This window comes from Cupriavidus plantarum, assembly GCF_905397285.1.
Taxonomy (GTDB): domain Bacteria; phylum Pseudomonadota; class Gammaproteobacteria; order Burkholderiales; family Burkholderiaceae; genus Cupriavidus; species Cupriavidus plantarum.
In genome coordinates this window covers 172,780-230,450 of record NZ_CAJPUX010000002.1, presented here as the reverse complement: position 1 = coordinate 230,450, position 57,671 = coordinate 172,780, and the positions used below count along the sequence as shown (strand labels likewise).

At 66.6% G+C, this 57,671-nt stretch carries 49 protein-coding genes (2 of these 49 only partly in view); 29 read left to right on the top strand and 20 right to left on the bottom strand.

Annotation, left to right across the window (positions count from 1 at the left end):
* The 4 genes from KHP16_RS09795 to treY form a co-directional block, all read left to right on the top strand.
* Positions 1–1,138, top strand: partial view of a glycogen/starch/alpha-glucan phosphorylase gene (locus tag KHP16_RS09795; RefSeq protein WP_244214606.1) — the final stretch only. It extends 1,442 nt beyond the left edge of the window; the window shows 1,138 of its 2,580 coding nt (coding positions 1,443–2,580); its start codon lies off the left edge, out of view; it ends in the stop codon at positions 1,136–1,138.
* Between the two features lie 252 nt (positions 1,139–1,390).
* Positions 1,391–3,082 (top strand): glycogen synthase GlgA, encoded by a 1,692-nt coding sequence (glgA, locus tag KHP16_RS09790; protein WP_211960091.1) that lies wholly within the window; start codon positions 1,391–1,393, stop codon positions 3,080–3,082.
* Positions 3,083–3,095: 13 nt separating this feature from the next.
* The gene (gene treZ, locus KHP16_RS09785) at positions 3,096–5,084 is read left to right on the top strand and encodes a malto-oligosyltrehalose trehalohydrolase (RefSeq protein ID WP_211960090.1); all 1,989 of its coding nucleotides are present in this window, start codon (positions 3,096–3,098) and stop codon (positions 5,082–5,084) included.
* 39 nt (positions 5,085–5,123) lie between these two features.
* Positions 5,124–7,784, top strand: a complete 2,661-nt coding sequence (gene treY / locus KHP16_RS09780; protein ID WP_211960089.1) for a malto-oligosyltrehalose synthase — start codon at positions 5,124–5,126, stop codon at positions 7,782–7,784.
* A gap of 15 nt (positions 7,785–7,799) precedes the next feature.
* On the opposite strand, the gene KHP16_RS09775 is transcribed toward treY, so the two are convergent.
* Positions 7,800–8,813 carry an SDR family oxidoreductase gene (locus KHP16_RS09775; protein WP_121491679.1) on the bottom strand — a complete coding sequence of 338 codons (1,014 nt, stop codon included), beginning with the start codon at positions 8,811–8,813 and terminating at the stop codon, positions 7,800–7,802.
* Between the two features lie 238 nt (positions 8,814–9,051).
* Between KHP16_RS09775 and ligD the strand changes: the two genes are divergently transcribed.
* From ligD to KHP16_RS09750, 5 genes are all read left to right on the top strand, one after another.
* Positions 9,052–11,700, top strand: coding sequence for a DNA ligase D (ligD, locus tag KHP16_RS09770; RefSeq protein WP_211960088.1), 2,649 nt, complete (start codon positions 9,052–9,054; stop codon positions 11,698–11,700).
* A gap of 439 nt (positions 11,701–12,139) precedes the next feature.
* On the top strand, positions 12,140–14,221 hold the full coding sequence (locus tag KHP16_RS09765; protein WP_415831410.1) for a hybrid sensor histidine kinase/response regulator: 2,082 nt from the start codon (positions 12,140–12,142) through the stop codon (positions 14,219–14,221).
* A gap of 33 nt (positions 14,222–14,254) precedes the next feature.
* Entirely contained in the window at positions 14,255–14,395 is a 141-nt protein-coding gene (locus tag KHP16_RS09760) for a hypothetical protein (protein WP_167468447.1), read from the top strand.
* A gap of 10 nt (positions 14,396–14,405) precedes the next feature.
* On the top strand, positions 14,406–15,491 hold the full coding sequence (gene ku, locus KHP16_RS09755; RefSeq protein WP_211960087.1) for a non-homologous end joining protein Ku: 1,086 nt from the start codon (positions 14,406–14,408) through the stop codon (positions 15,489–15,491).
* A gap of 137 nt (positions 15,492–15,628) precedes the next feature.
* Positions 15,629–16,645 (top strand): LysR family transcriptional regulator, encoded by a 1,017-nt coding sequence (locus tag KHP16_RS09750; protein ID WP_121491682.1) that lies wholly within the window; start codon positions 15,629–15,631, stop codon positions 16,643–16,645.
* 105 nt (positions 16,646–16,750) lie between these two features.
* Here the strand turns inward: KHP16_RS09750 and KHP16_RS09745 are convergent, their stop codons facing one another.
* A complete protein-coding gene (locus tag KHP16_RS09745; RefSeq protein ID WP_211960086.1) occupies positions 16,751–18,304 on the bottom strand; it encodes an ATP-binding protein in 1,554 nt (517 codons plus the stop codon).
* Between the two features lie 131 nt (positions 18,305–18,435).
* Positions 18,436–19,467, bottom strand: coding sequence for a GlxA family transcriptional regulator (locus KHP16_RS09740; RefSeq protein WP_109583525.1), 1,032 nt, complete (start codon positions 19,465–19,467; stop codon positions 18,436–18,438).
* A 224-nt stretch (positions 19,468–19,691) separates the two neighbouring features.
* On the opposite strand from KHP16_RS09740, the gene KHP16_RS09735 reads away from it, so the two are divergent.
* The 3 genes from KHP16_RS09735 (at position 19,692) to KHP16_RS09725 (ending at position 22,553) form a co-directional block, all read left to right on the top strand.
* Positions 19,692–20,432, top strand: coding sequence for an acetoacetate decarboxylase (locus KHP16_RS09735; RefSeq protein WP_109583526.1), 741 nt, complete (start codon positions 19,692–19,694; stop codon positions 20,430–20,432).
* Between the two features lie 36 nt (positions 20,433–20,468).
* A complete protein-coding gene (locus KHP16_RS09730) occupies positions 20,469–21,254 on the top strand; it encodes a 3-hydroxybutyrate dehydrogenase (protein WP_109583527.1) in 786 nt (261 codons plus the stop codon).
* Between the two features lie 75 nt (positions 21,255–21,329).
* Positions 21,330–22,553: a DUF3734 domain-containing protein gene (locus KHP16_RS09725; RefSeq protein WP_244214652.1), complete on the top strand. Its 1,224-nt coding sequence runs from the start codon at positions 21,330–21,332 to the stop codon at positions 22,551–22,553.
* A 15-nt stretch (positions 22,554–22,568) separates the two neighbouring features.
* Here KHP16_RS09725 and KHP16_RS09720 read toward each other — a convergent pair whose 3' ends face one another.
* Positions 22,569–23,249, bottom strand: a complete 681-nt coding sequence (locus KHP16_RS09720) for a response regulator transcription factor (RefSeq protein ID WP_109583529.1) — start codon at positions 23,247–23,249, stop codon at positions 22,569–22,571.
* Positions 23,250–23,476: 227 nt separating this feature from the next.
* Here KHP16_RS09720 and KHP16_RS09715 point away from each other — a divergent pair, with 227 nt between their 5' ends.
* Positions 23,477–24,283 (top strand): sensor histidine kinase, encoded by an 807-nt coding sequence (locus KHP16_RS09715; RefSeq protein ID WP_179593934.1) that lies wholly within the window; start codon positions 23,477–23,479, stop codon positions 24,281–24,283.
* A gap of 95 nt (positions 24,284–24,378) precedes the next feature.
* Here KHP16_RS09715 and KHP16_RS09710 read toward each other — a convergent pair whose 3' ends face one another.
* The 6 genes from KHP16_RS09710 to KHP16_RS09685 all read right to left on the bottom strand — a co-directional run bounded on the left by KHP16_RS09710 (position 24,379) and on the right by KHP16_RS09685 (position 30,109).
* Complete coding sequence (locus KHP16_RS09710) at positions 24,379–24,855, bottom strand: BON domain-containing protein (RefSeq protein ID WP_109583531.1); 477 nt, start codon at positions 24,853–24,855, stop codon at positions 24,379–24,381.
* A 403-nt stretch (positions 24,856–25,258) separates the two neighbouring features.
* Positions 25,259–25,504, bottom strand: a complete 246-nt coding sequence (locus KHP16_RS09705; RefSeq protein WP_147306199.1) for a hypothetical protein — start codon at positions 25,502–25,504, stop codon at positions 25,259–25,261.
* A 147-nt stretch (positions 25,505–25,651) separates the two neighbouring features.
* Entirely contained in the window at positions 25,652–26,848 is a 1,197-nt protein-coding gene (locus KHP16_RS09700; protein WP_211960085.1) for an MFS transporter, read from the bottom strand.
* Between the two features lies 1 nt (position 26,849).
* Positions 26,850–27,587 (bottom strand): hypothetical protein, encoded by a 738-nt coding sequence (locus KHP16_RS09695; protein ID WP_211960084.1) that lies wholly within the window; start codon positions 27,585–27,587, stop codon positions 26,850–26,852.
* A gap of 104 nt (positions 27,588–27,691) precedes the next feature.
* On the bottom strand, positions 27,692–28,927 hold the full coding sequence (locus KHP16_RS09690) for a tripartite tricarboxylate transporter substrate binding protein (RefSeq protein ID WP_211960083.1): 1,236 nt from the start codon (positions 28,925–28,927) through the stop codon (positions 27,692–27,694).
* 105 nt (positions 28,928–29,032) lie between these two features.
* Positions 29,033–30,109 (bottom strand): alpha/beta fold hydrolase, encoded by a 1,077-nt coding sequence (locus KHP16_RS09685; RefSeq protein WP_415926786.1) that lies wholly within the window; start codon positions 30,107–30,109, stop codon positions 29,033–29,035.
* Positions 30,110–30,236: 127 nt separating this feature from the next.
* Between KHP16_RS09685 and KHP16_RS09680 the strand changes: the two genes are divergently transcribed.
* The 3 genes from KHP16_RS09680 (at position 30,237) to KHP16_RS09670 (ending at position 33,365) form a co-directional block, all read left to right on the top strand.
* Entirely contained in the window at positions 30,237–31,187 is a 951-nt protein-coding gene (locus KHP16_RS09680) for a LysR family transcriptional regulator (protein WP_211960082.1), read from the top strand.
* Between the two features lie 154 nt (positions 31,188–31,341).
* Positions 31,342–32,016, top strand: coding sequence for a protein-L-isoaspartate(D-aspartate) O-methyltransferase (locus KHP16_RS09675; RefSeq protein ID WP_211960081.1), 675 nt, complete (start codon positions 31,342–31,344; stop codon positions 32,014–32,016).
* Positions 32,013–33,365, top strand: coding sequence for an erythromycin esterase family protein (locus KHP16_RS09670; protein ID WP_179593937.1), 1,353 nt, complete (start codon positions 32,013–32,015; stop codon positions 33,363–33,365). The genes KHP16_RS09675 and KHP16_RS09670 overlap by 4 nt, the downstream gene beginning before the upstream one ends.
* Before the next feature lie 30 nt (positions 33,366–33,395).
* Here KHP16_RS09670 and KHP16_RS09665 read toward each other — a convergent pair whose 3' ends face one another.
* From KHP16_RS09665 to KHP16_RS09645, 5 genes are all read right to left on the bottom strand, one after another.
* The gene (locus KHP16_RS09665) at positions 33,396–34,463 is read right to left on the bottom strand and encodes a linear amide C-N hydrolase (RefSeq protein WP_179593938.1); all 1,068 of its coding nucleotides are present in this window, start codon (positions 34,461–34,463) and stop codon (positions 33,396–33,398) included.
* A 113-nt stretch (positions 34,464–34,576) separates the two neighbouring features.
* Positions 34,577–37,273, bottom strand: coding sequence for a tannase/feruloyl esterase family alpha/beta hydrolase (locus KHP16_RS09660; protein ID WP_211960080.1), 2,697 nt, complete (start codon positions 37,271–37,273; stop codon positions 34,577–34,579).
* A gap of 123 nt (positions 37,274–37,396) precedes the next feature.
* Positions 37,397–37,588: a hypothetical protein gene (locus KHP16_RS09655; protein WP_109583540.1), complete on the bottom strand. Its 192-nt coding sequence runs from the start codon at positions 37,586–37,588 to the stop codon at positions 37,397–37,399.
* Between the two features lie 85 nt (positions 37,589–37,673).
* Positions 37,674–37,904: a hypothetical protein gene (locus tag KHP16_RS09650; RefSeq protein WP_211960079.1), complete on the bottom strand. Its 231-nt coding sequence runs from the start codon at positions 37,902–37,904 to the stop codon at positions 37,674–37,676.
* A gap of 112 nt (positions 37,905–38,016) precedes the next feature.
* On the bottom strand, positions 38,017–38,628 hold the full coding sequence (locus KHP16_RS09645; RefSeq protein ID WP_109583542.1) for a UdgX family uracil-DNA binding protein: 612 nt from the start codon (positions 38,626–38,628) through the stop codon (positions 38,017–38,019).
* A gap of 317 nt (positions 38,629–38,945) precedes the next feature.
* On the opposite strand from KHP16_RS09645, the gene KHP16_RS09640 reads away from it, so the two are divergent.
* The 3 genes from KHP16_RS09640 to treF all read left to right on the top strand — a co-directional run bounded on the left by KHP16_RS09640 (position 38,946) and on the right by treF (position 42,046).
* Positions 38,946–39,491: a shikimate kinase gene (locus KHP16_RS09640; protein ID WP_109583543.1), complete on the top strand. Its 546-nt coding sequence runs from the start codon at positions 38,946–38,948 to the stop codon at positions 39,489–39,491.
* Positions 39,492–39,573: 82 nt separating this feature from the next.
* Positions 39,574–40,344, top strand: a complete 771-nt coding sequence (locus KHP16_RS09635; RefSeq protein WP_109583544.1) for an SDR family NAD(P)-dependent oxidoreductase — start codon at positions 39,574–39,576, stop codon at positions 40,342–40,344.
* On the top strand, positions 40,331–42,046 hold the full coding sequence (treF, locus tag KHP16_RS09630) for an alpha,alpha-trehalase TreF (RefSeq protein ID WP_109583545.1): 1,716 nt from the start codon (positions 40,331–40,333) through the stop codon (positions 42,044–42,046). Before KHP16_RS09635 ends, treF begins: the two co-directional genes overlap by 14 nt.
* A 333-nt stretch (positions 42,047–42,379) precedes the next feature.
* Here treF and KHP16_RS09625 read toward each other — a convergent pair whose 3' ends face one another.
* Positions 42,380–43,384: a 2OG-Fe(II) oxygenase gene (locus KHP16_RS09625; RefSeq protein ID WP_211960078.1), complete on the bottom strand. Its 1,005-nt coding sequence runs from the start codon at positions 43,382–43,384 to the stop codon at positions 42,380–42,382.
* A 246-nt stretch (positions 43,385–43,630) separates the two neighbouring features.
* On the opposite strand from KHP16_RS09625, the gene KHP16_RS09620 reads away from it, so the two are divergent.
* The 6 genes from KHP16_RS09620 (at position 43,631) to KHP16_RS09595 (ending at position 50,589) form a co-directional block, all read left to right on the top strand.
* Positions 43,631–45,910 carry an alkaline phosphatase family protein gene (locus tag KHP16_RS09620; protein WP_211960077.1) on the top strand — a complete coding sequence of 760 codons (2,280 nt, stop codon included), beginning with the start codon at positions 43,631–43,633 and terminating at the stop codon, positions 45,908–45,910.
* Positions 45,911–46,001: 91 nt separating this feature from the next.
* Positions 46,002–47,390, top strand: a complete 1,389-nt coding sequence (locus KHP16_RS09615; protein ID WP_211960076.1) for a cytochrome-c peroxidase — start codon at positions 46,002–46,004, stop codon at positions 47,388–47,390.
* Positions 47,387–48,028 carry a hypothetical protein gene (locus KHP16_RS09610; protein WP_109583549.1) on the top strand — a complete coding sequence of 214 codons (642 nt, stop codon included), beginning with the start codon at positions 47,387–47,389 and terminating at the stop codon, positions 48,026–48,028. Before KHP16_RS09615 ends, KHP16_RS09610 begins: the two co-directional genes overlap by 4 nt.
* A 254-nt stretch (positions 48,029–48,282) precedes the next feature.
* Entirely contained in the window at positions 48,283–49,191 is a 909-nt protein-coding gene (locus tag KHP16_RS09605) for a Bug family tripartite tricarboxylate transporter substrate binding protein (RefSeq protein WP_211960539.1), read from the top strand.
* A 1-nt stretch (position 49,192) separates the two neighbouring features.
* Complete coding sequence (locus KHP16_RS09600) at positions 49,193–50,107, top strand: PhzF family phenazine biosynthesis protein (RefSeq protein ID WP_309136561.1); 915 nt, start codon at positions 49,193–49,195, stop codon at positions 50,105–50,107.
* A complete protein-coding gene (locus KHP16_RS09595; RefSeq protein ID WP_109583550.1) occupies positions 50,104–50,589 on the top strand; it encodes a RidA family protein in 486 nt (161 codons plus the stop codon). The genes KHP16_RS09600 and KHP16_RS09595 overlap by 4 nt, the downstream gene beginning before the upstream one ends.
* Positions 50,590–50,613: 24 nt before the next feature.
* Here the strand turns inward: KHP16_RS09595 and KHP16_RS09590 are convergent, their stop codons facing one another.
* Positions 50,614–51,465: a helix-turn-helix transcriptional regulator gene (locus KHP16_RS09590; RefSeq protein WP_211960075.1), complete on the bottom strand. Its 852-nt coding sequence runs from the start codon at positions 51,463–51,465 to the stop codon at positions 50,614–50,616.
* Between the two features lie 162 nt (positions 51,466–51,627).
* Here KHP16_RS09590 and KHP16_RS09585 point away from each other — a divergent pair, with 162 nt between their 5' ends.
* The gene (locus tag KHP16_RS09585; protein ID WP_211960074.1) at positions 51,628–52,866 is read left to right on the top strand and encodes an esterase-like activity of phytase family protein; all 1,239 of its coding nucleotides are present in this window, start codon (positions 51,628–51,630) and stop codon (positions 52,864–52,866) included.
* Between the two features lie 29 nt (positions 52,867–52,895).
* Positions 52,896–53,267 (top strand): cupin domain-containing protein, encoded by a 372-nt coding sequence (locus tag KHP16_RS09580; protein ID WP_211960073.1) that lies wholly within the window; start codon positions 52,896–52,898, stop codon positions 53,265–53,267.
* A gap of 35 nt (positions 53,268–53,302) precedes the next feature.
* On the opposite strand, the gene KHP16_RS09575 is transcribed toward KHP16_RS09580, so the two are convergent.
* Positions 53,303–54,502, bottom strand: a complete 1,200-nt coding sequence (locus KHP16_RS09575) for an SMP-30/gluconolactonase/LRE family protein (protein WP_115953564.1) — start codon at positions 54,500–54,502, stop codon at positions 53,303–53,305.
* 150 nt (positions 54,503–54,652) lie between these two features.
* On the opposite strand from KHP16_RS09575, the gene KHP16_RS09570 reads away from it, so the two are divergent.
* On the top strand, positions 54,653–55,600 hold the full coding sequence (locus tag KHP16_RS09570) for a LysR family transcriptional regulator (protein ID WP_115953356.1): 948 nt from the start codon (positions 54,653–54,655) through the stop codon (positions 55,598–55,600).
* Positions 55,601–55,607: 7 nt separating this feature from the next.
* Here the strand turns inward: KHP16_RS09570 and KHP16_RS09565 are convergent, their stop codons facing one another.
* A complete protein-coding gene (locus tag KHP16_RS09565) occupies positions 55,608–56,399 on the bottom strand; it encodes an SDR family NAD(P)-dependent oxidoreductase (RefSeq protein ID WP_211960072.1) in 792 nt (263 codons plus the stop codon).
* A gap of 121 nt (positions 56,400–56,520) precedes the next feature.
* On the opposite strand from KHP16_RS09565, the gene KHP16_RS09560 reads away from it, so the two are divergent.
* Positions 56,521–57,483: a LysR family transcriptional regulator gene (locus KHP16_RS09560; RefSeq protein ID WP_211960071.1), complete on the top strand. Its 963-nt coding sequence runs from the start codon at positions 56,521–56,523 to the stop codon at positions 57,481–57,483.
* Here the strand turns inward: KHP16_RS09560 and fliD are convergent.
* Positions 57,449–57,671 carry the final stretch of a flagellar filament capping protein FliD gene (gene fliD / locus KHP16_RS09555; protein ID WP_109583557.1) on the bottom strand. The gene runs 590 nt beyond the window's last position, so only the last 223 of its 813 coding nucleotides appear in the window; its start codon lies off the right edge, out of view; it ends in the stop codon at positions 57,449–57,451. The two genes, KHP16_RS09560 and fliD, sit on opposite strands and share 35 nt — an antisense overlap.

Below are 57,671 nucleotides of genomic sequence, written 5' to 3'. Positions count from 1 at the left end.
CGTCACCAATGGCGTCACGCCGCGCCGGTGGATCGCCCTGTCCAACCCGCGCATGACGCAGCTGGTCACCGAAGCGATCGGCGACGAATGGATCCGCGACCTGGACAAGATCCGGGCGCTGGAGCCCTATGCCGACGATGCCGCCTTCCGCGAGCGCTGGTACGACGTGCGGCGCCAGAACAAGCAGGATGTCGCGCGACTCGTCCGCGACACCACCGGCGTCGTCATCGATCCCGATTCGATGTTCGACGTCATGGTCAAGCGCATCCACGAATACAAGCGCCAGCATCTCGCGGTACTCCATATCATCGCGCTCTACCACCGCATCAAGTCCGATCCGCATGCGGAGATCACGCCGCGAACATTCCTGTTCGGCGGCAAGGCCGCGCCGGGCTATCACTACGCCAAGCTGATGATCCGCTTTGTCACGTCGGTAGCCGATGTGGTCAACAACGATCCGCAGGTGCGCGACCGGCTCAAGGTGGTCTTCCTGCCGAACTTCAACGTCACGTACGGCCAGCGTATCTATCCGGCCGCAGACCTGTCCGAGCAGATCTCGCTGGCCGGCAAGGAAGCGTCGGGCACGGGCAATATGAAATTCGCAATGAACGGCGCCATCACGATCGGTACCATGGACGGTGCCAATATCGAACTGCGCGACGCGATCGGCGCCGATAATTTCTTCCCGTTCGGCCTCAATGCGTCCGAGGTATATGCGCTCAAGGCCGCCGGCTACCGGCCCGCCACCTTCTACGAGAGCGATCCGGAACTGCGTGCGGTCATCGACCTGATCCAGCACGGTTTCTTCTCCAAAGGCGACGCCGCAGTGTTCCGCCCGCTGTTCGAGGGGCTCCTTCAGCACGACCCCTACATGCTGCTCGCCGACTTCGCGTCGTACATGCATTGCCAGCAGGACGTGTCCAATGCCTATGGCGACCGCGCGCGCTGGCAGCGGATGTCCATTCTGTCCAGCGCGCGATCCGGGCGATTTTCGTCCGATCGTGCGATTCGCGAATACGCCGATCGCATCTGGCGGGTCGAGCCCGTACCGGTCTGCCTGCTTCACCGCGCGAGCGGGCAGGTGCAGGGCGCGCGGCAGGGTGGCGAGCCGGGTTTCAGCGAACGTTGCGCGTCGTAAAGTTCGCCGCCGCATGGGCGCGGTAGTTTCTACAACGCCCGACGAAGCTTGTACATCGGTATGACAACGCGCGGTGGGCGGCGGGAGTGCCCGCTCGCGCGCCGGCGCGGTTTTTACGCACTGCAGCAGGCTGGCACGGAGTTCGCATTGGACGTCCGCGCGCGTTTTCCGCGCACGAGCCAATAACAAGAACGAGCCCCGTGCGGCGACGCCTGCCGCACACGCCGTTCGCACTCAATCCGGAGTCCAACCTTGAACGCGAACATCCTTTTTGTCGCGGCGGAAGCGCAACCTCTTGCCAAGACCGGCGGCCTCGCCGACGTCATCGGCGGCCTGTCGGGCGCATTGCATCGGCGCGGCGCAAACGTGTCGGTGCTGATGCCGGGCTACCCGCGCGCGATCGCGTCTGCGCGAGGCGTGCGCAGCCTGGGCGCGATCCGTCTGCCGATGGAGCTGCCCCCGGGCCACAGTCCCGCGCGGCTGCTCGAGGGTCAGATGCCGGACAGCGGCGCACGCGTGATCTTTCTGGATTGCCCTTCCCTTTACGATCGTCCGGGCTCCCTTTACGTCGACCCGACGGGTCGCGATTTCTGCGACAACGCCCAGCGCTTTGCTGCACTCGCACATGCCGCCGCCGCGATCGCCGCGGGCGAGACGCCGCTGCCGGCCCCCTCGATGGTCCACGCCCATGACTGGCACGCCGGACTGACCCCGCTGTTCATGCGCATGCGCGGATTGCGCACGCCGACGGTCTGCACGATCCACAACCTGGCATTTCAGGGCGTGTTCCCGATGGAACTGGCCGGCGTGCTCGGGATCCCCGACGAATATCTGGTGCCGGATGGCATCGAATTCTGGGGCAAGCTCAACTTCCTCAAGGCCGGCATCCGCTACGCGGACCGCGTCACGACCGTCAGCCATACTTATGCCCGCGAGATCCGGACGAGCCACTTCGGCCACGGTCTCGATGGTCTCCTCGATCACCGCGCGCACGTGCTGGGCGCCATTCCTAACGGCGTGGACACTGCCGCCTGGGACCCCGCGACCGACCGCCTGCTGCCGCAGCGCTACGATGCGCGCAGCGTGACGGGCAAGAAGGCCTGCAAGACCGCGTTGCAGTCGCGCTTCGGTCTGCCGCAGGATGCGAGCCTCCCCGTCATCGCGATGGGCAGCCGCCTGACACATCAGAAGATGGCCGACGTCGCGCTCGATGCCATCGAGCGGATCGTCGTCGCCCATGACGATGTGCAGTTCGCGATCCTTGGGTGTGGGGATCGGAAGCTGGAAGCCGCATACGTCGATCTGGCGGCGCGCTACCCGAACCGCGTGGCGGTGGCCATCGGCTATCGCGAAGAAGACGCGCATCTTCTACATGCCGGTGCCGATGCGCTACTGCACGGCAGCCGCTTCGAACCGTTCGGCCTGACGCCCGTCTACGCGATGCGCTACGGCACGGTGCCGATCGTCTCGCGCGTGGGCGGCCTGGCCGATACCGTGCGCGATGTCGGCCACGAAGCCGCACCGGCACCGCGCGCCAATGGCATCATCTTCGACGGCGAGAGCGCCGAGGACATGGCGGAAGCCATCACGCGCGCGCTGGGCTGGCTCGGCAAGTCGCGGCACTGGCGCGCCATGCAGCGCGTCGGCATGCAGACCGACTTCAGTTGGGACAGCCCGGCGCGCCAGTACATGGCGCTGTATGGCGCGCTTGCACCGGAACTCGCCATCGCGCCGCAACCGCTGATGCAACCGACGGCGCAACCGGTGGAGCAACAGTTGGCGCACGCCGAAACGCTGGCGGCAGCCAGGGAGCGCGAGGAAGCGTTGGCCGCCGCGCGAAAGCCGGCCAAGGCCCCGCGTACCCGCAAGCCCGCGCGTCCGACCGCGGTTGCCGAGCCGCAGGGCGCGACCGTAGAGCCCGTGGCCGCGGCCACACTTGCCTGAACCAGGACGCGTGATGACACAGACGATGTCGATCGAGCCAACGGCGGCCCCCGCGCCGCCGCATGCCAACTGGGAAACACTGGGTGGCGACGTCCGGGCGCTGCCCTGCAGCGACAACGGCGAGGCGCTCTATCGCTTCGGCCCGGCGCCGCTTGCGGACGGCCGCGTACGCTTCAGTCTGTGGGCGCCCGATGCTGCCGCACAGGGACAATCGGTGCGCCTCGAGATCGCGGGCATGCAGCCGATCCTGATGTCGCAGGGAGATCGCGGCTGGTTCGAGGCCGTGACCGCGTGTTGCCACGGCGCCCGCTACTGGTTCCGCCTCGATGACGGCACCACCATCCCGGATCCGGCCTCGCGCGCGCAGGCGGAAGACGTCCATGGCGCCAGCGTGTTCTGGCATCCGTCGGACGAATCCGGCTACGCGTGGCGGCACGTCGAATGGACCGGCCGGCCATGGCATGAAGCCGTGATCTATGAAATGCACGTGGGCCTGCATGGCGGCTTTGCCGGCGCCCTGCGTGTGCTGCCACGGCTCTCCGCGCTAGGCATCACGGCAGTCGAGCTGATGCCCATCGCGGAATTCCCGGGCGCGCGCAACTGGGGGTATGACGGCGTGCTGCCGTTCGCGCCCGAACACGCGTACGGCACGCCGGACCAATTGCGCGAATTCGTCGACACCGCGCACGGCCTCGGCATGATGGTGCTGCTCGATGTCGTGTACAACCACTTCGGGCCCGAAGGCAACTATCTGCCGAGCTACGCCAGCCGCTTCTTCCGCGAAGACCGGCAGACGCCGTGGGGCCCCGCCATCGACTTCCGCCAGCCCGAAGTGCGGCGCTTCTTCACCGAGAACGCCCGCTACTGGCTCGAGCAGTTCCGCTTCGACGGCCTGCGTCTGGACGCGGTGCATGCGATCGAAGACGAGGGCTGGCTGCCTCAGATGGCGGAGCATCTCCGCCAATGCCTGAAGGACCGGCACGTCCACCTCGTGCTCGAGAACGATCACAACGATGCGAGTCTGTTGCGCAGCGGTTACGACGCGCAATGGAACGATGACGCGCATCATGCCTTGCATGTCCTGCTCACGGGCGAGCACGATGGCTATTACGGCGAGTTCAACGAGGATCTGCCTGGCACGACGCCGTCGGGCCCCGGTACGCCCGCGCTGCGCCATCTGGCGCGCGTGCTGGGCGAAGGTTTTGCGTGGCAGGGCGAAACGTCTCCGCACCGCTCCGGAGATGCGGACGGCCCGCTTCAGGGACGCGAAGTCCGCCGCGGGCAGCCGAGCGGGATGCTCGAGGCCACGTCGTTCGTCATGTTCCTGCAGAACCACGACCAGACCGGCAATCGCGCGTTCGGCGAACGCCTGACCACGCTTGCCGATCCCGATGCGTTGCGCGCCGCGGTCGCGTTGCAGTTGCTGAGCCCGCAGATCCCGATGATCTATATGGGCGAGGAAGACGGCGCGCGAGAACCCTTCCTGTATTTCACGGATCATCCGCCCGAACTTGCCCAGGCGGTGCGCGATGGCCGCCGCCGCGAATTCGGGGCCGCCGCCGCCTTCAGCGACGAATCGCGCGCGGCACAGATTCCCGATCCGAACGCCGTGGAAACGTTCGAAGCGTCGCGGCCGCATTGCGACGACACGGACGGCTATTGCCGCGCGTGGCATCACTATTATGGCGAGCTGCTCGCGATCCGCCGGCACGAGATCGTGCCGCGTCTGGCAGGTACGCGCAGCGCTGGCGTGGAGATTCTCGGCGATCGCGCGCTTGTTGCGCGCTGGACGCTCGGTGACGGCAGCCTGCTGTCGATCTGGCTCAACCTCGGGGACAACCCGGTGCCGGCGCAATGCGAAGCATCCACGGCGCTGCACTCGAACCTGTTGCCTGGCGGCATCGCCGCGCTGACCGGTGGCGAGTTGCCGCCGAAATGCTGCGTCACCTGCCTGCATCGCGCGGAGACCGGTACTCACCACGCTCACCTCTCTCACCACTGAAGCGGCCCGCCCCGGCAATCAGTATCTATCGACGGACTCATGACCGATCTCGACCTTGCCGGGGTGCCCCGCGCCACGGCGCGCATGCAAATGCATGCGGGCTTCACCTTCGCCGACGCAACGGCCCTCGTGCCTTACCATGCGGCGCTTGGCATCAGTCATCTGTATCTGTCGCCGATCACGTGCGCGCGTCCTGGTTCGACGCACGGCTACGACGTGACCGACTGCACGCGCATCAATCCCGAACTCGGCGGCGAAGAGGGTTTCTACACCCTGTGCCGCACCGCGCGCGATGCAGGGCTTGGGATCGTGATCGATATCGTGCCGAACCATATGGCCGCGGATGTCACGCACAACGGCTGGTGGCGCGACGTCCTCGCCAACGGGCGGGACAGCCGCTACGCGCATCACTTCGACATCGACTGGGACTCGCGCGATCCCGCGCTCGCCGGCAAGGTGCATGTGCCGATTCTCGGCGAGCGGTACTGGGACACGCTGAAGTCCGGCGCCCTGTCGATCGAACGCGATGCCGAGGGGCATGCCGTGCTGCGTTATGGCGAGCAGACGTTGCCGCTGGCGGATTCGCCATCGATGACGGCCGATACACCCGATACGCCCGACACGCCCGATACGCCCGATACACCCGATACACCCGATACGCCCGAGGCGTGGAACGCCCTCCTCGAGCGCCAGCACTACCGCCTCGCATGGTGGCGCACGGCCGCCGCCGAGCTCAACTGGCGCCGCTTCTTCGAGATCACCGAACTCGTGGGGTTGCGGCAGGAGCGCGAGGAGGTGTTCGAAGACACCCATGCACTCGTGTTCCGGCTCTATCGCGAAGGATGGATCGACGGCGTGCGCATCGATCATGTGGACGGGCTCGCCGATCCGGCCGGCTACTGCCGGCAACTGCGCGCGCGGCTCGACGCGCTGCGGCCGGGACGTCCCGGCGAGCAGGCGCGCATGCATCCGTGGATCGTGATCGAAAAAATCCTCGGGGAAGACGAGCCCTTGCGCGCGGACTGGCAGACGGACGGCACCACGGGCTACGACTTCATGAACGACGTGGCCGCGGTGCTGCATCACAAACGCGGTGAAGCGACGCTCGATGCGCTGTGGCACGAGATCGGCCACGACACGCGCGACTATCCGGCCCAGGTCAGGGCCGGCCGCGAACGTATTCTCGACCGGCATTTGATGACGGAATTCGGCGGTGCATGCGCGCGGTTGTACGCGCGCGTCCGCGCGACGCCAGAACTGCGCGATATCACGCTCGCGGCGCTGCGGCATGCGCTCCACGCGTTGCTGCTACAGATCCCCGTCTATCGCACGTATTATGTTGGCGCTGCCGCGGGTGCTTCCCATGGCGCGTCTCCCGACCCCGCTGGCACCGCCGCGGACGATGCGCTGCTCGACGCCGCCGCCGAACGCGCGCGGGCCACGCTACTCGGCGACGAACAGGTGGCCCTCGATCTCATCGTGGCATCCCTTCGTGACAGCTCGCCGATCGGCACCCCCGCTGGCGACCTGCGCACGAAGCTCCAGCAGATCATGCCCGCCCTCGCGGCCAAGGGTGGCGAGGACACGGCGTTCTATCGATATGGCCGCCTGCTGTCGCGCAACGAGGTCGGCAGCGATCCCGGCGTGCTGGCGATCTCGCCCGAACATTTTTTCGCGCGGCTGCTCGCGCGTCCGCGCCACGCGATGCTCGCTACCGCGACGCACGACCACAAGCGCGGCGAGGACGCGCGCATGAGGCTCGCGGTGCTGAGTGAACTCGCCGACGAATGGCGCGCGGCCGTCGAAGCATGGGAGGCCCGGATGGCGCCCGTGCTGGCCGCTTCGCCCAAGGGCCCCGACGGCGTCGATCGCATGATGCTCTACCAGACGCTGCTCGGCGCCTGGCCTGCCGATCCTCGCACGCTGGCATCCGAGGGCGCGCAGCGCGACCTCGTCGATCGTGTGCTTGCGTGGCAGACGAAGTCGATTCGCGAAGCGAAGCGTCACGGCAGCTGGACCGATCCGGATCCGCAGTACGAAGCCGCGTGCGAGGCGTTCGTCGCGGCGCTGGGCGCGGGAGAAGCCGATGGTGTGCTCGAACGCATCGGGCAGTTCGCGCATCGGCTCGGCCCCGCGGCCGCGCTCAACAGCTTGTCGCAAACGCTGCTGCAACTGACGGCGCCCGGCGTGCCGGACCGTTATCAGGGCACCGAGACGTGGGACTTCAGCCTCGTCGATCCCGACAACCGTCGCGCGCCCGACTACGAACGGCTGCGCGCGCAGTGCGAGTGCACGGCGGGGTGGTCGCACTGGCTCCAGCACTGGCGCGACGGCCGTATCAAGCAGCAGTTGATTCGCGCGGTCCTGCAGTTCCGCCGCGGTCAGGAGATGTTGTTCACCGCCGGCACATGCGAACCGGTGGTGGCCAGCGGGGACATGGCATCGCACGTGCTCGCGTTCTCACGGCAGTGCGGCGGCCTGGAAACCATCACGGTGGTCACGCGGCACGCAGCGCGGCATGTGGAACCAGACATGCCGCGCATTCCGGCGCAGTGCTGGGGCGATACGGCGCTACGCGCCCGCGACGGTGGAGCATGGGTCGATGTGCTGACGGGCCGGACGATCGCCGTGCACGCGGGGCATCTGCGTATCCGGGACGTCCTGCACCAGTTGCCCGTCGCCCTGCTGGCGCGCGGCTAAGCCTCGGGTAACGATTCAGCGGCGGCTGCGCAGCATGGCGGCCACCGCCGCCGACGCCCCCATCACGACCATCGTCGTCAGCAGCGGATGCCGCGCCGACGTCGTGTACGGGCACGAATGCAACGCGCGCCGATGGCCGGTCCGCTCGACCAGGCTGTTGGCGCCGTCATACAGCGCATTGTCCTCGCGCGGTCCCGCGGGTGTGCTCGTCTGCTGCGCGCGGCACATGAAGCGCCGCATGAAGCGATCGAACGCATGCGGCGCGTGATACGCCGCCGCCGAGAACGCCTTGGCCGCGCCGCCCACAAACAGATCGCGGCGTGGATGCTGCGCCGCGAACAGGATGGCGTCGGCGGCCAGCGCCGGATCGTAGAGCGGCGGCGGCTGCTGAGGTTCGCAATGCAGGAAATTCTTCGCATGCGAGACCATGGGCGTTTCCAGTCCGGCGGGCTTGATGAGCGTTACGGAGATCGGCGCCTTCTCCTGCTCGAGCTCGAGCCGCAGCGTGTCCGTGAAGCCTTTGATGGCATGTTGCGACGCAGCGTATGCGCTCTGCAGTGGCATGGGTCCGTCGGCCGCCTCGCTGCTGATATTGATGATGGCGCCCCCCTGTTGCCGCATGTGCGCGGCCGCGACCAGCGAGCCGTGGACCATGCCCCAGTAGTTCGTATCGAACAGCCGCCGCTGGTCCTCCAGCGGCACGTCGTCGTGGCGGCCGAAGATCGTTACGCCCGCGTTGTTGATCCATGTGTCGAAGCCACCGAAGCGCTCGATGGCCATCTCCGCGACGCGCGCGACGTCTTCCTGCCTGCCTACATCGGCCTTCACAGTGATGACCTCGGTGCCGTGTTCGCGCAATTCTTCAGCAAGCTGATGCAAGGCTTCCTCGCTGCGCGCCACGAGCACGAGTTTCGCGCCACGCCCGGCCGCCGCGCGTGCGGTGACGAGCCCGACGCCGCTGCTCGCTCCGGTGATCACGATGACCTGCGATCCAATCTTCTTGAGTTCGACCTTTTTCGCGGATTCCATGGTGACGCGTCCTCCTGAACGGTAACGAATCAGAATCGATCCATCGTCGCAATTCCCGTTCCCGGTGCGGCAGCGCGCATCCACCTTGATTTGCACCTTGTATTTGTCGCAGCGGCACACGCCCGCCGCGATGCAGATTTACAAAGCGCGCATGTAGGACGGTGGCTTATTTCCGGGGCGCCGTTTGCTGCATAAGCTGAAAGACACATCGCCATCGCGGCATCAGAGGGTATCGACCATGGCCAGAACCTCGCAGAGCACAACTTCGGGACCCAAGCCGTCGCCGCTGGGCAAGTACCAGACGATGCGCGACTTCGGCGCGACGCCCGAGCCCTCCGGCAGGAAGGCGGCGCGCGCCCGCGCGGGAAAGGCGCTTTCGTTCGTCATCCAGAAGCACGCGGCCCGGCGCCTGCACTACGATTTCCGGCTGGAGCTCGATGGCACGCTGAAGAGCTGGGCGGTCCCCAAGGGGCCGAGCTACGATCCTGCCGACAAGCGCATGGCGGTCCACGTCGAGGACCATCCGCTCGACTATGCGGACTTCGAAGGCGTGATTCCCGCCGGGCACTATGGCGCCGGCACCGTCATCGTCTGGGACCGCGGGGTATGGATTCCGCTGACCGACCCTGAGCAGGGCTATCGAGACGGCAAGCTCAAGTTCGAGCTGCGCGGGGAAAAGATGCAGGGGCACTGGACGCTCGTGCGCATGGGCGGCAAGCGGCAGCGGGATCAGGATGCGTGGCTGCTCATCAAGGAGCGCGACGAACTCGCGCGGCCCGCATCGGAGTTCGATGTCACGGAGGCCTTCCCCGACAGCGTGCTGGCGGGCACCGCAAAAGCCGTGACCCAGGGCAAGTCGCGCAAGAGCGCTGAAGGGGGAAAAACCGCGCGCGGCAGGCAGGCCGCGGCGGTGACGCTTCCCGACGCGGTGGCGCGGGACGCGAAGAAGGCCGCGTTGCCGTTGGCATTGGCGCCGCAACTCGCGACGCTCGTCGATGCGCCGCCCGGCTACGGCGAATGGCAGTACGAGATCAAGTTCGACGGCTATCGCCTGCTAGCGCGGGTCGATGGCGACGACGTGCGGCTGTTCACGCGCAATGGCAACGATTGGACCAGCAAGTTGCGGTCGCTCGCGGCGGAGGTGCGGACGCTTGGGTTGCCCGATGGCTGGCTCGACGGCGAGATCGTCGTGGTGGACGCCGACGGCGCGACCGATTTCCAGGCGCTGCAGAACGCGTTCGAAACGTCTCGTGTCGACGCCATCCAGTATTACCTGTTCGATTTGCCCTACTACGCGGGGCACGATCTGCGGGCGGTGCCCCTGGCCGAGCGGCGGGCATTGCTGGGCCAGTTGATGGCGGCGAACACCGCGCCACGGCTGCGCTTCAGCGAGAGCCACGAGGTGGATCCGCACGACATGCTCGAGGCCGCCTGCCGCATGAAGCTCGAGGGGGTGATTGGCAAGCGCGTGGATGCGCCGTATGTGAATACGCGCGCGAATACGTGGATCAAGCTCAAGTGCCAGTTGCGGCAGGAGTTCGTGATCGGCGGATTTACCGATCCCAAGGGCAGCCGCAGCGGCCTCGGATCGCTGCTGCTTGGCGTGCATGACGCGGACGGCAAGCTTCGGTATGCAGGCAACGTCGGCACGGGGTTCGATACCGCGCTGCTCGACAGCCTGCGCAAGCAACTCGACGCGTTGGTCGCGGACGAGACGCCCTTCGCGGACCTGCCGCGCGGGGTGAAGGGACATTGGGTCAAGCCGAAGCTGGTGGCGGAAGTCGCGTTCGGCGCGTGGACCAAGGAGGGTCGCGTCCGGCATTCCGTGTTTCGCGGGCTGCGGACGGACAAGCCCGCGGGGGCGGTGTCTGTGGAGAAACCGGTGACAGCAGCCAAGACAGCGACAAAGACGCCTACGAAGGCTACGAAGGCCACGAAGGCCACGAAGGCGGCAACGGAGGCGCCCGCCAGGAGAGCCCCGCCACGGGCGAGCCAACCGAAGCTCGGCAAGATCGTCATCAGCCATGCGGACCGCGTCATCGACAAATCCACCGGGCTTACCAAGGGCGACCTCGTGCGCTATTACGCCAGCGCGGCGGGCCTGATGCTGCCGTTCCTCAAGGGCCGCCCCATCGCGATGGTGCGCGCCCCGGCGGGTATCGACGGGCAACAGTTTTTCCAGCGCCATGGCGACACGCTCGATATCGAGGGCGTCAGGGAGCTCGACCCGGATCTTTGGCCCGGCCATCCCCCGTTGCTGGAGATCGCGTCGGAGAGCGCCATCGTGGCCGTGGCGCAGCTGAACGTCGTGGAATTCCACACGTGGAACGCGCGCGCGAAGGCCATCGACAAGCCCGATCGTATCGTGTTCGACATCGACCCCGGCGAAGGCGTCGAATGGCCCCAGATCCAGGAGGGCGCGCAGCTCGTGAAGACGCTGCTCGATACGCTCGGCCTGCAAAGCTTCCTGAAGACCAGCGGGGGCAAGGGCCTGCATGTGGTGGTGCCGATCGCCGCGAAGGCCGGATGGGACGAAGTCCGCGACTTTGCACAGGACGTGGTTCGCCACATGGCCACCACGATTCCGGACCGCTTTGTTGTCAAAAGCGGCCCGCGCAACCGTGTTGGCAAGATTTTCATCGATTACCTGCGCAACGGTGTCGGGGCTACCACCGCCGCCGCTTTCTCCGCGCGCGCCCGGCCCGGCCTCGGCGTATCGATCCCGGTCGCGTGGGACGAACTCGATGGCCTGACGTCTTCCGCCCAATGGACCATCGCCAATGTGGCCGACCGGCTCGAGGCGTTGGCGGCTCATGACCCGTGGGCCGGGCACGACAAGGTCCGGCAGACGCTGACGAAGGCCCGCAAGCTGCTCGCGAATACCTGACGCCTGCACCCCTCGCTCCGCCCCCTCCCCGGCTGTAGGCGTCCGTCTGTCAGCGGGGAGGAAGGGCGCGGCACGCTTCTTGCCACTCCGGACGGAAAACGCAAGCCGTTTCCGGCTCCAGCAACGAGGCGAACCATGAGACACCACCCGCTGTGCACCCCAGGAACCGCGCCAGACCGCCGCAGGGCGAGTCCGGCGGGAGACGCGCCGGCGCGTCTCCCGCTATGAGGCGCATCCCAAAAATTACACGGTAACGGCGCACCATGCGGGTAATTATTACAAAGGGGACCTTACTGGGCGGCGTTGGCTGCCTGCCGGTATGGCCCTCGGCACTTTCAGACGTATTTGACGTGATTCCAGACCTACACCTACAAGACGCTCCTCGTTCTTTCCTGATCGCCGCTTCCGCTACCGCGACGTTCCGCGCCGCTTGCCAGCCATGAACATGTCCCTCCCTGCGTCCCAGCACGCGCCGACACCTTCCGCCTCCCCGGCCGCCGCCCGTCGCCCGCTGATCCTCAACGTCGAGGACCGCGAGGGACCGCGGTACGTCAAAAGCCGGATTCTTCACCGCGCCGATTTCACGGTGCTCGAGGCATCCTCGGGACAGGCGGCGCTGTCGCTCGTGCGTCAGCACAAGCCCGATGTGGTGCTGCTCGGCACCCGGCTGCCCGATATCGACGGGCTCGAAGTGTGCCGGCTCGTCAAGGCGGATCCGCAGACCGCGCGCAGTCTCGTGCTGCTGACCTCGCCCGGCGTGACGGACTCCCATCGCCGCGCGCAGGCGCTCAATGGCGGCGCAGACAGCTTTCTGGTCGAGCCCATCGAGCCCGAAGAACTCGTCTCCAGCATCAACGCGTTGCTGCGCATGCGCGGCGCGGAGGACGCGTATAGCCGGACGTCCCAGCAACTGCACGAGAACGAGGACCTCTTCCGTCAGCTGGCGGAGTCGCTGGCGGACGTCGTCTGGATCTTCGATCCCGCCGCGCGCCGCTTCCTGTTCGTGAGCCCGTCGTTCGAAGCGCTCTGGGGCCGCCCCGTGGAAGCCATCCAGCGGGAACCGAAGCGCTGGGTGGACTGGGTCGTGGCCGAAGAACGCGAGCGCATGGGCAGCGAATGGGATGCCATGCTCCGCGACGGCCGCCTCGACACCGAGTTCCAGCTCGAGCGGCCGACGGGCGAGATCCGCGAAGTCCATATGCGCGCGTTTCCCGTGCGCGGCGCCGATGGCCGTTGCCTGCGCGTGGCGGGTATCTGCCAGGATGTGACGCGGCACAACCGCGCCGAGCGCGCGCTGCATAACGAAGAGCGACGCAAGGACGAATTCCTCGCGATGCTCGCGCACGAACTCCGCAATCCGCTTGCGCCGATGCGCAGCGCGGTGGACCTGCTCCAGCGCGGCGCGCCGTCGCGTGAAGACATGTTCCGCGCGCGCGACATCATCGGTCGTCAGTTGCGCCACCTCACCCGGCTCGTCGATGACCTGCTGGACGTGTCGCGCTTCAATCAGGGCAAGATCACGCTGCGCCGCGACCTCGTCGAACTGCGCAGCGCGCTGAACACGGCCGTGGAAACGGTGCGCCCGCTGCTGGAGACGCGCCGCCATACGCTGCGTCTGTCGTTGCCGGAGCAGCCGCTACCCGTCTGCGGCGACATGGTCCGGCTCACGCAGATCTTCGCCAACCTGCTGCACAACGCCGCCAAATACACGCCGGAAGGCGGCACGCTCACCGTGACGGCTTCCGTGGCCAGTTCCGCCAAGGGCGACAAGGTGGTGGTGCGCGTCGCCGACAACGGCGCGGGCTTGTCCGCGATGCTGCAGCGGCAGTTGTTCGATCCGCTCGCGCCAGCCGTCCACGATCCCGGCACTGGCCAGCTGCATGACGCACAGGAATCGCAGGCGCTCGCCGAGCATGACGATCAGGTCTCTGCCACCGCATTGCCCGAGGACGACGGCCATCCCGACAATCTCGCCGCGCGCGAGGGCCCCGGCATCGGCCTGACGCTCGTCCAGAAACTCGTCGTGCTGCACGGCGGGCGCGTATCGGCCGAAAGCCCGGGACCGGGCCACGGCAGCACCTTCATCGTCGAGCTTCCCGTGGAGCCGTGGCAAAACTGGCAACCGTCGGCTGGCAAGCCGCGCGCGCAGGCCAGCTCCGCGCACACGATCATGCTCATCGACGACAACGTCGATGCGCTCGAAGCCATGACAATGACGCTTCAGACGCTCGGCCATACCGTCGTGACGGCGTCCGACGGCCAGAGTGCCGTCGAGCAGGCGGCAAGCGTCCGCCCGGACGTCGTGCTGCTGGACCTCGGCATGCCCGCGATGGACGGCTTTGAAACCGCGCGGCGCCTGCGAGAGATTCCCGAACTGCGCAATGCCCGGCTCGTGGCGCTGACCGGCTTCGGCCAGCCCGACGATCGCCGCCGCACGCGGGCCGCGGGCTTCGACCTCCATCTGGTCAAGCCCGCCGACCTGGATGCCATTACGCGTCTGCTGGACGAGCTGGACGCCTGAGCACGGAACATACCTGTAAAAAGGGAGCCCACATTGCATATCACCCCCGAACCCGATATCACCCCACCCCCGCCGGAAGTGCCGCCGCCCGAGGCGCCGCCCGACATGCCCGCCGATCCGGTCAGCGATCCGCCGCCGGGCGACGTGCCCCCGCCGCCTCCGCAACGCGCCTGAAGGGGGGGCCATGTCGCGCGTCATCTGGAAAGGTGCCATCAGCTTTGGCCTCGTCAACATCCCCGTCGTCCTGAAGCCCGCGTCTCGCACGCACACGCTGGACCTCGACATGCTCGACAAGCGCGATATGGCGCCCATCGGGTATCAACGCATCAACAAGCACACGGGCAAGCCCGTGGAGAGCGACGATATCGTCAAGGGCTACGCGTACGAGAAGGACGAGTACGTGGTCCTGAGCGATGAAGACTTCAAGCAGGCCAACGTCGAGGCCACCCAGACCGTCGACATCGTCAGCTTCGTCGATGCGGCGAGCATTCCGCCCTATTACTTCGAGACGCCCTACTACCTCGAACCCGACAAACGGGGCGAACGCGGCTATGCGCTGCTGCACGAGACGATGCGCCGCACGGGCCGCGCCGCGCTCGCGATGGTCGTCCTGCGCAACCGCCAGCATCTGGCGGCGCTGCTGGTCTCGGGCAAGGCGCTGGTGCTCAACACCATGCGCTTTGCCGACGAGGTGCTGCCGATCGAAGACCTTGCGCTGCCCAAGGGCGGCAAGCAGGGCGCGTCCGCGCGCGAGGTGGACATGGCCGAGAAGCTCGTCGAGGACATGACGGAGGACTGGGCGCCCGAACAGTATCGCGACACCTATCGCGACGACCTGATGGCCGTGATCGACGCCAAGATCAAATCCGGCAATACGCATCTGCTGACGCCGGCCAGCGAGGACACCGCGCCCGCCACCAAGGGCGCGAAGGTCATCGACATGATGGCGCTGTTGCGGGACAGTCTTGGGAAGCGGGGGAAGCCCGGGAAGCGCGCGGCGGAGAAGGGATCCGACGAGGCGACTGCCGCGGAGGAAGCGCCGGCTAAGGTGTCGGCTAAGGTGTCGGCTAAGGTGTCGGCGAAGGGATCGGCCAAGGGACCAGCTAAGGGCGCCGCCAGGAAGTCCGCCCCGTCCAAGGCACCCGCAAAAAAGACGGTCGCCACGAAAAAGCCGGCAGCCAAGAAAGCGGCAGCCAAACAAGCGGCAGCCAGGAAGCCCACGGCAAAGAACGCCGCGGCAAAAAAGGCGCCAGCCCGCAAAGCCGCCTGACACGCGGTCCATCACGGCTCCCACATGACAACCGGGAGCCCGGCGTTAAGCGTTGTGAAACGTCGTTAGACGCATCGCGCACGGCGCGCGGCCCCGGCAACAATCGGCGCGATACTCCTGTCGATGTGCCGGTACCCATGAGAATCGTCGAATCCTCGCACTCCGCGCCGGACGCGGGCACGGACGCGCTGTCCGCCAGCTTCGCAACGAGCTATGCGGGCGTCATGGCCTTTATCGCCGTCGTCCGCGAAGGCAGCTTCGCCAAGGCGGGCGAGCGCCTCGGCATCGGCCGCTCGGCGGTCAGCCGCAGCGTGCAGCGGCTGGAGGACCAGCTCCACACCCGCCTGTTCCTTCGGACCACGCGCTCGACGCGGCTCACGCGCGAGGGCGAGGTCTTTTTCGAGAACTGCCATCAGGGCGTCGAGCGCATCGTCGAAGCCATGAACGACATGCGCGAACTGCGCGAGGGCCCGCCCTCTGGCCTCCTGCGCATCAGCGCGACGGTCGGCTTCGGCCGCAAGGTCGTGGCCCCGTTGCTGGCCGATTTTCGCAGCCAGTTTCCGGACATCGCTATCGACCTGCTGCTGGACGACCGCCATACGGACTTCGCGGCGGACCGCATCGACGTGGCCTTCCGTAACGGCCGCATCGAGGACTCCAGCATCATCGCGCGGCAGATCATTCCGATGCAGATGGCGCTGTGCGCGTCGGCGGCGTACGCGAGCGAGCACGGGCTGCCCGCGTGCATCGAGGAACTCGCCCACCACAATGGCATCAACTTCCGCTTCCCGAATGGCCGCCTTTTCGAATGGGAGTTCAAGGTCTCCGGGGAGGCGCGCAAGGTTCAGCCGCGTGGCACGCTCACGTTCAACGATGCGGACCTCGTGCTGCAGGCGGTGCTCGATGGCCACGGCATCGCACAGATGGCGGGTTACCAGATCTGTGACCACCTGACCTCGGGCGCGCTCGTCATCGCGCTGGCGCGCCATGCGCCGGACGACCGGGGCCACTATGTCTGCTACCTCAGCCGGCAGCATCTGCCCACGCGCATCCGCGTGTTCATCGACTTCGTGACGGAACGCATCCGCGCGCTGAATCTTGCGTGCCTCAGCGATTACGATCCGCTGTACCCGCCTGCATGGAGGAGGATTTGAGTGCCGCCGCATGGCACGGCGCGCGCGCTGATCATGCATGGCGTGCCTGGCGTGCTTGCGGCGCGGTGGCGCCGAGACGACGGGCGCGGGCGTTGTGAATTGTCCTTATCCGACTTCGGCAAGCGGCTGGGCCCGCGCGGCGGCATGTCGCGTCCGGCGCTTCTCCGCTGCGTACACGCGCGCCACCGCGGGCAACCGGTAGCGCACGGTATCGTCCGGCATGGCCTTCGCCGCCAGCAGCGACTTGGCGACCAGGCCGTCGATGGCGTCCACCACATCGGCACGCTCGCCCTCGTCAATCGCATCGAGCGCGGTGTGCAGCGCGAACGCGTCGTCGAACGCCGCCAGACGCGCAAACACCGCGCGCTCGACATCGGACAACAGATCGTGACTCCAGTCGAGCAGCGCGCCAAGCGTGCGATGGCGCGAAGGCGCTGTCCTGCGGCCCTGCCAGTGCAATAGAAACCGCGTGTCGAGCAATGCCGCGGTACCATCGATGCCGAACGCGCCCACGCGCCCGGCCGCGAGCTCGATCGCGAGCGGTATGCCATCGAGCCGCCGGCAGATATCCGCCACCTGCCGCGCATCGCTGTCGGTCATCGCGATCGGATGACCGTTGGCTTCGGCACGTTCGAGGAACAGCTGCACCGCTGGATACGCCTGCGCCTGCGCCGCGGTGAACGGGGCGTCGTAGGGCGGGCTGGCCAGCGGCGGCAGGCGGTAGACCTGTTCGCCCTCCGCACGCAGCGCCTCGCGGCTGGTGGCAAGCACATGCACCGCCGGCGAACGCGCCACCAGCCGCTCCGCGAACAATGCGGCCGTGCACGACACGTGTTCGCAGTTGTCGAGGACGATCAGGGTGGGCGTCGCGGGCAATGTCGCCGCGAAGGCCTCCAGCGCGCGGCGTAGCGCATCGTTGTCCGATTGCGCGCCACGGTCGATGGCGTGAAGGTCAATGAAATATGTCGCCGCGCCGCATCGGGACGCCACCCCGTGCGCGATGGCCACCGCGACGGTTGTCTTGCCGATGCCGCCGGGGCCGACGATCGACATGAAGCGATGCGCGGGCAACGCGGCCGCGATATCCCGAACGGCCTCGTCACGGCCGACCATGCGCGCGAGCCGCTGGGGCATGGATCCGCCCGACAGGATGGGGACGACCGGCGCGCGCGCGGCGTCTTCCTCCGCCGCCGACTTCTCCGCAACCCTCTCCGCAACCCTCTCCGCAACCCGCTCCGCAACCCTCTCCACACCCCCGCCCGTCACCGCGCCCTGCCGCGGTGCTCCCGGCAGCGCGCGACGCACGCGCGTGATCTGTCCCACGAAGCAATAGCCACGCCCCGGCACATTGGTCACGTACCGGGCGCCGCCGTCGCCATCGTCGAGCAGCCGGCGCAGCCCGGCGATATGGACGCGCAGATTGCTTTCGTCGACGACCATGTTCCGCCACGCGCGCGCGATCAGTTCGCGCTTGTCGATGACGTCGCCCGCGCGCTCCAGCAGCGCGATCAGGATATCCATCGCACGGCTGCTCAACGGTACGTACACGCCATCGCGTTCCAGCCGCCGCCGCGCGGGAAACAATCGGAACGCGCCGAATGCGATGACTTCCTCAATCTCGGCCTGCACGGACGCGGCGATCGTAGCGAACGCGGTCATCGGCACCCCCTTTCCTGTCTCGCCTTCTGCTGGCGGGTATCTGTCTTGCACGACATGCGAGTCATTCTGCTAATGCGTTAGCGCAAAGGCAATGTCGGTCGGGCAGATTGGCAGGATTTCAGGGGTATTGGTCAGCGTTGCGTATCGATGGACAGTGGACGGCCCACGGCACCGTCCTGACGGTACTCGGATGGCGACAATCCCATATGCCGACGGAACGTGACGCGCATACGCTCCTCGTCGCCGAAGCCGCAGGCACGCGCGATCTGATCGATCGAACGCTCCGACGCGCGCAGGAGCCGGCACGCGGCCTCCACGCGAAAGTGCTCCACGGCCTTGGCGGGCGTGCGGCCAACCTTCTCCTTGTACGCGCGCGCAAAGTTCCGGGGACTCATGTTCACGCGCGCGGCCATGCGGTCCACGGTCAGCGCCTCGTCGCCCAGATTGTCGAGAATCCACAGGTGCAGCCCATCGAACGCCGGCGTGTCGCGCACCTGCGCCTTGAGCATCTCACTGAACTGCGGCTGCTCGGCTGGCCGCTTGAGATACACGACCAGCTGCCTCGCCACGGCCAGCGCGATATCGTGCCCCAGGTCCGCTTCGACAAGCGCCAGCGCGAGGTCGATGCCGGCCGTCACACCGGCCGACGTCCATACCGGGTCCTGCTGCACGAAGATCGCGTTGCGGTCCACCGTGACGGCGGGAAAGCGCGCCTCGAGATCGTCGATATTGATCCAGTGCGTCGTGGCGCGGCGTCCCTGCAGCAGCCCGGCCTCGCCAAGGAAGAACGCACCCGTGCATACCGAGGCCGTGCGGCGCACGCTCGCCGCGGTATGCCGCAGCCATTCCACCAGATGCGGCGAGGCATCGACGACATCGAGAATCTCGGGCGTCCCGGGGACGATCACCGTGTCGACGTCGCGCGACTGGAAGCGTTCGACGTCTTCCGTATGGAGCACCACGCCCTCGATCGACCTTATGAGCCCCCCGCCGAGGCTGACCGTATGGCAATCGTAGCCTGGCAGCCCGCGCGCATGCGCGAGGTGGGTCGCGCACCAGAACACGGTCTGGGGGCCGCTGAGGTCGAGCAGCCCGAATTTCGGGAATGTGACAAACAGGATGCGGCGCGGCGCGGAAAGCGTCGGCAAGGGCGTGATGGACATGGGCGGGACGGGCAGGGTTGTCTGGATCGTAGGCCAATCGAAAGAATCCGCAAGCTCGGGCGCATCATGCCGCACACAGCAGGGCGGAGCGAGTCACCCATAGGTGTGATGGCGATCATGCGTCCGGGCTCCCACAATGGATCGCATCGCGGGCAAAGCCGTAACCGCTGCTGCGCGATATGTGAGTCACCCATCTGCGACATCACCCTGAGGACCGTTTACCCATGGAAATCAAGACGATCCGCGAGCGCGCATTCGCGTCTCCGCTCTGCAGCCCTGCCTACCCGATGGGCCCGTACCGCTTCATCAACCGGGAGTTCTTCGTCATTACGTACCGCACCGATCCCGCGCTGCTTCGGGCTGCGGTGCCGGAACCGCTGGAGATCACGGACCCCATCGTGCATTACGAATTCATCCGCATGCCGGACTCCACCGGCTTCGGCGACTACACCGAGTCGGGCCAGGTCATTCCGATCAGCTATCAGGGCCGCGCCGGCAGCTATACCCATGCGATGTTCCTCGACGATCATCCGCCGCTCGCCGGCGGACGCGAGCTGTGGGGTTTCCCGAAGAAGCTCGCCAGTCCCAAGCTCGCCGTGCATACCGACACGCTGGTCGGCACGCTCGACTATGGTCCCGTGCGCGTGGCGACCGGCACCATGGGCTACAAGCATCGTGAAATCGACAAGGACGCTTTAGGCCACACGCTTTCCGAAACGCCTAACTATTTGCTCAAGATCATTCCGCACGTGGACGGCTCGCCGCGCATTCTCGAGCTCGTCTGCTACTTTCTGAAGGACGTCCAGATGAAGGGCGCGTGGACCGGTCCCGCGGCGCTGTCGCTGGCCCCGCATGCCCTCGCGCCCGTTGCGTCGCTGCCGGTGCTGGAAGTCCTTGGCGCCAAGCACTATATCGCGGACCTCACGCTCGGTCTGGGCGAGGTCGCGTTCGACTACCTTGCATGACCCCACCGCTGTTCTCTTCTCACTGAAGGCCACATCATGAAACTCCAGAACAAGTCCGCCATCGTGACCGGCGCCGCCAGCGGCATCGGCAAGGCCATCGCAGAACTGCTCGCACGCGAGGGCGCGGCCGTCGCCATCGCCGACCTGAACCTCGATGCCGCGCGGGCCACCGCCGAGGAAATCGAGCGCGCGGGCGGGCGTGCGCTGCCGATCGCCATGGACGTGACGAACGAGCAGGCCGTGGACGAGGCGACCGACAAGGTGGCCGAGGCATTCGGCGGCCTGGACATCCTCATCTCCAACGCGGGCATCCAGATCGTCAACCCCATCGAGAAGTACAGCTTCGCGGACTGGAAGAAGATGCAGGCGATCCACGTCGATGGCGCGTTCCTGACCACGCGCGCGGCGCTGCGCCACATGTACAAGGACCCGAAGCGCGGCGGCACGGTGATCTACATGGGTTCCGTTCACTCGCACGAGGCTTCTCCGCTCAAGAGCGCCTACGTGACCGCCAAGCATGGCCTGCTGGGCCTGGCACGCGTGCTTGCCAAGGAAGGCGGCGACCGCAACGTGCGCTCGCACGTGATCTGCCCGGGCTTCGTGCGCACGCCGCTCGTAGACAAGCAGATTCCGGAACAGGCCAAGGAACTGAACATCAGCGAAGAAGAGGTCGTGCGCCGCGTGATGCTCGGCGGCACGGTCGATGGCGTGTTCACGACCGTCGAGGATGTCGCGCAGACCGCGCTGTTCCTGTGCGCATTCCCCTCTTCCGCGCTGACGGGCCAGTCCTTCGTCGTCAGCCACGGCTGGTACATGCAGTAAGCGCCCACGCCGCCGCGTCATCCGTTTCCAGAGGCCGCGCGGCGGCCTCACGATACCAAGGAGCAATCGATGTCGATGGTTGAGCAACGGCCGCGTCGCGCGGCCGCGGATACCCGCGCGCGCGAAATCGCCGCCGCGCACGACGCTTACCCCGTCCGGGCACTGGTGCTGCAGGGGGGCGGCGCGCTCGGCTCCTATCAGGCGGGCGTGTACGAAGGCCTGGCCGCGGGCGGCATCGCGCCCAACTGGGTCGCCGGCATCTCGATCGGCGCGCTCAATGCCGCGGTGATCGCGGGCAACGCGCCCGAAGACCGCGTCGACCAGTTGCGCGCGTTCTGGACGCATATCTGCCGCCAGCCATGGCTGCCGAGCCTGTTCCCTTATGACCTGATCGCGGACGGCGCGGTGCACTGGCCGGACGCGCTGCGGGTATGGTTCGACGGCCTCGAAGCCAGCCGCGCGCTGCTGGAAGGCCAGCGCGGCTTCTTCCATCCACGCGCGTGGCCGCTGCCCTTCGCCCCCGGCATGCTTGCGAATGGCATCGGCGCGGGCGGCGCGAGCTATTACGACACGGCGCCGCTCAAGGCCACGCTTGAGCGCTTCGTGGACTTCGACCGCATCAATCGCCATCAGGAGATGCGGGTCTCGGTCGGCGCGGTGAACGTGAGCACGGGCAACCTGACCTACTTCGACAATACCGAGACGCGGCTTCGCGCCGAGCATTTCATGGCGTCCGGCGCGCTGCCGCCTGGCTTTCCAGCGGTGGAAATCGACGGAGAGCATTACTGGGACGGCGGACTCGTCTCCAATACGCCGTTGTCCGAAGTGCTGCGCGCGAAACCGCGGCGCGATGCGCTGATCTTTCAGGTCGACCTGTGGAGCGCGCGCGGACCGCTGCCCGACAATCTGCTGGATGTGGCGACGCGGCAGAAGGACGTGCAGTATTCGAGCCGCACGCGCGCGATCACGGACTATATGGCCGAGCAGCAGCGATTCCGGCAGATGCTCAGCAACGTGATGGCGCTGGTGCCGGCCAACAAGCGCGACAGCGCGGACTACCGCGATGCGGCGGCGTATGCCTGCACCGCGCGGCGCAACGTCATTCAGATGATCTATCGCGACAAGCCGTTCGAGGGCAATGCCAAGGACTTCCAGTTCGGCCCGCTGACGATGCGCGAGCACTGGCAGAGCGGGCTCGAGGATATCCGCGAGACGCTGCGCCACCCCGAGTGGCTCGCCATGCCGACGCACGATGCGCCGTTCGTCACGCATGATCTCCACCGCGCATACCGGCAATAGCCGGCACCCGCGATGTCAGCCGGCCATGCGCGCGGCTGGCATCGCGACGGCGCGCGGCGCGGCGAATGCGGGCTCCTGCCGCGCGGCGATCGCGCCGAGCTCGTGCACCATCTTGACCAGATCCGCGAACGTGCGCGCGGCCATCTTTCGCATGGCCTTGCTGCGATGGATCTTGATGGTGACCTCGCTGATACCGATGCGGCCGGCGATCTGCTTGTTCATGAGCCCCGACGCCGCCAGCAGCATCACCTCGCGCTCCCGATCGCTCAGCGTTGCAAAGCGCGTGCGCAGATCCAGGCCGCAGCGTACCGCCGTGCGACGGCAACGATCTGCTTCGATCGCGCCCGACACCGCGTCGAGGAATACCTGATCGCGGAACGGCTTGGTGAGAAAGTCCTGCGCGCCGGCCTTCATCGCGCGCACGGACATCTCGATATCGCCATGCGCGGTGATGAAAATGATCGGCATGTCGACGCCGTGTTGCTTCAGATGTTCCTGCAGGTCCAGGCCATTCGTGCCCCGCAGCCTGACGTCGAGCACGAGGCAGCCGGGCAGGTCCTCGAGCGCGGCCTGCAGAAAATCCTGCGCCGCAAGAAAGCTGCGCGAGGCGATGCCCACGGACCTGAGGAGGTCCGCGAGCGCGCCATTGATGTGGGGATCGTCATCGACGATATAGACGAGCGCATCTGGATTCACGGCGAGATTCCGAACTGACGCACGGTTGGCCGTGCTTGTGGATGAGTCGAAAAGAGTCTAGGTACCGTCAAAAATCGCGTCAAGACGGGTACCGGAGACATCCGAGTTTCCGTTCCCGCAACAATCGATCTCGGCAGAAATACAGGGATGTCTGTCATTTACCGTGACTGCGACACGCTCGTAACATCGGCCGCACTCAATACAAGGAGGCCGGCATGATGCCCCCCATGACCCCACCGCACCGACCTCTGCTGGCGCCGGAGGAACGGGCGGCCCTGCGCGGCGCGCGGGTATCGATGCTCGGCGAACTCTGTGCGACCGTGGTGCACGACGTGCTTCAGCCCATCTCGGCCAGTGTCATGCGCGGCCATGCGGCCCTGCGCTGGCTACGGTTGGCCCGGCCCGACGTGCCGGAGGCCATTGCCGCGATCGAGCGGATGATCGTCGACGCGGACCGCGCCATGGAGGTCGTCACGCGCTTTCGCGCGCTGGCCAGCGACAAGCCGGCCGCGCCGGAGACGGTCGTGCTCAATGCGCTGGCGCGCGAGTGCCTGGCGTGGCTCGATCACGAGTTCGAGCGGCATCGCATCGCGGTGGAGGTCGTTCTTCCGCGCGACGATCTGCGGCTGCTTGGAGAGCGCGTGCCGCTTCAACAGGTGCTGATCAACGTGCTGATGAATGCGGTGCAGGCGATTGCACGAGTCACGGAGACGATCCGAGAGGTACCCCCCGATATTCCCCATCAAAGGCACCACGGAAGGTTCCATGAAAGCGGCGAGCGGTGGATCCGCCTGACGCTCACGCGCGTGGGACGCGAGGCCGAGATTGCCATTCAGGATAGTGGCCCCGGTTTCGGCGACGCCGTCATGGCGCGCATGTTCGACGCGTTCTTTACGACGCGGGCAGACGGCATGGGCATGGGGCTCGCGATTTGCCGCACCATCGCGCACGCGCATGGTGGCGACATCCGCGCGGAACGCCCGCGAGAAGGCGGCGCGCGCATCGTGGTCCGGCTGCCGCTGCTCGGGATGTAGCACGACGACGAGGGACGAAAAAAAGCCGCGGCACGAATCGAGTGTCGCGGCTTCGCGGCATGTTACGCCGCGCATCAAGGAACTGTTAGCAGCGATTAACGCGCCGACACCTTCAGCGAGTCGTTCACCGACGTCACCCCCTCCACCGAACGCACCGTGCTCAGCGCGAGCTCGTGCTGTTCCTTCGAAGGCACGGTACCCGTCAGGTTCACGACGCGGTCCTTCGTCTTCACGTGGATGCCGGTGGACTTGAGGTCCTTGGTGGCGAGCAGCTTGGTCTTGACCTTGGTCGTCAGCGCGCCATCGGTCACGCCTTGCTTGGCGTTATCGGCGGTGTTCTCGACCTTGTTGCCGAGCTGGGCGTCGGTCGTGGCGGCGGGACGCTTTTCCTTGTCGCCTTCGGTGTGGCCAGGCATGCCCGGCGCGTTGTTCGCCGGCGGCGCCGCCGAATTGTCGGAGGTCGTGGCGACCTTCACGAAACCGCCACCGCCCATGTCGAGGGCATGCGCACCGCCAGCAAAGGCAAACGCGGCGGCTACAGCAACGATGCGAAGGGTCTGTGCAGTCTTCATGGCTCTCTCCTGTGTGCTTGAGATTGTTCAGATTGTTCGAGGTTGTTCCTAACCTTCAGACGTATGACGTAGCGTGCGAGACCTCAGTCGTGCGAGACCTCAAATCCGCTTACGTCGCCGTTGGGTTGATTACTGCATGGTGGTTACTGCAAATCGCGGGCCAGTCAGCCAACCACCGACACGATCTCCGCAGGCGAACGGCCACGCGCGGTGCAGTTCGGGGGTGCGCGGCCCCATCCATGTAAAAACACCGCACGCGTTGTAAATCGCGGCACGTTCCAGCCCGTGCGTTGTCACCTATGCGCAACATGCTGGGCTGTCAGATGGAAGAGGACACACATCTTCCGCGTGGCACGACGCTTGCGACATTGGATCCGCGGCAATGCTCGCCGCTAAATGGAGACTAGCGATGGGACAACAGGGACAACAAGGACAGCAGCAACAGGGAAATCAATCCCAGTCGGGCCAGAAGCAGCAGGATCAATCGCAGCAGCCCGGTCAGCGCGGTAACCAGCAAGGCGGCATGCAGGACGACAAGCAACGCCAGGGCGGCGGTCAGATGGGCAACCAGGATCAACGCTCGGGCCAGTCGCAGCAGCAGAGCGGCCAGCAAGGCCAACAAGGCGGCCAACAGGGCCAGCAGGATCAACAGCAACGCAACAGGCAGCAGTAATCGTCAGCTCCCCCGGGCCCCGTCGGCGACATCTCCACGGTTGTCGCGACACATCGATAGCACGATGTGATGGTTGAAACGGGGCCCACGGCCGGGACCTCCGCAATGGCGGTCCCGGCTTCTTTATGTCGTGCCAGCTTCGGCCAGGCTCGCATGCCGTTCGGCGCGCGAGCGCGCGAGCATCAACGCGGAGCCCGCGCCAAGCAGGCACAACGTGGCCGGCAGCAGAAACGCACGGCCACCGACATTCGCGAACAGGAAACTCCCCGCGTACACGCACACCGCCGTCAGCAAACCCGTGAATGCCGCATACACGCCCGTGCTGCTCGATAGCACGTTGGCCGGCATGCGCGTTCGCATGTACTCGGCCGCGCCGAGCTGCGTGAAGCCGAGCGTGGCGCCCTGCAGCAGTTGCGCAAATATGGCGACGTCCATACGCGGCGCCATGCCGATCAGCGTCCAGCGCAACGCGCTTGCCGCGCACGCCAGCGCAATGAGCCGCGGCGCGCTGGCGCGCGAGACGATGCGCGCCCCCACCGTGAACACGACGATCTCCGCCACCACGCCGAGCGCCCACAGGTAGCCGATGGTCGCGCCCGAGAATCCTTCGCGCTTCCAGAACAACACGCCGTAGCTATAGAAGAAGCCATGGCAGGCCTGCGACACGGCGGCGCTGCACAGAAACAGCAGGAAGCCCGGGCGGCGCAGCACCTGCATGATCGGACCCTGCACACGCTGGCCCACCCGCACGGCGTCGCCGGGCAATGCGAGGCCGACGATTCCCTGCGCGATATAGGCCACGAGGAACACGATCGCGATGATGTCCGTTCCCGCGCGATCGACAAGCCAGCCGAGCACGATCGACATCGCCACCACGGCCATCGAGCCCGCGCTGCGCAGCCGTCCGAAATCGAGACCATGGCGCGCGACGCCGGCGATGGCAATCGATTCGCTCAGCGGCAGCAAGCTGGCGGAGCACGCACGCGTGGCGAGGAAAACGAGCAGCACGCCCACGAATCCGTTCGCGATCGTCAGCATCGCCGCGCTCATCGCGGAGGCGGCGACCATGGCGAGCAGGATGGTCTTGCGGCTGCGCGCCTGATCGGCCATGGCGCCGATCATCGGATTGACGAGCACCGCCAGGCCGGCCCCGAGCGCGAGGACGAGGCCGGTTTGCTGTTCGCTCAGGCCCTGCGCACGAATCCAGAGGGGGAAGAAACTGATGGTGATGGCGACGGGCGCGTACAGCGATACGTAATACAGATAGAACGCGGCGCTCGTGCGTCCGGAGGGACGACTATCGATAACAGGCAGGGACACGTCAGGCGGGGCGGGGGTTGGTCACGGGAACTTCGCGCGGCACGAGTTCGCGCACGCATGCGTCGCGCGCCTGGCTGCCGGCGGCCACGATATACGGCGTGATGGAACGCATCAGCCGGGCAAAGCCGTTGTCGCGCAGGAACGCCGAGATCTCGGGGGACTGCGCGAAGCGATTCATTTCCTCGACCTCGTCGGCGGTGAAGCTGCTGCGGTCGACAGTCTTGTTCTGGAGCACGAGGTCGATCATCTTGGTGCCAAACCGCGATTCGAACACCACGGATAGCTCGGTTGGCAGCATGGGCTCGGTAAACGTCAGCGCGAACGCGGGGCGCACCACCTGCTCCAGCATCTCTGGCGTGAGCTTGGCATGCGCGCAGGCGGCGAGCTTGTCCTTGGGAATCGGGCCAACCTTGTCGGGCATCCGGGCGAAGGCACGGTCCATGCCGACCGTCATCAGCCGGGTCACGTTCATCGCGCGAATCAGCCGCGTGAGGGCGGCGTTCATGTCGATGACCGTCACGCCGTCCTGGGTCTTTGGGGTGTCGGCGGGTGCGGGCGTCTGCTGGGACGCCGGTTGGGACGCCGGTTGGGACGCCGGTTGCGACGTCTGTGGCAGATCGGGGGATTGCACGCTCTGCGCATGCGCCGGGCGGGCGACCAGAGCGATCGCGACCATGCACGCGCAGGCTACCGCCAGGCTCGGCAGCCCGGAAACCGTACGGCGAACGATGCCCCTCATGATTGACCCCGTCGTGCGTGACCGCGGCACGCGCCACGGCATCACAGCGACGATTGTAGAGAGGATTCGGCCACTTGTGCGTGCCCTGGCACTCGCACGCCGGCTCAGGCGATCCGGTGCGACACCAGCGCCACCGCCTGCCGCCACACCTCGCGCTGCCGGTCGAGGTAGTCGATCGCCCGCGCGCCGGTCAGCCCCAGCGGCTCCGCGCCGTCCTGCCCGAGCCGCCGCTGCAGCGCGGCATCGAGCAGCAGGCGCTGGAACCGGCGGGACAGCGCGGCGCACTGCGCCTGGGGGACGCTGGGCGCGGCCAGCACGCCGTACCACGCGTCCTGCCACATGCCATCGACCCCAGCCTCCGCGAAGGTCGGGGTCGCGGGGGCAAGGGGACTGCGGGCCCGGCCGGTCACGGCCAGCGCGCGGACACGGCCCTGCCGCATCAACGGCAGCGAGGCCTGAAGCGTGCTGACGAGCATCGCCACGTGTCCCCCCTGCAGGTCGATCAGCGCGCGGGCGCTGCCGGGATACGGGATATGCGTCATGGTGACGCCCGCCTCGTGGCACATGAGCTCCCCGACCAGATGTGCGCTCGAATGGATGCCGAGCGAGGCGTAGGCCAGCTCGCCGGGCCGTTGCCGCGCCGCCGCGAGCCGTGCCCGCAGCGCGGCAATGGCCTCCGCGCTCCCGAAGCGCCCGCCATCCCCGCCTACCAGCAGCACATGCGGCGTGCTGGCGACCACCGCGATCGGCTGCAGCCCCGCCTGCGCGCGCGCGCCGTCGCCGTTGGCGCCCGCAGCCCCGCTCCCCGTGCCGGCAGTCGCCCGCGCCCTTGCCGTCGTTGCATCCGTTGCCGACGCGCCGGCCGTCGTCCGTGCCATGGTCTCGATCGCGCCCCCAGCCCCCGGACGGCTCGCGGCCTCGGGAATGGCGCTGGGGGCCGCTCCCGCTCCCGGCAGCAGCGGGCTGATGCTGACCGAGCCGACGGTCCCGAGCAGCAGCGTCTGCCGCTGGGGTCCCGCGCGGACCACCTCGTTCAGTGCGATCTGCCCCGCCGCCCCAGGCCGGTTCTCGACGAGCGTCAGCGCGCCGTCCTCGGTCAGGCTGTCCGCCAGCAGCCGGGCGATATGGTCCGCCCCGCCGCCCGCTCCATACCCCACGAGCATATGAATCATCGCCTCGGCGGCGAATGCGTCAGACCAGCCGACCAGCGGAAGACCCGCAAACGCAGCCAGCAGCCGTCGGCGCGCGACGTCCGGCGAGGTAGTCGAGGGAATGCGATGGGGCCAGTCTGAACGCGTCTTGGCGCGAAATTCGGAACCGGGCCACCTGGGGAGAGGCATGAGGCTGGACCAAAGGCGGATGCTCGCCGCATGGTAGCACCGCGCCTTGGCACCCGCCTCCGGGCAAACCCGCCCGCCGCGGACCGCAGCCCGCCCCTCGAAGCTTCAACCCTGCGGCCGCACTGTCTCCACACACGCCGCCCCATTCGAACGGGCGGCTGGGCTGTCGCCAAACAACGCCCGCGCCCCGCAGCGGGAGCCGAACATACGCGACTGGTTGTGGCCCACGCCTTCCACCTCGAACGCATCGTGGCGAATGACCTGCCCCGGCGGCGCCAGCAGCCGCTCGTACCGCACATACGCCCGCGCCCGCGCGAGCCGCGTCGGCCCCTCCGCTTCGGCGCCGCAGGACTTGTCGAGGACACGATGATTCGGGTCGTTGTCGTCCGCGCCCACCATGTACGTCACCCGACGTCCCATATACCGCGTGTAGAGCGACATCCCATCCGCCCCGCGCGCATACGGCACCATGTCGCGCACGCCATAGCGATACCGGTCATAGTTGGCGCAGACCGCCGTGTCGTATGGCGCAAAGCGCGTTAAATCGGGCGCCACGGGCCGCACTGGCGTGAAATACAGATACGAAGACGGATTCGCCACGACATACCGCAGCGTTACCCCGCTCGCCCGGATCTTCTCGTCTACGTTATTGAGCACCGCATAGCGATGGACGATCTGCGCCCCCGCCGAGTGCCCCGCCACCACGACCTCCTTCACGCGAGGCAACCGGTCCCGGTCGGTCACGAGGGCGACGAGATCGTCGAGCACCTGCAGCGAACTCAACGGCGAGGCGGCCCCCGACACGGCGTCGTCCCCGGCAATCCAGCCATCGGTGCTCCAGTGCGGCATCCCCGGAAACCGGTCTCCATCCGCCCGCGCCGGGAAATTCGGTGCGATGACGAGCACCTCGGCGGCCGGCCGTCCGCTGGCCTTTAGCAGCGCCTCCCCCGCGGCGTAGTAGTGGTCTCCATCGCGCCGCAACCCATGCTGGATGAAGACGACCTCCCGAATGCCGCTCAGGTCGCCGTCGAGCCGACGATTCGCATAGACCGGGAAATCGTAGCCTGCACCGTGCCCCAGGTGAACGCGCTGCCACGGCGGCAAGTCGGGAGCCGGCTCCCCGGCGGTTGCCGCGCAGCCGGCTAGGAACGTTGCGACGATCGAACACAACAACAGGAACACACGCACGGCAATCTCCTCGGGAGCGACTCACCGGAAGGGAAAACGCTCATGGTAGTCGTGGCGATGACGGACGTAAAATATATACATCCTCGCATTCATATATCGAACATATATACATGGCCACACCATGGAGCTGAGACACCTGCGTTATTTCCTCGCGGTCGCCGAGACCGGCTCGGTGACCCGCGCCGCCGAACAACTCGGCATCCAGCAACCCCCGCTCTCCCAGCAACTCAAGGCGCTCGAGACCGAACTCGGGGTCACGCTGTTCGAGCGCCAGCCGCGCGGCGTCGCCCTGACACCGGCGGGCACCGCGCTGCTCGACGACGCCAGGGACCTGTTCGCCCGCATCGAACGGATGCGCACACGCATGCAACGCATGGCCCGCGGCGACGAGGGCGCACTGGCGATCGGCTTCACGAGTTCGGCCGCCGCGCACAAGCTCACGCCGGAAGTCCTCCGCGCGTGCCGCCGGCAGTTTCCGCGCGTCACGCTGTCGCTGTCCGAACGCAATGCGGCCGAGGCGATCGAGCAACTGGCCGACGGCAAGCTCAGCGCCGCCTTCGTACGCGCCCCGGTCCAGTTTCCCGATGGCGTGCAGTTCGACCTGCTGCTCGAAGAAGAACTCGTCATCGCCCTGCCGCTCGATCATCCGCTGCTCCGCAAGCGCAATGCGGCCGGGGCCGCCGCGACCACGCCCGTATCGCTGCGCGAACTCGCCAACGATCCGTTCATACTCGTTCGCCGCCCTGGCGCGCCAGGTATGTACGGGGACCTGCTGCGCGAATGCGAGGCGCAGGGTTTCACGCCACATATCGGCGCCGAAGTCGAGCGCATGCTGACCAACCTGAACCTCGTAGCGGCGGGCGCGGGCGTCAGCGTGGTGCCCGCATCGATGGCCGGCCTCAACCGGCATGGCGTCGCCTATTGCCGCATGGCGGAGGCGGACCGGCTGCGGGCGCCGCTGACGCTCGCCTATCGGTCGGCCGATCAGGATCCGGCACTTGCCGCGCTCGTCGCGCTCACGCATCGCATTGCGGCGCGGCATCGCAAGCGTGGAGAAGACGCCACGGGTTGAACCGGGGAGAAACTGCACCCGCTTCACCTCCAAACTACAAGGGTCCGGCCCGGCCGGCCGTTGCCTGTGTCGCCGGGACGCGCCGCATGCCGCCCGGCACGCTTGGCAGGAATCTTGCGCCTCCCTCCTGGCAAGACGCCCCACAGGAGACGCCATGAGTACGCTCGACGAGCGCCGTGGCCGCATGGTGGAATGGCAACTCGAACGCCGCGGCATCCGCGATGCGGCGGTGCTGCGCGCCATGAACGAGGTACCGCGCGAGCGATTCGTCGCAGCCCAGCTCCTCGATAGCGCGTATGACGATGCCCCGCTCCGCATCGGCGCGGGCCAGACCATCTCGCAGCCCTATATCGTCGCCCGCATGATCGAAGCGCTACGGCTTACGCCGCGCAGCCGCGTCCTCGAGATCGGTGCGGGTTCCGGCTATGCCGCCGCCGTGATGGCGCGCATCGCGGCACACGTCACCACGCTCGAACGCCATCCTTGTCTTGCCGATACCGCGCGGGACTGCCTGCGCTCGCTGGCGGTGGCCAACGTGGCGGTTCACGCGGCCGACGGTACGCTCGGCTGGCCCGACGACGCGCCCTATGACGCCATCGTGGCGGCGGCCGGCGGCCCACGCGTTCCCGATGCATGGCTCGAACAGCTGGCGCCGCACGGCTCGCTCGTGATGCCGCTCGGCGATACGCTCGCCCGGCAGGAACTCGTTCGCCTCACGCGCGACGACGGCGGCGGTCTGCGCCGCGATAATCTCGGCGCGGTCGTGTTCGTCCCGCTCGTCGGCGCGCAGGGCTGGCGAGCCGGCGCGGATTCGGAGGTGGTCTCATGACGCAGGGAATTGGCACCGCCGCGGGCCGCGGCATCTCGGAAATGATCGCCGAGGCAGCGCTACCGCTGGCCGATCTCGACAGCCCCGCCTTTGCGGACTGGATCGACACCTTTGCCGATTGCCGCGTCATCCTGCTTGGCGAAAGCACGCACGGCACCGCGGAGTTCTATCGCGCGCGCGCCCGCATCACGGAGGCCCTTGTCACGCGGCATGGCTTCGACTTCGTCGCGGTGGAGGCCGACTGGCCCGACGCCGCATCCATCGATCGCCATATCCGTCAGCGGCCAGCGCCGCCCGACGACGACGCGACGCCGCCGTTCTCCCGGTTCCCGACCTGGATGTGGCGCAATACGGAAATCGCGCGGCTCACCGACAAGCTGTACGCGATCAACGCCGATCGACCGCTGAACCAACGCGTGGCGTTCTACGGGCTCGACATCTACAGCATGCGTGCGTCGATGTCGGCCGTGCTGGCGTACCTGAACCAGATCGACCCCGCGGCAGCCGTGCTCGCGCGCGAGCGTTACGCGTGCCTCGACCCCTGGCGCAAGATGCCGTCGGCATACGGCCGTGCCGTCCTGACCGGCGCGCTCGACACCTGCGAGCGCGAGGTGCTGGCGCAGCTGCGGGACATGCTCGACAAGCGTCTCCACTACGCGCGGGACAGCCGCGACGAGTTCTTCGAGGCGGCCCAGAACGCGCGCCTCGTCGCGTCGGCGGAGCGCTACTACCGCATCATGTATCAGGGCTCCGCGGAGGGCTGGAACCTGCGCGACACGCACATGTTCGAGACCCTGACGCAACTGCTGACCTTGCATGGCAGCAGCTCGAAGGGCGTCGTCTGGGCGCACAACTCGCATATCGGCAACGCGACCGCCACGGCGATGGGCAAGGTGCGCGACGAGATCAACCTGGGACAGCTCTGCCGCGAGGCCTTCGGGACGCAGGCCGCTCTGATCGGGCTCGACACCTACATGGGCACCGTCACGGCCGCGACCGACTGGGACGGCGCCACGGAGACCAAGACGGTGCGGCCCGCGCGGGCCGACAGCTATGCGCACCTGGCGCACGACGCGGGACTGCCGCGCGCGATGCTGGACCTGCGAGCGGGCGCCACGGGCCCGGGCGCGGCCGGCGATACGCTGCGCGCCGCGCTCGAGGTTCCGCGCCAGCAGCGCTTCATCGGCGTCATCTACCGTCCCGAGACCGAGTTCCAGAGCCACTACATGGAGACCATCCTCCCGCAGCAGTTCGACGGTTGGCTGTGGCTGGCCGAAACCAGCGCGTTGGAAGCGCTACCGGCCGCGCGGCGCGAGGGGATTCCCGACACGTGGCCCTTCGGGTTGTAGCGGGGCCGGCCGGCTGCGGCCGTCGCCGGCCTAGCGCACGCTTGACGGCGCGAGAAACCTGAACGGCTGGGCTGGCCGGAAATCGCGCAGCGCGTCCCCGGCATGCACGATGCGTTGTTCTGGCCCAAGGTCCAGCCGCATGACCTTGCCTGTCTCGCGTGAAAAATCGACGCGTTTCAGGTCGACCCAGAATGTATTCGGCGTCAGCGCCGACTCGAAGAAATACAACTGGCGCTTGTGGTCCGCCACCGAGCGCCAGCGCGTCGAGGAAATGTTGGGCTCGTCCGGCGTGGTCAGGCCGAACGGCACGGACACGTTCCGGATCACGCTGAACACGCTGGCCAGCGCGATGACGGGGTCTTCGCTCTTTGGAATCGCGTTGACGTAGAAGCTGGCGCGCGCAAAGCGGTCCGAGGAACGATTGGTTCCGGGCAGAAACGTGGTGCCGCCGATGTTCCGCCAGTAGGCATTGAGCGCAAGCTGCTGGTCGAAGATCGGCGAATTCGTCATCACCTGATACGCGCGGTCATGGTGAATGACCTGACGGCCCCCGATGTACTCGACGATGGCACTGTCCCCCGTGGCGTCGGACATCGACAGATGCAACGTTGCCAGCCGCGACTCTCCGGGCACGTTGTCGGTCACCACCGTGAACGGCTCGGTGCGCAACGCTTCCACAGCCTCGCGGACGGAGCCGAAGTTGTCCAGCACGTACTGGCCCCACGCCGCGAGCGACAGCAGCGGGCGCTTGCCATCGTCGGCAGGGTACGCCGTTTCCACGAGCCACAGCACGTTGACCGAAAGACCCGCTTCGTTGAGCCCGTCGGTGGTCGAAATGTCGTAGCCGGACGCGATCACGCTGCCATAACGCGAGGTCCACCGTATCGCGCGCGGGCCGGCGGCGCCGTCACGCTGCATCCCGCGCGGGAAGATCCAGAGATTGGTTGCAACATCGGACTTCCAGTCCATCGACCGCGCGGTGATCACGTCTCCGCCCTGGCCGATATAAACGAACCGCGTACACGACAGCGCCGTCGCGGGCCATGCCAACAGCATCGCCAGTATCGCCGCCAACCCTTGCACAACACATCGTTTCATGCCGGCCTCCGGAGCGTGGGATCGCCGTGACATTCTAGTCATATCCGCGCATAAAAAAAGGCCCCGAAGGGCCAAGGTCGTTCAACTCCGCGACTTGTCGTTGTGCGTTGGGTTCAATTCAGCAAACCGATCTCGAATTTGCCGCCGAACGAGCCAAACAACAGCCCGCCATTGTTCAGGTAGGTCGCCGTCACGCCGCCACCGGCACTGATGACGCCGAGCACGGGCTGGTTGTACGTCAGCGTGCCCGTGGTGCCGTCACGCGTGATGGACGTGCCGGCCAGTTGCGAGGCGAACTGCGAGCCGTCCGTCGACATCATGCGGAAGTTGCCGTCCGCCGAGCCAGTTGTCCCGGTCGTCTGTTTGGCATACAGGCTCATGCCGAAAGACGTCGCGCTCCGCGTGAGGATCAGCGGCACCGGCGTGCCATTCACGAGTCCGCCGACCACCGACCCGATCGCCGTGCCGCCGGTCGTGCCCGTGGTGGCGCCCGTGTCGAACGCATCGAAGGCATTGCGCGACGCGTTCCACGCGATATAGCCCTTCGTGGTCGTCGTGCAGGCCGCGTCGTACACGATGTAGCCGTTGACCGGATCCTTGCACGTCTGCCACGTAGCCGCGGAGGATCGCATGCGTGCCGAGCCGTTGACCACCGATACCGTGCCGCCGGTGTTGACGATGCCGTTCACGTTGTAGATGTCCGCCACCGCCTTGAAGTCCGCCGTCGTGTTCTGGAACGCCACGAGCGGCAGGAAGCCGCCGCCCGAGGCCGGTGCCACACCGCCGGCCAGCACGCCGCCGCCGGTCAGCGTGAAGCGCGCGCCGTTCTCGTCGCTGTTGTACGTGCAGCCGCTCTGCAGCGTGAGCTGGCCGGTGCGCACGGTCGCTGCCGGGCGCTGCAGGCTGGCGTCGATCGTCACCGTGTAGCGCAGCGTGGCGGGATCGATCTGTACGGTCAGCTCCTCGCCGTTCGTATTGCCGCCCTTCCACGACGTCGGGGTCGCCGGCATGTTCAGGCAAGCCTGCACCGCGCCCGATGCGCCTTCGCACGTGTAGTTGATGGCGGCATCCGCACTGCCGGCGCCCTTGAATTTCGGCCACGCGGGGTACTGGCACAGCGGACGCGTGCGGCCATAGGTGCCCGCATTGGTGTCCATGACCTGCATCGTGCCCGGCGCCACGCCCATCTCGACCCAGTTCTCGAGCGCGGTCAGCGAGTTCCATGCCGGCAGGAAGCTGCCCGTGCCGTGCCCCATGCCCGGCACCGTATAGAAGCGGATGCCCTGGTCGACGGCGGTCTGGCCGACAGTGTTCGTCACGGCCTTGAACCATGCGATCGTCGAGTTCGGGCTGATGACCTCATCGGCCAGGCCGTGCAGCAGGATCAGCCGGCCGCCATTCGACAGGAACGGCGCGATATTCGGATTGGTCGCATCTGTCTGCGCGGACACATCCTGTACGCGGGAGGTCCAGCTGCCGGGGCTTGCCGGATCGAACGTCAGCGTGTCGAACGTGGCGTTGCGCGTGACGAAGTACTTGGTCCACTGGTCGCCCGTCACGTACATGTTGGCGTCCGCCGTCGTGGCCGGATTGCCCGGGACGGCGCGCGTGCCGAGATCGCGCGATGTGAACGGACCCGCCACCAGCGCGCCTTCGAGAATGTTGTAGCCACCGGCAACCGTCACGCCATTCGCCAGCGGATAGGTGAGCTGCAGCGGCTGCTCGATGACCTTCACCGTGGCAATCTGCGCGGCCGAGAGGCACGTGTCGCCGGTGTCCGTGCCGCCGGGGCATTGCAGGCTCTGCAGTACCTGCATCGAACTCAGGCGGCACCCTTCCACGTTGCTGATGACCTTGTCGGCCACGCCGTCGAGCGTGTCGCATGCGGACATGACCGTGTTTTGCACGAGCAGCGTCTTGTTTAGGTTCAGCCAGCCCGCGCCCCCGTTCAGGTACAGCGCGCGGCCCAGGGCGACGTTGGACAGGCGTGTGCCTGTGTAGTTGAGCGCGGGTTCGTTGGCGATGACGCCCGTGTAGTCGGTCGGCCAGCGCTGGATATAGCTGAGCGCATCGCGGCCGCCTGTAGACGTGCCGAGGAAGTACGCACGCGTGGGGGCCTTGCCATAACGCTGCTGGATCAGCGCCAGCGCTACGTCGTGGGTCTTCTTCAGCGTGTCGCCGCCATAGTTGCGCAACTGCTCGTCGTTCGTGGCGAAGCGGCCGTCAGTGATGCTGGTGCTCTGGTGGCCCGAGTCGTCGCCCCACGTCGCGTAGCCGCGCGACAGCGGTGCGGGATCGTCAGGCAGCGCGAAGCGGACCGTCTCGGTGCCGTCGATCAGCGTGCCATCGAAGCCGCCACCGCCGAACTGGATGCCCTTGCCGTTCCACTGCGTCGGCAGGTTGACCGCGAAGTTGATGCTTTGCGAGGCCGGATCCACGGGGGCAATCGCGCCACGGACCTGGCAGTACTCGCCGAGCTTGTTGCCTGTGGCGTTTGCCGCGATCAACGTGGCCGCGGTCACCTTGGCGCCGCCCGTGGCGAGCGCGATCTGTGACGCGCCGACCGATACATTCGCCAGCGCGGCGCAGGCCGCTTGCGCGCTGAGGGCGGGTGGCGGGGTGCCGCCGTTACCACCGTTACCACCGTTGCCCGTGCCGGGATCGCCGGCATTCCCGCCCGCAGGCGGCGGCGTGGTCGCGCCCGTGGCAGGCGCGTCGTCGCCTCCGCCACAGGCACCGAGCAACAAGGTCGCCGCGAATGCGGCCGCCAGCAACGCATAGCGCCGCTGGCCGGATGTTCCGGTCGTCATGGTCTGGTCTCCTCCATGTGTATCCGGTCGAATGGCCGGCTTCACTGGTATTTCGCTTTGGACCGTGACGGTATCACCGGGGGATTGGCACGTAAAATATATGTTTCCTGCGGTATCGATACGTTACGGATATAGCGAAGGATCCCGATCCCGACCCGCACGCGCTGGGCGCGGCCAGGAGACCGCCTGCGGATAGGCGTCCTCGAGCAATTCCAGGTGATACTGCTCCACCGTTACCCCTTCCTTCTCCGCCGCTGCACAAAGCTTCTCGTAAATCTCATCCTCGACCGTAATGGACAGCGTGATTTTTTCCATGTGTGTGGCTCCTACTCCTTCACGCGAGCGTCCGGGTAAGGCCTGGACATTTCGCAAAGCACGTTCGTGTCAACGAGGTACATGTTCACCTCCTGATATCGGCCATGACTTCGTCCCAGGCGCGAACGTCCTCCTCTGTCTTGAGCAAAGGCTCAGCCATCAGGGCCTCGATGAGGGAACGATGCAGCGTTCCATTCATCCTTCCCCGAACAATCTCGTAATGCCTTTCCTCAATGGTCATCTCAAGCTCCTCCGAGTCATTGCGAATGCTTCGGAAAAGCTTGATATCGACGTCTTCCAGAACCAATGTCTTCATCGCGATCTCCTTTGAAGTGGATCAAGGAACCGCGATAGTGCCGCGAAAAGGCCCCGGAAAACGTGTCAGGTTGTGTCAGTGAATTGATCGAAAGCAAGGGTTGCGCATGTTGTCAGCCCGTGTGCCTGGCCGCAGCCCGCACCGCCTGTCGCAGGCTCTTCACGATGCGTTCGAACGCCGCCTCCCGCGAGGTATCGTCGCGTTGGCGCAAGACGAACGAAGGGTGGTAGGTGGCAATGACGATCCGCCCATCGTGTTCGACCGCCTGATCCATCAGCGAAGCGAGCGTGACACGCTTTTCGCCGAGCACCGCCTTGGCCGCCGTGGCCCCCAGCACGACGATGATCTCCGGATTCACGTCGTGGATTTCCCGTTCGAGCCAGTACGAACAGGCCTCGACCTCGCGTTGCCCCGGCGTCTTGTGCAACCGCCGCTTGCCCCGCATCTCGAACTTGAAATGCTTGACCGCATTGGTCATGAACACACTCTCGCGGGCGAGACCCGCGCGGCGCAACGCTTCGTCGAGGAGATGGCCGGCAGGCCCGACGAACGGCGCGCCCTGAAGGTCCTCCTTGTCCCCCGGTTGCTCCCCCACCACCATCACCCGCGCCCGCCGCGGCCCTTCGCCGGGCACGCCCTGCGTCGCATCGCGCCACAATTCGCAACGGCGGCAGGCATCGATATGCGGCTTATCGGCGGGTGGGTCGCTGGTCCTGGAGGTCATGGGAACATCTTCTGGCTGCGGTATCCAGGGCCGGATCAAGACGCGTGCCAGGGGCCAGCCAGCCCGGAACGCCCGGTCTGCGCGAGGCAACGCCGTGAATCGAGCGGGAAGCCGTTCGCAATCGCGAAATTTTTACCGTCAGCCATTAGCGATTCACCAGCGTAATGTCACCAGCGCAATGTCACGAGCGCTCCACGACCCCAGGGAATATGCCTTTCCGGTGCCAGCCTTCGTTTTCCCCCCTTGATTCATGACGCCATCGTGATACCGTTGCGAAAGCGCACGACACGTCGCTCGAATGGGCGGCGACAACGATCTTGGACGACGACAATCTATTCCTCATCGGATTCATGGGCGCCGGCAAAACCACCATTGGGCGCGCGGTGGCCCGCCGGCTCGATCGGCCATTTTTCGATACCGATCATGAGATCGAGTCGCGCTGCGGCGTGCGGATTCCGACGATCTTCGAGGTCGAGGGAGAGGAGGGGTTCCGGCGGCGCGAGACGCGGATGCTCGATGAGTTGACGCAGCAGCGTGGGATCGTGCTCGCCACGGGCGGCGGGGCGGTGTTACGGCCCGAAAATCGCGAAATGCTGCGAACGCGGGGGCGCGTCGTATATCTCGATGCCTCGCTGGCCGAAGTGTGGCGCCGCACGCGGCGCAACCGGAACCGGCCATTGCTGCAAGGCGAGAATCCCCGCGCGCGCATCGAAGCGCTGTACCGCGCCCGCGAACCGATCTATCGGGAATTGGCTCACCTCGTCATGCCCGCCCATCAGGGCAGCGTGGAACAGGCAGCCACCATGGTGCTGCGGCTGCTGGGACTGGAGCCGCCGGGCCCCACGCCATGCGGCTTTGGCTGACACAAGAGTCAGACCGCCGCCGTGAACTTTGCCCGACATCGGTCACTCTCACTGTGATCGGCTTCCATGCGAAAGGGCTTTCATGCGACTGCAAGGCAAGACCGCGCTCGTGACGGGCGCCGCGACCGGCATCGGTCAGGCCATCGCCCTGCGCCTCGCGCAGGAAGGGGCGAACATCGTCGTGGCCGCGCACCATGACAACGCCCAGGCCCAGGCGGCGATCGAAGAACTCAGGCGGACAGGGCGACAGGCATACCTCGTCAGCGGCGACGTCGGCAACGTCGCCGACGCGCGCACGATGATGGATGCGGCGGTGCAGGCCGCCGGCCCCATCGATATCCTCGTCAACAACGCCGGCGTGGAAATTCGCGCCGCCTTCACCGACGTGTCCGAAGAGGACTACGATCGCGTGCTCGCCACCAACCTCAAGGGTCCGTTCTTCCTGACGCAGGCATTCGTCCGCCATCTGCGGCAACGAGGGCAACCGGGCGGACGCGTCATCAATATCAGCTCGGTCCACGAAGAACTTCCGTTCCCACACTTCACGAGCTATTGCGCCAGCAAAGGGGGCCTGCGCATGATGATGCGCAATCTGGCGATCGAGCTCGCGCCGCTCGGCATCACGGTGAACAATATCGCGCCCGGCGCCATCGAAACGCCGATCAACCGCAACCTCATGTCGGACCCGGCCGCAGTGAGCGCGCTGCTGAAGAACATTCCGCTCGGACGCCTCGGTCAGCCGACCGACGTCGCGGGCCTCGCCGCTTTCCTGGCCAGCGACGATGCCGCGTATATGACCGGCACCACGCTGTACGTCGACGGCGGCCTGCTCTGGAACTATGCAGAACAATAACCCGGTGGGGCATCCGCCCGGTCCCGCGCCGCGCCACGCGCACTGCCATTCGCTGGCGCCGTCCGTCACCCACCTGCCTTGCCCCGAACCGCGCACGCTGCACGGTTGTGCCGCCGCCGATGCCGTGTCGCCAGCCGAACGCTACGCGGAGCTGTTCGTCGACATCCAGTCGAGCGGCCTGTTCGCCGACAGCAAGACGTTTCCGGACTGCGCGCCGCTCGAACCGCCCGAGGTCATCCTCGCACGATATCGGGAACAGCGCGACACGCCAGACTTCTCGCTTGCGCGTTTCGTTGACGCGCATTTCGCGCGGGAGCAACTCCCCGACGATCACTACGAGTCCGACCCAAACAGTTCCCTGCGCCAGCACATCGACGACCTGTGGCCGGTGCTGACGCGCGAGCCCAGCGAGCATCCGCCGCTGTGTTCGCTGCTGCCATTGCCGAAGCCCTACGTCGTTCCGGGCGGCCGCTTCCGCGAGCTCTATTACTGGGATTCGTACTTCACGATGCTCGGGTTGTCGGCCAGCGGCCGCCACGACCTGATGCGGGACATGGCGGACAACTTCGCATACCTGCTCGACACGTACGGCCTGATTCCGAACGGTACCCGCACGTACTACCTGAGCCGATCCCAGCCGCCCGTGTTCACGCTGATGATCGATCTGTTCGAGGAGCATGGCATCGAAGACGCGCTCGCCTATCTTCCGCAGCTCCGGCAGGAGTACGCATTCTGGATGGACGGTGTGTCGTTCCTGCGGCCCGGTTCCGCGCATCGCCGCGTGGTGATGCTGCCGGACGGGCACGTGCTCAACCGATACTGGGACGACCGCGCGCACCCGCGCGAGGAAGCGTATCTGGAGGATATCGAAACCGCCCGGCGCAGCGGACGCCCTGCCCACCTGGTGTTCCGCGACCTGCGCGCCGCGGCGGAGTCCGGCTGGGACTTCAGTTCCCGCTGGTGCGATGCGCCGGGTGTCGTCGATGGTACGAACGCTACGCTGGATGCCGACCTCGCGACCATCCGCACGACCTCCATCCTGCCCGTGGACCTCAACGCGCTGCTATGGCACGCCGAGATGAACCTCGCCGAACTCTCGGCTGCCGCGGGCGATGCCGTCGGCGCGGCCCGCTACGAGGATGCCGCCGCTCGCCGTGCAGCGGCCATGAATACCGCAATGTGGGACGATGCCACGGGCACCTTCCTCGATGTGGACTGGCACACCGGCGAACGCCGCCCGCACCTCTCGGCCGCCACGCTGATGCCCTTGTTTGTCCGCCTCGCCACCTCCGAGCAGGCGACGCGCGTGGCGGAGGCGGTAGCCGTCCGGCTGCTCGAAGACGGCGGTCTGGCTACTACGGAATTCACGTCCGGACAGCAGTGGGATCGCCCGAACGGCTGGGCGCCGCTGCAATGGATCGGCGTCAGGGGCCTGCGCCACTACGGGCTCGATGCGCTGGCGGACGACATCGCGAGCCGCTGGCTCGCGACGGTCGCCAGTCTCTACACGCGGGAGTTCAAGCTCGTCGAGAAATACCGGCTGCAGCGGAACAGCGATGGGGCCGAAGGCGGGGACGGCGGGGAGTATCCGTTGCAGGACGGCTTCGGCTGGACCAACGGTGTTGTGAGCGCGCTACTGCAGCATTATCCCGATCATCCCGCGATGGACAGCCGCGCGGGGCAGCCCGACCGCAACGGATGACGATCGCCGACGGCAGCGTCAAATGGCTTGCGGGTGCACGTTTGGGGAGTAACCGGACCGACTTTTTTTAACATTGCATGGAATCGCGTTCTCTTGTTCGGAATGTTGCAATGCGATCCCATTTATCGGGGTTTTCCACCAAACATGCGCCAAGTTCATGCAATAACTCAGCTGAGTTATTGGCGGGCCGCGCCCGACGCGTCACACTCTGCGTCGGGTCGTATCGACACGGCCCGAACGCACTTGGCAACTCTTGGTACCCCGACGGCCCCCGCGCGTCGGGGTATTTCTTTTGGGCGAACCGTTTCTTGTGCGAAGCCGCCCTGGACCGGTCTACATCCCGCCGGCGGCGACAGCGTCCAGCCCGGCTGGCACAAACCGCCGCTGCCGCATCCATTTGGTCACCACCCATTTTTCGCCGGCCGTCACCTCCGACCCCGCATGTAACGTCCGCGCGTCGAGCTGGTTACGCGCGTCGCAGTACTCGAAATAGACCCCATTGCCCCGCCGCGGGGCTACCCCGAAGCCGAGCTCCGGAAACACGGTATCGCCGCCGCCGCGCACGTCATTGAGGTAGATCACCAGCGTGCTCACCCGCTGGCCGCTGCGCGCGATCGACGCCTGGTTGGCGGCATTGGTCGGCAGCAGGAAGTCGAAATGGGGGGCGCTGCGGGCGCCCTCCGCGTAGCGCAGCACCTGCAACCCCTCGCCGTTCTCTACCGGCATGCCCATCAGCGCCGAGATCCGCCGGTCGAGCCGCGCGACCAGCGGGTTCTCTTCGAGCCGGAAGAACATGCCCTCGCTCGTCCGGTTGCCGCTGACCATGTCGAAGCCCGTGGACGGATCGACGGTCGTCGAGGCGGTGAGGCGCGGCCGGGCCGTCTCGATCAACGCCTCGCACTCGTCATGGCTCAGGACACCCTCGAGCACCACGATCAGGGGCTCGTCCATGCGCGACAGCACGCGCACGTCCCGGTCAGCGGACGCAAGCACTGGCCCCTTGCCGATACGCGGCCCCTCACCGGCCGGTGACGCCTGCGCGGAGGCCGGCAACGAGGGCGGCAACGAGGGCGGCAACGAGGCTGGCAACGAGGGCGGCAAAGAGGCTGGCAACGTAAGCGCGCCGCGCGGCAGCGGCGAGCCATCGCGCAGGCACTGCGCGATGGCGGCTACGAGTTGTCCGGCAATGTGGGCGTCGAATTGCTGCGCGGCCAGTGCGTCCACGATGTCCTTTGGCGGATGCCCTGCCCCGAGGCTGCGCGCGATCCAGTCGCCGAGTGCGTCCGAGAAATGGATGGTGGTCTGCTGGGTGGTCTGCTGGGTCTGCTGAGTGGTCATGGTGGGGAGGCATGACGCCCGCCGGATGGCAACAGCCGCGCATTATTGCCGCGCATTTCACCTGACGCAACGTCCAGACATTCAGCCACCGTCCCGTCATATAGTTTCAGATGAAATCAAATTGTCATTTACGACACCTAGTATCGCGCCTGCCGCTACACGGCGCGACGGCATGCCTCCGTCAGCTATCCCTCAGAGAAATCCCACAGAAATCCCACGCTTAGCCGTTACACGCAGAGGTCAGTCATGCATAAGAACACGCCATATCGTCACCTGGCTCCATTCCCCAAGCCCCACAGCGCCGCGATTGGCGCGCTCACCGCCCTCACCGCGCTTTCGGCGGCCGCGCTGCTGACCGCATGCGGCGGTGACGATTCAAGCGCCAGCAACGGCACCAGCGGCACGACGACGCCGGCATCGGTGACCGTACAGGGCAGCGTCGTCGGCACGGCCATGAAGAACCCGATGGGCGCCGCCGCCTCGAGCGCCTCGGGCGTCGATTACGCCAAGTCGACCACCGGTGACGACGTCGACCAGAAGCCGACGGCGATTGCCTATGGCAACGCCACGGTGTGCGCCGACGTGAATGGCAATGGCGTTTGCGATCAGGGCGAAGCCAGCACGACCACCGCGGCCGACGGCACGTTCAAGCTGACGGTGCCGCAAAGCGTCACGGGCACGAGCCTCGTGGCCACGGTGGGCACGAACAGCACGTTCGCCGATCCGAACCAGAGCGGTACGTCCGCCAACGTCGCGAAGAAGATGGTTCTGCGCAGCGCGCCGGACCAGTCTCTGAACGGCGCCAACGTCGTTATCAGCCCGCTGACGACCGAGGTCGTGCGCCTCATGCAATCGGAGAAGCTGACCTATGCCGACGCCACGGCGCGTCTGGCAGGCCGCCTCAGCTTCAACAACGACACGGCGCAATCGACGGATGTCACGGTCAAGGCCACGGACGTGGTGGCCAATGCCGGCAGCGTGGCCGATGCCAACGCCAAAAAGGCGCTGCTGACCGAAGCCAACGCGCTGGCCAACCGCTTTGCCCTCGCCAGCACGATGCTGGATCGCGGCTATGCCTCCGATGCCAAGACCGATCCCGTGACGACGCTGGCCGCGGCGCAGGACGCCGCGTTCAACCCGGAAGGGATTCCGCGTTACGACCACCTGTTCGTGGTCATCTTCGAGAACCACAGCAACCAGACGATCGACAACCCATCGTATCCGAACCTGTATCGCTATCTGAATCAGGAAGGCAACAAGGCGGCCAACTACTTCTCCACGGGTAACCCGAGCGAACCGAACTACATCTCGCTGGCGAGCGCCGACGACTGGGGCGTGTCCGACGACAGCCCGTGGAACTGCCTGCCGACCGGCAACACCGCCGATGCGCCGACGGACACCTTCGTGCCGCTGAGCGCCTGCACGAACACGGCCATCCACAACCTCAAGAACCGCCGCAACCTGTTCACCGCGACGTACAAGGCCGGCCTTTCCACGCGCGTCTACAGCGAGTCGATGGACCCGGGCCAGGACCCGCGCAAGGACGGCGCCGGCAATTCGACCATCATGGGCGCCAACACGAGCAACGGTACCAACACGCTCGAGCCGATGATCAGCAGCCTGTACAAGACCAAGCATCATCCCGCCGTCAACTTCGACGACGTGCGCAATCGTCCCGACTTCTTCAAGAACCTGGCGCGCTCCGTGGGCGGCGGCCAGTGGGATTCAGCGATCGACGCTTACGCGAAGACCAACAACATCACGTGGAACACGCATCAGTTCGAGGACGATCTGAAGAGCGGTGATGTCGGCGCGCTGAACTACATCGTGCCCGACCAGTGCGACGACATGCACGCGACCGGCAGCGCGGTGGCGAACTGCACGGGCGGCACGGCGATCATCAGCCGTGGCGACCTGTACGCCAAGTACCTCGTCGAGAAGATCCAGGCGTCGCCGGTGTGGAAGAACACCAACAAGCGCTCGGCCATCGTCATGATCTTCGACGAAGGCACGAGCTTCTTCGGCAGTTCTTCGTGCTGCGGCTGGAACGTCGGTGGCCTGCAATCGTCAGGCGTGCCGCTCGGGGAGAGCAACACCACGCCGGTGCCGACCTACTCGAAGTCCAACCGCGGCGACGGCCCGACCATCTTCAGTGTGCTGACCAACCAGCCCACCGCGCCGAAGAAGGTCGTCGACTCGGACTCGTACAGCCACTTCTCGTTCGTGCGCACGATGCAGGACATGTTCGCGCTGGCGGACCCGGGCGTGAACACGTCCTACATGAACCGCTCGAAGTACACGGAGAAATTCATCGCCGACAACCTCGCCAACCTGGCCGAATACTCGGGCAGCGGCGATACGCACTTCGATGCGGTTCGTCCGATGAATCACACGTATGTGATGAAGGCCGGCGATCGCGTCTCCGGCGGCGCCACGGCCGGTAGCGGCGGTAGCGGCAGCTTCAACAACGGCAATGTGGCGTCGGGCCCGGACAGCACGCAGACCAACATCTTCGCGCTGCGCTGATCCCGCCGACGGTCGCGGTCCCGCGGCCACGACCGTCCGGCGTTGCTTGTTGCCTCTTTTTCTCATCGGCGCGCTGCCACGCGCTGCAGTCATGCGTAAACTCCCCCTCGTTTTCTGCCTTGCCGCCGCGACGTTGTCGATCGCCGCGTGCAAGGGGCAGCGGCAGGCCAGTGATGCCGCCGCTTCAAGTTCGGCTCCGGCCCCGGCTCCGGCTTTGGCTGCCGCTGCCGCGCCGTCCAAGCTCTCGCCGGCCGCGCAGGTCGGCCAGCGCATGTTCTTCGATCCGTCGCTCTCGGGCTCCGGCCGCATGTCGTGCGCCACGTGCCACGATCCTTCCCACGCCTATGCGCCCGCCAACGACCTCTCGGTGCAGCTGGGCGGCGCGGACTTGAAGCAAGCCGGTACGCGTGCGGTGCCGACGCTGATGTACAAGGATTACACCGACCCATACTCCGATGAATTTCAGAACCCCGACATGATCAGCCCGCCAGCGCCCGGCGGCGGCATGACGTGGGATGGTCGCGCGAACACCATCGCGGAGCAGGCCGCGATACCGCTGCTGGCCGCCAACGAGATGGCGAACCCGAGCCCGGAGGCTGTCGTTGCCGCCATCGAGCATGGTCCCTACGCGGGGCTGTTCCTTCAGGCCTATGGCGCGGACGCGTTTGCCGATCGCAAGCGCGCCTTTGAACTGGCCGGCGCGGCACTGCAATCGTTCCAGACGGAAGACCGCAGTTTCCATCCGTACTCAAGCAAGTTCGACCTGTTCCGCAACAACAAGATCGGCGGCTCGCTGACCGAAGCGGAATTGCATGGCCTGCGCCTGTTCGTCGACCCCAACAAGGGCAACTGCGTGGCGTGCCATTTGATCGGCGGCGGCAATGGCGGTAGCCAGGACATCACGAGCGACTACTCGTTTGCCGCGATCGGGGTGCCGCGTAACAAGAACATTCCGGCCAATGGCGATCCGGCCTACTTCGACATGGGGCTGTGCGGGCCGCTGCGGACGGATCATCTGCCGACCAAGGCGAACAAGGGCGAGGGCTGCGGGATGTTCAAGACCCCCATTCTGCGCAATGTCGCCACGCGGCATGCGTTCATGCACAACGGCGTGTTCCATACCCTCGACGAGGTCGTGCACTTCTACAACACGCGCGACACAGAGCCCGAGCGCTGGTATTCCCGCGATGCGCACGGCAAGGTGCGCAAGTTCGACGATCTGCCGGCGCGTTACCAGGCAAACATCGACGACCAGATGCCGCTCGACGGGCGTCGTGCCGGCAGCAAAGCGCCGATGACGGAGGACGAGCTCAAGGATCTCGTCGCCTTTCTGAACACGCTGACCGATGGGTATGTCGTGCCGGCGGATGCCAGGCCTGAGCCGAAGGTAGGCGTGTTCGGCCCCGCCACGCCGCAAACGCCAGCCACCCCGGCGCCCACCCCCACCCCCGCCTCCATTCAGAAGACCGCCGCACGATGATTCGCCGTCCGCCTTTCCACGCGCTCGCCCTTGGCGCCGCGCTGGCCGTCACACTCGCCGCGTGCAAGCCCGCGGCGCCCACGAACGACACGTTCGCGCGCGCACTGGCCGCGCATATCGACAGCCACGCCGAACTCTGCGTAGGCCGCCATGCATGGCCGATCGACGTGCCGGACGTTCCCGAGCGGAACATGCTGCGGGATTACCAGCAACTCAGTGCGCTGGAACACGCCGGACTCGTCTCCCACGAAGCGGGCCTGACCATGAAGCGCGACCGCCACGACGGTACGTTCGACACGGTGCCGGCGTGGCGTTACGCACTGACTGACACGGGCCGCACGTTTTTCAAAGCCCATCCCGAAACCGCCAACGCGCACGCGGCGGGGATGCCGGACCTCTGCTACGGCAAGCTCCGCCTGCAAGAGGTCCGCGGCTTCACCCCCATCCAGCGCGACCCCGACGCGCGGCGCGATATCACCACTGTCACCTACACCTACACGTTCGACGCCGCGCCGTGGACCCACGACGAGGCCGTCCAGCGGGCGTTTCCGGTGTTGGCAAGGGTGGTCAATGGCAGTGGGAAAGATGCATTGCGGCAGGAGATGATGAACTCGCCCGAGGGGTGGGTCGCCCGCTGATCCTGGGAACTCGATGGTCCGATGTGGGGAGACGCACGAGCGCATCTATGCCGATCTTGAAGACGCGCAGGAAATGCGGTTGTCGTCATGACGTCGCATTTGGGATCAACCCTGTCGTATTCCGGTTCGCGCGTACCCATCACCCTTTCTAGACTCGGCACATCCATTACCGGGAGCCTGCCGTGTCATTCCTACCCAAGACCACCCTCTCCCGCCGCGCGCTGATCGCGGTGGTGACCGCCGTGTGCGCCAATATGGCGCATGCCGACGTGTGGCCGGCCAAGCCGATTACGATGGTCGTGCCGTTCCCCGCCGGCGGTGGGACCGATCTCGTCGTGCGGTCCATTCAGCCGTTGTTGCAGCGTGAACTGGGCCAGCCCGTGGTCATCGACAACCGCAGTGGCGCTGGTGGCACGATCGGGTCCGGGTTCGTCGCGCGTGCCCCGGCGGATGGGTATACCGCGGGCGTCATCACCACAAGCACGCACGCCGTCAGCGTCGCGATTTATCCCAAACTCCCGTACAACCCGGCCAAGGACTTCGCCTACGCCGGGTTCATCGGCACCTCGCCCTACGTGCTCGCGGTGAACAACGACCTGCGCGCGAAGGACACGAAGGCGCTGATCGCGAAGCTCAAGGGCGAAAAGACGCAGCTCAGCTTCGGTTCGGTCGGCGTCGGCACCGTCTCCCATCTGATTGGCGAGCAGTTCCAGAAGGTCGCCGGCGTCCCGCTCACCCACGTGCCCTACCGCGGCGCCGCGCCCGCCTACACGGACCTTATCGGTGGCCAGGTGCAGATGATGTTCGACAACCCCGTCGGCCTCGCCCCCTACATCAAGTCCGGCAAGATCGCGGCCATCGCCACCACAGCGCCGACCCCGCTGCTCGCCGACGTGCCGACATTCGCCAGCCAGGGCGTGCCGGGCTTCGAGCAGCAGCTCTGGTACGGCATCGCGTTCCCCAAGGGCACGCCGTCCGCCATCGTGGAGCGCTTCAACGCCGCGCTGAACAAGGTGCTGTCGGACAAGGCAGTGGGCGACGACCTCGCCAGCAAGGGCGTGACCGCCCGCCCCGGCACGCCGGCCGCGCTGCAGGCTGCGGTGCAGAAGGACACCCCGTACTGGGGCGCGATCGCCAAATCCGTGGGAGCCACCGGTGAGTGAGGTGACGCTAATCCGTGTGTTCGTACGCGGCCCCCGCGACAGAAACGACGTCTTTCACGCGAACGGCACCTTGCGGGCCGACATGGCCGAGCGCGCCATCGGCGGCAACCCCGTTCCGCTCGTCGCCGACGCACGCGGCATGACCGCATCCGACATGCAGGGCATCGCCGCGTCGTACGGCCACGAGTCCGCGTTCGTGCTGCCCAGCGAGCGCGGCTGCGACTGGCGCCTGCGCTTCTTCGTGCCGCAGCACGAAATGGAGATGTGCGGCCACGCCACGGTCGGTACGCTGTGGGCGCTGCGCCAGTGGGGCGAGTGGACCCAACCCACCGCCACCATCGAGACCCTGAGCGGCGTGGTGCTCGCGCGTTGGGATGAAGCCGAACAACGCGTATGGATCTCGCAACCGGAAGTTCGCCTCGATACCTTGTCCCCATCCGACAGCGCGCGCGTCGCCACGCAACTCGGCCTGCCCGCGGACGGTTATGCCGCCGTCAATGCGAGCACGAGCCGCGTCAAGACGCTGATCGAGCTGCCGTCGGTGGAGGCGCTGGACGGCCTGACGCCGGATTTCGGCACGATGGCGTCCCTGTGCGAGTCCATCGGCTCGACGGGGCTTTACCCCTATGCATTCGGCGGCGTCAGGCAGGACGGCAAGCGGATCGTGCATGCGCGCCAGTTTCCCAAGTCCTCGGGATACCCGGAGGATGCCGCCACGGGCATCGCCGCCGCCGCACTGTGGGGATACCTGGCACGACGCGACACGCGCGGCCAGAGTCCGCTGGCTTCCATTGCGGTATGGCAAGGGGATACCATGGGCAGCCCGTCGGAGATTCTTGTAGCGCCGCGCCACTCCGAACTGGGCGAGCCGGCGGGATGCTGGCTCAGCGGCAATGTTGCCTGGAGTCATCCATGACGATCCAATCGCCCGAGGCGCGGCTCGCGGAAGCCGGCTTCGTCCTGCCCGAGGTGCCGACGCCGAGAGGCAACTACGCGCCATTCAGCGCGATCCCGCTTGGCAGCGGACAGTGGGTGTCGATCGCGGGGCAGGTGTGCCGCCGCAACGGCGTCGCGATGAGCGGACAGTGCGCCACGGAGACGGATATCGAACCCGCGCAGCGCGCGGCGGAGGTCTCGATGCTCAATGCGCTCGCGGCACTGCGCATGGCGTGCGGCGGCGAGCTGTCGCGCGTGCATCAGGTGGTGCGCGTGCGGGGCTTCATCCGCGCGACACCGGAGTTCACGCGTCACCCAGCCGTGCTGGATGCCGCGTCGGCCGTGTTGCGTATCGCGTTTCCCGAGCACGACCTGCCCGCGCGGACCGCGCTCGGCGTATCGAGCCTGCCCGATGCGGCCTTCATCGAAATCGAAGTCGATGCCATCGTGACGACGGTCTGACCGTTCGGGAGGGCTCAGGACGGTTCAGTCCACGTCGCGCAGGAGGCGGTGCAGGTGACCGCTGCTGGCGAAGCCAAGCTGTACGCTGACCTTCGCCGCCGTCTGGCCCGCCGCGAGCAGCGCGCGGGCATGCGACGCGAGCATGCGGCGCCGGATTTCCACGGGGCTCGCCCCGAGTTCGATCTGGCAGGCGCGCTGAAGCCGGCGGATCGACACACCGAGATCGGCGGCCACGGCATCGATCGACGGCACCGGCTGGTCGCGCTCCAGCGCGGCATGGAATCGCCGGACCATGCGCATCACGATCGATGCGGGTTCGGCCGGCAAGGCAGCCGGCAGCGAAGGCAGCCGTCCCATCACAATCTGTTCGACGATCGCCCGCACCAGAAATGCCGCGCTCTGGGCCGTAATCGTGGGGGCGAGCAGGGCCTCGAGCATGGCTACCGTGGCCGCGTCGAGGTGCAACGCGCCGAACTGCCGGCATTCGCGCAGGCGGTCTGGCGGAAGATACAGTTCGCCGTGATGCTGCCGGCCGGGATCGGAGGTCGTCACATGCGTGGTCGATGCCGGCAGCAAGACCGCCGTGCCGCGCACCAGCATCGCATCGTGCGTGCGATGCTGGGGGTGGCCGTGATCTTGCCCATGATGGTGCGTAACACCATCCGCGACATCGCCCGCCTCGCCAGGCCCGGCGTCCGTCCCCGATGCCGGCGACGCATCCCACATCGTCCTCAGCCTGCCCGCGCGCGGCCACAACAGCATGCCGCAGTCGTGCATATGCCATGCACGCTGAAATCCGGGCTGACGGCTCTCGTGCAACGCGAAGCCGTGGCTGGCGGTCAGGTGGAGTTTCGGGGAAAGATGGGGGCGAGACATGCTGCCGATGATACTAGGAATCTCCGGGCCATCCGATGCCCACCATCCCACCCGTCGCTCAGGATCAGGCCGCCCCGGACGGCGCGGCCATAAAAACCGGGGAGGGCTGCAAAGCCGTGTCACGTGTGGCTGGCACAATCGCAGACCGATTTGAGCGACGAGATGAGCGACAAGATGGGCGACAAGATGAGCGACAAGATGCGCGACAAGAAGCACGGAAAGATTTTTTTTACCATGCCCGCCCGCCTGAACCCGACTCTCCTGAAGCAGACGCTGGCCTGTGCGCTCGGTGCGCTGGCGCTGCTGACCGCGCCGATCGTGCAGGCGGCGGACCGCGCCGTGGGCAGCCTGCGGTTCATCGGCGAGCAACGCATCGCGTCCGGTCTGATGTATCGGGACACGGCCGTCGGCGGGCTGTCCGGACTCGACTACGATGCCGCCTCGGACACGTGGTACCTCGTCACCGACGACCGATCCGAGAAAGCCCCCGCGCGCTTCTATACGGCCAGGCTCCACCTCGATGCCGACGCCTTCCACGGCATCACGCTGACCGGCGTCTCCCTCTTCACGCAACAGGACGGCAAACCCTATCCATCGCGGCTGCGGCAGGTGTTCGCGCGCGGCGAGATCGCGGATTTCGAGTCGATTCGGATCGATCCGACGGATCGTACCTTCTGGTACACGAGCGAGGGCGACTGCATCACCACGCACCGCGATCCATCGATCACGCATGGCTCCGCCGCCGGCGCCTTCATCTCGCGCATCGAGCCGCCCGCGATGCTGCGGCTCTGCCATCCGATCGGGAGCGGTTCGCGATTCAATGCCACCTTCGAGGGCCTGACGTTCTCGGCGGATGGCCGCACGCTGTGGGTGTCGATGGAAGGGCCGACGCATGAAGACGGCCCTCTGCCGACGGTGGAAAGCGGCGCGTTCGGCCGCGTGACCGAGTTCTCGCGCGATGGGGCCGTGCTGCGTCAGGTCGCCTATCCGATCGATGCCGTGGTCCCCGTTCCGGCACAGGGCAAACACGGCGAGAATGGCGTCTCCGACATGCTGGCTGTGGACGAGCACCGTTTCCTGATGATCGAGCGCGGCGCCGCGCAGGACGAGAACGGCCGCTGGAGCAATGACATCCGCCTCTACGAGATGGATATCCGCGACGCGACCGACGTGAAAGACATGCCCGCGCTGCGCGAGGGCACCTTCAAGCCCGCGACCAAGCGACTGGTGCTCAATCTCGAGGCGCTGTCGTTGCAGCGCCTCGACAATATCGAAGGGATTGCCTGGGGCCCGAAGCTGCCAAATGGCCACGATACGCTCGTGCTGGTCTCCGACGACAACTTCCATCCCCCGCAGGTCACGCAATTGCTGGCTTTCGAGGTGCTGCCGCCGGTAAACTGACGCGCTTGCACCCCAACACCGGTATCCCCATGACCACGACCCCCGCCCTGATCGACTTCCGCACCGAACCGGCGCCCGCGCATGACCGCCCGAGCCCGGACCGGCTCGTCAAGGGCAATCCGGATCGCACCACCTGGACGCACTACAGCGCCGAGCGCGGCGACTTCGACTGCGGCATCTGGGCCTGCGAGCCCGGCGCCTGGCGCATCGTGTTTCCGCCGACCAAGGAAGAGTTCTTTCACGTCATCAGCGGACGCGTGCGCATCGCCGACACGGCCGGTCATGCCCGCGAGTTCGGGCCGGGCGACGCCTGCGTGATTCCGTCCGGCTTCGAAGGCACCTTCGAGGTGATCGAAGCCGTGCGCAAATACTTCGTCGTGCTGGACCGCAGCGCCGCCTGAGCGGCGAGTGGCCCTCGCATCAACGCATCAACGCGTCAACGCGTCGGCGCGGGCTTCGCGCCGATCTTCACGCGGAACAGCGAGTACGGCTTGGTCCGCAGATCCTTGCCGCCGTTGAAGCCCGGCATGCGGTGCAGCTGGTTCGCCGTGAAGTAAAGATAGCCGTCGGGTCCGATCGACAGCGTATCCGGCCACAGCGCGCGCGGATCGTGCACGATCGTTTCCCAGCTGCCATCGGGCAGCCGCTTGCGAATGCCATTGTGCTCATAGTCGGACGCATACACGGCGCCGTCGGCGTCCGCCTCCATCCCGTCGGACGCGCCCTTCTCGCCGAGGTCCTTCACCGCCGCGGCAATCTGCGCATCGGTGGCCGCGGGGTCCCGCAGCAATTGCGTCGGCACCGCATACAGGTGGCGGCTGGAGAGCGGCGAGAAGTACAGCGTCTTGCCATCGGCCGACAGCGCAATGCCGTCGGAGGCGACGCCGAACGGGCTCGTCTTGCCGTCCGCCGCGCGGTTCATCATCGTCTTGCCTTCCACGACGGGAACGAAGGACTTGTCCACCGACGTCGAGGCGTCGCCGCTCAAACGGCGCACGGCGCGGCCGCTGGCGATATCGACCACGATGATCGCGCCCGGACCGGAGACCGAAGAGTCCGTGACGTAGATGGTGCCCGCCTCGCCGGTGCGGAAGTCGAAGCGCATATCGTTCACGTACGTCGTGGACAACGCCACGTCGGACGGAAAGACGATCGACTTCACCACCTTGTTAGTCGCCAGATCGACCGCCACCAGCCGGGCGCGCCCCGGTGCGGGCGAGGAGAACTTCGGCGCCGCCGTATCGAGGATCCAGACCTTGCCCTGGCCGTCGGCCACCACGCTCTGCACGCTCAGGAAACCCTGCGGGTTGTCCTCGCGATTGATCGCGGCATCGGGATACGGCACCACCTTGTTGCCGCGGAGTTCGCCGACGGTGAAGGGCACGTCGTCGCCCCAACGCGGGAAGTTGACGAAGATACGGCCCGTCTCGGTCACCGTCACGCCGGTCGGCATGGCGCCGCGGAACGCGAAAACTTGTTCCAGCTTGCCGACATACCGCTCGGCAGGCAGGTTGGCGGGCAGATTCTGCGCGGCGGCGAACGGCGCGGCCGTCACGAGCGCGAGCGCGGCGGCCAATCGAGAAAATCGGGAAAGCTTCGAGGGAAAGCGGATACGGCCAGACGATTGAGCTTGCATGATGAACCTCGACGAAAGCATGACGATAGGAAGCACTGCGATGTGTGGATCATGGCGCTCGCCAACTGAATCGGAAAGAGGCAAAATCAGGCAGCACTTTCTCTGCAACCGTGAAAATCGCCGTCTTTCCGGCCCCTGCCCGCGTTCCCTATGATCCGTATCGACGACCTCGCGCTATTCGTCCGTTCCGCCGCGCTTGGCAGCTTCTCGGCCGCCGCGCGGGAAATCAACCTGCTGCCCGGCCAGGTCAGCGCCGCGATCCAGCGCCTCGAGCGAGACCTCGGCATTCGCCTGTTCGCGCGGTCCACGCGCAGCCTGCGGCTGACCGCGGACGGCGAGCAATACCTGCCGTATGCGCAGGGGGCGCTGGAGTCGTTGCGGGAAGGCCACGAGCGCGTCCATGCGGAAACGACCTCCATCAAGGGCGTCCTGCAGATTGCCGCCCCCTCCGATCTCGGCCGCAATGTCCTGCTCCCCATGCTGACGGCATTCCGGCGCGCGCACCCGCAGCTGACGTTGCGGCTATCGTTTTCCGATCAGGTCGCGGACGTGTTCCGCGACCCCGTCGATGTCGCGCTTCGGTACGGCAATATGGAAGATTCGAGCTATGTCGCCATGCCCGTCGATCCCGGTAACCGGCGTGTGGTCGTGGCCGCGCCGAGTTACCTCGCGGCGCATGGCGCGCCGGAGTCGATCGATGCGCTGACGTCCCACGCATGCCTGCGGTTCATGCTGCATGGCCGCGTGTACGACAAATGGACATTCCAGGAGGACGGCAAGCGGCGCGTCGTGGCCGTGTCGGGCCCGCTGGTGAGCGACGATGCCGATATCGTGCGGCGCTGGGCGGTGGCCGGAGAGGGTATCGCGTACAAGTCCCGGCTCGACGTCGCCGAAGACCTCGCTACAGGGCGACTGGTCGCGCTGCTCGACGGCGTGGGCGGCGACGCCATTCCGCTGAACCTCGTATGCCCGCATCGCAAGCAGTTCTCGCCCGCGATCCGGCTGTTGCACACATGGTTGCAGGAACACGTCGCCCGCCACTTCCCGGCCGCGGCGGCGCCAAAGCGCGCGGCTGGCGGGCGCGCGCGCAAAGTGTGAAGCGGAGTCAGACCAGCATGCCGCCCGACGCTTCGATGCGCTGGGCGTTGATCCACTTCGTACCGGGCGCAAGCAGCGCCGCGATGACGCCGCCGATGTCGTCAGGCAGGCCGGGGCGTCCCAGCGCGGTGACGGACGCCACCATCGCATTCACCTGCGGATTGTCGCGAACGCTCGCGCCGCCGAAGTCGGTCTCGATCGCTCCGGGGGCCAGGCAGTTGACGCTGATCTGCCGTGCGCCCAGTTCCTTGGCCATATAGCGAGTGAGCACTTCCACCCCGCCCTTCATCGCGCCGTAGGCGGCGTAGCCGGGCATGGCAAAGCGGGCCAGACCGCTCGACACATTCAGAATGCGCCCGCCGTCCCCGATCAGCGGCAGCAGCTTCTGCGTCAGGAAGTAAGGCGCCTTCAGATGGACGCGCATCAGCTCGTCGAACTGTGCCTCCGTCGTTTCCTCGATCAGCGCATGGATGCCGACGCCCGCGTTGTTGACGAGGAAATCGACATGCGTGCGCTTCCAGTCAGCAAGCACTGACTTTACTTGCACGGCAAACGCATCGAACGTGGCGCTGTCACCTACGTCGAGCTGCAGTGCGACCGCGCGGCGGCCCTGCGCCTGCACGGCGGCGACGGCGGCTTCCGCTTCGGCGCGATTGCCGCGATACGTCAGGATAATGTCGGTGCCTTGCCGCGCGAGATGCTCGATCGCATTGCGGCCCAGGCCGCGGCTGCCGCCCGTGATGAGGGCGATAGGCGCTTGATTGTCGTGGGTGAGGGTGGCGGTGGTGGTCGATGTCATGGCGGGTTCCTTGGTCGTCGCATCGGCGTCGATGCATGGATCCCACTTTATTGCGCCACGAACGAGGAATAAACTACGTCCCAACGATATCAACGTTCACGAGCTGTGAACAATTGTGGCCATGGACAGCCTCGATACCCTCCGCATCTTCCTGCGCGTCGCCGACCTCGGCGGGTTCGCGCGGGCATCGGCCAGCCTCGAGCTCTCCAAGGCTGCGGTGTCGATGGCCGTACAGCGGCTCGAAGCGTCGCTCGATACTCAGCTCTTCCACCGCACCACGCGCAAGGTCCAGCTCACACCCGATGGCCACGCCTTCTACGAACGCGCGCGCGATCTGCTCGACGACATGGATGAACTGCACGGCATGTTCCGGCGCGGCGAACACGCGTTGAAAGGACGATTGCGGGTGGATATGCCGGCGGGCCTCGCGCAGCAGACCGTGCTGCCTCGCCTGCCGGAATTTCTTGCGGCCCACCCGGACCTGCAGATCGAGATCAGCGGCACGGACCGGCGGGTGGACATCGTGCGCGAGGGGTTCGACTGCGTGATTCGCGTCGGCCCGCTCGAGGACAGCAGCCTGGTGGCCCGCCCACTCGGCGTGCTGCCGCTGCTGAACTGCGCCAGCCCCGGCTACCTCCGGCAATACGGTACCCCGCTGACGCTCGCGGACCTCCGGACGCACCGGCTCGTGCATTTCGTGGGCACCTTCGGCCAGCGCGCCGCGGGGTTCGAGTACGTGGAAGACGGCGAGGCAAAAGCCTTGCCGATGCAAGGCGCGGTGACGGTCAATAACGGCCAGTCGTACGAGGCCGCGGCATTGGCCGGGCTCGGCATCGTGCAGGCGCCCGCGCATACGATGCGCGGCCTCATCGCGGCGGGCAAACTCGTAGAGATCCTGCCCACATTCCTGCCGCCGCCGATGCCGGTGGCGCTGCTCTACGCACAGCGGCGCAACCTGCCGTTGCGCGTGCGGGCGTTCATGGACTGGGTCACGGCCCTGCTGACGCAGGCCATCGTCAAACCGGCCCCTGCGTCCGCAACGCCTGTCTCTAACCCTTCAGCACCGCCAGCTGATCCGACATGAAGGCGCTGGCGACGCCCATGTCGCTATAGAGCAGGCTCAGCCGCTGGAACTGCGCCCGATAGCCCGCCATCAGCGCGGTCACGCGGTCGGCTTCGTCGTCCTGGCTGCGGCCGAGCAGCGCGAGCATGTCGCTCGCCTCGCTGGAGGCCTGAGCAAGCGGGCTATCCTTGCCCGTCAGCGCGGTCGTG

Coding starts and splice junctions, on each gene's coding strand:
- treZ (WP_211960090.1), top strand. CDS start 3,096: ATGACACAGACGATGTCGATCGAGCCAACGGCGGCCCCCGCGCCGCCG.
- treY (WP_211960089.1), top strand. CDS start 5,124: ATGACCGATCTCGACCTTGCCGGGGTGCCCCGCGCCACGGCGCGCATG.
- KHP16_RS09775 (WP_121491679.1), bottom strand. CDS start 8,813: ATGGAATCCGCGAAAAAGGTCGAACTCAAGAAGATTGGATCGCAGGTC.
- ligD (WP_211960088.1), top strand. CDS start 9,052: ATGGCCAGAACCTCGCAGAGCACAACTTCGGGACCCAAGCCGTCGCCG.
- KHP16_RS09765 (WP_415831410.1), top strand. CDS start 12,140: ATGAACATGTCCCTCCCTGCGTCCCAGCACGCGCCGACACCTTCCGCC.
- ku (WP_211960087.1), top strand. CDS start 14,406: ATGTCGCGCGTCATCTGGAAAGGTGCCATCAGCTTTGGCCTCGTCAAC.
- KHP16_RS09750 (WP_121491682.1), top strand. CDS start 15,629: ATGAGAATCGTCGAATCCTCGCACTCCGCGCCGGACGCGGGCACGGAC.
- KHP16_RS09745 (WP_211960086.1), bottom strand. CDS start 18,304: ATGACCGCGTTCGCTACGATCGCCGCGTCCGTGCAGGCCGAGATTGAG.
- KHP16_RS09740 (WP_109583525.1), bottom strand. CDS start 19,467: ATGTCCATCACGCCCTTGCCGACGCTTTCCGCGCCGCGCCGCATCCTG.
- KHP16_RS09735 (WP_109583526.1), top strand. CDS start 19,692: ATGGAAATCAAGACGATCCGCGAGCGCGCATTCGCGTCTCCGCTCTGC.
- KHP16_RS09730 (WP_109583527.1), top strand. CDS start 20,469: ATGAAACTCCAGAACAAGTCCGCCATCGTGACCGGCGCCGCCAGCGGC.
- KHP16_RS09725 (WP_244214652.1), top strand. CDS start 21,330: ATGGTTGAGCAACGGCCGCGTCGCGCGGCCGCGGATACCCGCGCGCGC.
- KHP16_RS09715 (WP_179593934.1), top strand. CDS start 23,477: ATGACCCCACCGCACCGACCTCTGCTGGCGCCGGAGGAACGGGCGGCC.
- KHP16_RS09710 (WP_109583531.1), bottom strand. CDS start 24,855: ATGAAGACTGCACAGACCCTTCGCATCGTTGCTGTAGCCGCCGCGTTT.
- KHP16_RS09695 (WP_211960084.1), bottom strand. CDS start 27,587: ATGAGGGGCATCGTTCGCCGTACGGTTTCCGGGCTGCCGAGCCTGGCG.
- KHP16_RS09690 (WP_211960083.1), bottom strand. CDS start 28,927: ATGCCTCTCCCCAGGTGGCCCGGTTCCGAATTTCGCGCCAAGACGCGT.
- KHP16_RS09680 (WP_211960082.1), top strand. CDS start 30,237: ATGGAGCTGAGACACCTGCGTTATTTCCTCGCGGTCGCCGAGACCGGC.
- KHP16_RS09675 (WP_211960081.1), top strand. CDS start 31,342: ATGAGTACGCTCGACGAGCGCCGTGGCCGCATGGTGGAATGGCAACTC.
- KHP16_RS09670 (WP_179593937.1), top strand. CDS start 32,013: ATGACGCAGGGAATTGGCACCGCCGCGGGCCGCGGCATCTCGGAAATG.
- KHP16_RS09665 (WP_179593938.1), bottom strand. CDS start 34,463: ATGAAACGATGTGTTGTGCAAGGGTTGGCGGCGATACTGGCGATGCTG.
- KHP16_RS09660 (WP_211960080.1), bottom strand. CDS start 37,273: ATGACGACCGGAACATCCGGCCAGCGGCGCTATGCGTTGCTGGCGGCC.
- KHP16_RS09655 (WP_109583540.1), bottom strand. CDS start 37,588: ATGGAAAAAATCACGCTGTCCATTACGGTCGAGGATGAGATTTACGAG.
- KHP16_RS09650 (WP_211960079.1), bottom strand. CDS start 37,904: ATGAAGACATTGGTTCTGGAAGACGTCGATATCAAGCTTTTCCGAAGC.
- KHP16_RS09645 (WP_109583542.1), bottom strand. CDS start 38,628: ATGACCTCCAGGACCAGCGACCCACCCGCCGATAAGCCGCATATCGAT.
- KHP16_RS09635 (WP_109583544.1), top strand. CDS start 39,574: ATGCGACTGCAAGGCAAGACCGCGCTCGTGACGGGCGCCGCGACCGGC.
- treF (WP_109583545.1), top strand. CDS start 40,331: ATGCAGAACAATAACCCGGTGGGGCATCCGCCCGGTCCCGCGCCGCGC.
- KHP16_RS09625 (WP_211960078.1), bottom strand. CDS start 43,384: ATGACCACTCAGCAGACCCAGCAGACCACCCAGCAGACCACCATCCAT.
- KHP16_RS09620 (WP_211960077.1), top strand. CDS start 43,631: ATGCATAAGAACACGCCATATCGTCACCTGGCTCCATTCCCCAAGCCC.
- KHP16_RS09615 (WP_211960076.1), top strand. CDS start 46,002: ATGCGTAAACTCCCCCTCGTTTTCTGCCTTGCCGCCGCGACGTTGTCG.
- KHP16_RS09610 (WP_109583549.1), top strand. CDS start 47,387: ATGATTCGCCGTCCGCCTTTCCACGCGCTCGCCCTTGGCGCCGCGCTG.
- KHP16_RS09605 (WP_211960539.1), top strand. CDS start 48,283: ATGGCGCATGCCGACGTGTGGCCGGCCAAGCCGATTACGATGGTCGTG.
- KHP16_RS09595 (WP_109583550.1), top strand. CDS start 50,104: ATGACGATCCAATCGCCCGAGGCGCGGCTCGCGGAAGCCGGCTTCGTC.
- KHP16_RS09590 (WP_211960075.1), bottom strand. CDS start 51,465: ATGTCTCGCCCCCATCTTTCCCCGAAACTCCACCTGACCGCCAGCCAC.
- KHP16_RS09585 (WP_211960074.1), top strand. CDS start 51,628: ATGAGCGACAAGATGGGCGACAAGATGAGCGACAAGATGCGCGACAAG.
- KHP16_RS09580 (WP_211960073.1), top strand. CDS start 52,896: ATGACCACGACCCCCGCCCTGATCGACTTCCGCACCGAACCGGCGCCC.
- KHP16_RS09575 (WP_115953564.1), bottom strand. CDS start 54,502: ATGCAAGCTCAATCGTCTGGCCGTATCCGCTTTCCCTCGAAGCTTTCC.
- KHP16_RS09570 (WP_115953356.1), top strand. CDS start 54,653: ATGATCCGTATCGACGACCTCGCGCTATTCGTCCGTTCCGCCGCGCTT.
- KHP16_RS09565 (WP_211960072.1), bottom strand. CDS start 56,399: ATGACATCGACCACCACCGCCACCCTCACCCACGACAATCAAGCGCCT.
- KHP16_RS09560 (WP_211960071.1), top strand. CDS start 56,521: ATGGACAGCCTCGATACCCTCCGCATCTTCCTGCGCGTCGCCGACCTC.